Raw genomic sequence first — 48,786 nt, 5'->3', positions numbered from 1 at the left:
TCTTTAGGTAAATCTCGCCAAGGGATACCTGTTCTAAGGCGGTAAAGAATACCTTCGAATGTTTGTCTATGTTCAGGTTTGTCATAAACACGGCCTGTGCTTTTCATTAAATGAAATAGCTTTTCCCAGCGTTCATCGGTTAGCATAAGTCTTGGCATGGCTTGAGGTTATGGTTACTTTTGGCGAAGCAAATTATAACGTCTTGCCATGCTGTCTAAAAATCACTCTCGAAAGATCAACAGACCCTAGAATATTCAGCATAAAAAATGGCGACCATATTGGTCGCCAAAAAATTATACCACAAAAATCATAAAATTTAATTTTAAACGCTAAAACGCACAAACCTTCATCGGATTACTTAGTCGGTGACTGCGAAATGCCAGCAGTTAAATTGAAGCGCATCGCCTCCTCAAACGACCAATCAACCATAATTAAATCATCCCGCTTAACTAAGCTCGTCACGCCCGCCATTTGATAGCTCAATTGGAACAACACAGGCACCCAATCGCCCTCAGGCAACGCATCTAACAAGGGCTGCGGCGGCGTATCTGTCATGATAAATCCCACCACAAAACTGCCATTCGCCTGTTTCACTAACACTGTCTTTTGGCTTGTTGGCTTACCGTCACGATTCATCAAAGAGGCGATATCACGGATACTGCCATAAACCGATTTAAACAATGGGAAACGCATCAACTGGCGCTCAAGCCAACCATAAAGCCACACAATCGGGCTGACCGAAAACAGCAGGCCCACGGCAAAAACTAATGCCACCACCAGCATAAAACCGGCGCCGACAAAGTGTTGGTTAATCCCTACCAACTCTAAAATTACAATTCCTAAACCATCTAACGATACAAACAACGACCAAAACAGCCACAAACTCAAGGCCATAGGTAATAGATTCATTAAGCCGCGGGCTAAGGTTTTTTTCATCACACTCTCATTCAGTCATAGGGATACAAAAGGCATAAAATATTTACGCAAAAAACGCCACAAATGCTACCACAGAGTCACTTTTGCACCAGCACATGATGTAAGGTATCTGGCAGTAATAGTCTCAAGCATAGAGACAGCGTTCAAATTCAGGGCCCACTCTGAGCCATTCTAAGGAAAGTAAAATGCGCGTAACCCGCTTAGATCATTTGGTCTTAACAGTAAAAGACATCGCCGTCAGTGTCGAATTTTATCAAACCGTGCTCGGGATGAAGAAAGTGGTATTTGGCAATCAGCGTATTGCGTTAAGTTTTGGCGACCAAAAGATTAACCTGCACCAAGCGGGCGCAGAATTTGAACCTAAAGCCGCAGCAGCCATGCCCGGCAGTGCCGATCTGTGTTTTGTGGTCAGCCACAATATAGAAGAAGTGATCGCCCATTTAAACGCACTTCAGATTAAAATCATTGAAGGCCCAGTGCTACGAACCGGTGCCACAGGCCGGATAAACTCTGTCTATATCCGCGACCCAGATTATAACCTGCTTGAGTTATCAGAATATCTGCCCGCCTGCACTGGGTAAGCGAATTAGGGCAATATCAGCTGCAGTTCTGCTAGCACGCGGCGAGCAGAACTGCCGCTAACGTTATACTGGTTCACTGTTGTTTGCGATAAGACTCTCGACAGTTGAGTGGCATTTATTGTCATTACTTCCCCAGTGACTCGTCGTCTCTTTATTTAACAAGAAGCATCCCTAAGGGCTCTAATAAAATATCCATGTTTTAGAAGGTCACTGGTGCAACAATGCCAATCCTCATTAACCCTTCAGCTGTTCGTTTAGCTAAAAAGATATTTGCACCAAAGCAAGATAATTTTATCGTCAGTTGTGCAGTATTCATTGTCATTGTTTCCCCTGTGACTCGCCATAAACTCGTCCCTGAGGGCTCGACGACGGCATCCATGCCGCCAACGGTCACAGTTGCAACAATGCCAATCTTAACTAACACTTCTGCTGTTCGTTTAGCTAAAAAGATATTGCCCCAAAGCTTGCTAGCATTCATTTGGTGAGTCGCAAACTGACGAATGAATTGCCCTACAAAATCTTATCTATTTACCTAATGTATGGCCCTACCGCACAGCGACTAACAATGTATGGGTATACAGTCGTATTTAAATTTAGATGCTTTTGAGTGTTTTTGCACTCATTAGTTTGCGCGTTTATCCAGCCTAAAATTTATAAAACCCTTTAAAATCATTTGCATATACTTTTCCAAAATTAGTTAATAGGTTTGGAAAACGCGCATGCGCGTTTTTCCGGATGGTGTATTAGATAAAAAGCTGATAAGTTCTTTGCAATACAAGCAGTTAATGATGCGCGTTTTTACTGGTCTAATAAGGTAAACGCGCATGCGCACTAATAAAATGTTAGCGGTATCAACACATGATTCCATTTGGCCTTAGTAAAGAACAATTTCAAGCACGCTACCGTCGCTGCTTAGAACGTGCATCTCAACACCTTATTGACGAACTAAGAAAACTTTTGTCTATCGCCGTTCCAGATTCTGTGAAAGGTGCAGAGGTTCAAATATTTCTTGGTGAAGATGGTCTTGATACCCCAACGGCGTGGATTTACTACCGCGGGGAAAATAACAAAGTAGATCACAGCGACCCATCCATTTTTCCAGGCAGAGCCATGGAGCTCTCGATTGGCTTAGAGAATATGGAGCCATTCGACGAAAGGTATTTCTCTGACGAAGAATTTAACGGCCTCACCTTGGCCGCCAACACTACAAAACATTGGTTTGCTGAGTGTTGGTGGAAAGCTGGAGGTTGGAGTTACACTGTTCCAGCAAAAGTATGGATACATGATGGGTTCGGTGATGGCAAAGCAGTTGAACTCTCGGAAAACCGCTAACAACTGGTTCAAATCGTTCGCTTCGCTCACTGGGACCGGCTAAAGCCGGCCCCTTAACCAAACGTTACATACCATGAAAATATCAGAACTACAGTTAATATTTATAGAAGAGCTTAAAATATTGTTGCCACATTGGAAGTTCATCAAATCCAATCGGCAATTCAAGCTAAAGCAGAAAAACGTAATTTGGTACTTCCATATTGCCTGCATTAATCATGCATCAGATTTTTATGCCGTTGGAAGTGTGTCCGTTGAATATATAATTGAAAATGAGCGTGTTTGTAGCATAGGTGCAGAGCTGGGAAATATAGAAGGCTCTGGCCAAATTCGGTTTGCTATTTCAAACCCTATTGAAGCAAAGTTGTCTGCACAACAACTTTTCGCTTTTTTTGAAAAAATCGGGCTGGTTTTCCTTCAGCGTTATAGTAAGCCAACTGAAGTAATTTCTACCTTGCAAAAGGGTGGTAAAGAAGCAATGTTGATTAGCCCAATTATTTCTCTACACCAAAAGCAAATTAGCAGCTTAACTTTGCATTATGTAAAAAATATGTAACAAGTCGTTCCAGCCTCGCCACTTCGTGGCTGGACAGTTTTTAAGTCGCGGTTTTATGGTTTTGCTGCGCAAAAGTTTCCCATAAAACCACAACTTAAAAACTGCCGCTGAACTCGGCGTTAGCTTCCAAGGAAATACCGTGAGAGCAGCATTAACACTAATATTTTTATTACTTTCTTTTCCAGCCTTTTCTGAGCAAGAAAATAGTAAGTACTTCGTTTTTATTGGTAAAAAGATCAGCCTAGAGACTGTACCTCCGAAGGATGGCGAAATATCCCTAGACGGCCAATTCTTGGCAACGTACGAAATACTGGAACCGTACAGGGGGACGTACAAAGGAAATCGCATCGAATTTACTGCTTACGATCACTACGGCACCCCACAATTTTCTTTATATGAACATGTACTCTTGTACGTAGAAATGCACAACGGCCAATATTTTCACTCAAAATATCAGTTCTCACCTCTATACAAAGACAAGAGTGGCAAGTGGGCTGGCACCTACGCATCATATGATTATGAGCACAGCTACAATAAAAACACGCCGATTAAGCCTGTAAGAATTGAGTTTAACGAACCAATTTTTTACGACATATCTGATATCGCAAAAGACCGCATAGCAAAGGCATTTCCTGCACCTTACTACAGAGTTGAAGGCAAAAAAGCTATTGCTGTATACGGAAATTATGTTGATGAGCTGTTTCGTCTAAAGCAAAGTGGTGTTTTAAAAGCTCGCGGTGACTTCCAGTGAGAAAGCTAACAACTGGTTCAAGTCGCTCGCTTCGCTCACTCGGGACCGCGTTCCGCGGCCCCTTAACCAAACGTTATGTATGCGAGCAACAGCAATGGATAAATATCAAGCGCCATCTAGTAGAGAAGAATTGGAAAGCCGATACGCGAACGGAGAAAGATATTTTCCTGAGTGCGATCTCTTTGAGTTGGATCTATCAGGAATAACGTTGGATGGGGCTTCTTTTGAAATACATTCTTGGTTTTCTGACTGCAATTTTGAGAATGCAAGCTTACGTGGCGTTAGCTTTCGTGAATGTAATGTTAAGTGTGCCAATTTTAAGAATGCCAATCTTAGTGGCGCCTCATTTGAAGGTGCTGCCATTGAATCTGCTGAGTTCCATGGCGCAAATATTGAAGGTGTAAAAGTCATTGGTGCCACTAGTTATGGCTACACGTTGGTAGCTGGTGATGAACTAGTACAGTAAAAGCACATAACAATGCGTAACAACCCGCGCACTTCGTGCACTGGACAGTTTGTAAGCCGCAGCTTTGTGGTTTTGCTGCGCAAAAGTAATCCACAAAACTACAACTTACAAACTGCCGTTGTACTCGGCGTTAACCCATAGAAATTTTTATCCGAAATTCACCTTATACAGTCGACGTCCTGACACGCTTTTGTCCCAAAGCATGTTGCGTATGTCTTTTAAATCTACAGATTACGCGAATGCTCGAAAGGTGTGCCATGGTGATTAGCGAGACGACCGTCCGCCCCATGGACGGGGCGGTCGAGCATCCAAGGACGGACTTGCTGCGCGTCGGTGAGTAAATGCCATGGCAAGCCTTTATGAGTGGATACCAACAAACGCTAAGCCTTCAAGATCTGAGCAACCTCTTCTCTCGACGAATAAAAACCTGCTCAAAGTACAGTTCAAAATACAGAGAAAAGAACAGCTCTAGTTAACCCGCTAATGTATTAATCCTCTCAAGTGTCTGCTGTGTCGCCAGATTTTGCGCGGCTAGATAATCCAGTTTTAACTGTTTGATGATGCCAGTAATCAAGACTAACTCCTGCTGTAACAGCGGAATTTTCGACATATCATGGGTGGGTAAATTGATATCGACGGTATCAAATAAATTGCCAAAATAGCTCGCCATGATCAGCACTTTATTGGCTTTAAATTCGATACTCAGCCCCGACCCGCGCGCCGTTTTACGGAATAACTGTTCCAGTTCAACGAGGCGTTCCATCACGGCGGGAGACAATAGATATCGCGCGTAATGCTGGTCATGGGAATACACTTCAAACATCGCCTCAAAGGTCACGCTTTCGAGTTTCACTCTGGGTTTCTTGATGCCTGCCATGGTGTTACCAAAGGAGCCATAATCTTGGCTAACGACGGTATGGGATTCAAAGCTAAAGGGCATCGTCATGATCACGACCCCACCTTTAAATTGGATCTTGTCTGACTTGCTGCCGCGGGATTTTAAGGTTAATTCGCAGAATTCGAAGCTGATATCTTCTACCTTGCCACGAATATGATCCTCTGATTGTTGCTTGCTAAAACGGGGCATAAGTTCGAAATCGGCCACTGAATCAAGGTTGACACAGGAGTCGGGGCTATAACGGTAGTCCCCTAGTTTTTTGAGTAAAACAGGCAATATTTTATATTTGTAATGGCGCTTATATTGCATTTCAGGCAGATGAACCCACATCAAAATGCTGGCGATGACGATCAGGCTCAAAATGGTTGGGTCATGGTTAGAGGCTAACGAGATTAAATCAAAGGCCAGTGCGGGCAGGCACACGAGCCAACCTAGACGCTTCGCCCATTTTTTACGGGAGAGTTTAGCTTCAAGCTTTTCAATTCGATAGGCTTCTAGCGGCGCTAATAGCTGCAATAGCTCGGCTTTAGCTTCCTCGTACAGTGGCGGTAATTCAGCGCGGGGGAAATCAGCGGGTAAATTCGCTTCAGAAATATGATTTCGAATACTTTTAAGGGCTTCGAAACCTTGCTTTAAAGAATACAATAATGGGCTCATCAACTTATCCATGTTATCGCCGACACAGCGCCCATTCCGTTGCGCTGCTAACCCCAAACCTTAGCGGTAACAAATAGGGTGGCGGTTAAATTCTGAGGTTAACATGCTGTGATATCAATCCACAGCTAAACACAAAAACGCTAGCACTTAGGCTTCGACTACTTTCACTATCTAGGTCTACCGCCCTTTTCCAACAGCTAAAACTTATTGCAAGCATCAGATTAAACAAAGGTTAATTTATTGTAAACACAAAAATGACCTTCTTTATTCGCGGTACCGATCCAGAATGCCAGTTCATAATCTAATTTAACTATTTAATTTAGCTATCCAATTTCACAATCCATAACCCAAAATCCTAGCTCACTTCTCTATCTCACGATCCTAGCTCACTATCCTAATCAACGATCCTAGCTCAGCATCCTAAAAGCAAAACGCTCCACAGAGACTGCGGAGCGTTTTATTCAGCGAATGGCATTACAACAGCAGATTAATGCGTGTGTTAGCCTTTCATGTCCTTTTCCATATCTTCGTAGGAAGTATGACGAACGTCTTTACCTTTCACGTAGTAAATAATGTATTCACAAATATTTTTGCAGCGGTCGCCGACACGCTCAACTGCGCGTGCAGCCCATAATACGTCGAGTATGTCTGGGATTGAACGCGGATCTTCCATCATATAGGTCATTAACTGGCGAATGATGCCTTCATATTCACGGTCAAGCTTAGCATCTTCTTTATGCAGTTCTAACGCGGTATCTGCATCCATACGGGCCAAGGCATCTAAAGTCGCATGCAACATCCGAGTCGCATGACGCCCCATATTTTCAATACTAACTAACAAAGGCTGCTGATTATTCAAACGTTTATCTAATGCTGCTTTTGCAATCCGCACACAGGCATCACCAATACGCTCAAGATCGGCGATGGTTTTTGAAATAGCGATAATCAAGCGTAAATCACTGGCCGCAGGTTGACGCTTAGCAATAATACGCGTGCATTCTTCGTCAATGGAGACTTCCATCGCATTGACTTTATGATCGCCTGCAATCACCCGCTGAGCTAACTCGGCATCGAGGGCACTTAAGGCATCAATCGCTTGCTCTAGCTGACGTTCAACCAAGCCACCCATGGCGAGCACTCGATTACGGATATCATCCAGCTCAGCGGTGAACTGACCCGAAATGTGCTTACTTAAATTCATGTTTTCCATTGCGTTCCAACCTGTTACTTAACTGTTGACCCATACCAAGCCGTGGTGGCCTTATCCGATACTCAAGCGATTAACCGTAACGTCCTGTGATGTAATCTTCAGTCTTACGTTTTTTCGGTGTGGTGAAAATCGTATTAGTATCAGCATATTCAACTAATTCACCCATATACATAAAGGCCGTTTGATCCGATACCCGCGCCGCCTGTTGCATGTTATGAGTCACGATAACCACAGTGTATTTCGTCTTAAGCTCAGTGATTAACTCTTCAATCGTCAGCGTCGAAATCGGATCGAGTGCCGATGTTGGTTCGTCGAGTAATAACACTTCTGGCTCAATGGCTATCGCCCGGGCAATCACCAGACGTTGCTGTTGACCGCCAGATAAACCAAAGGCGTTATCGTGCAATCTGTCTTTAACTTCGTCCCAAATCGCCGCGCCGCGCAATGAACGCTCAGCCGCTTCATCGAGTTCACGACGGTTATTCAGCCCTTGCAATCTCAAACCATAAACAACGTTTTCGTAAATCGACTTAGGGAAAGGATTTGGGCGTTGGAACACCATACCGACATTACGGCGCAGGGCCGCGACGTCGATTTTCTTGTCGTAAATATTCTGGCCGTGCAGCAATATCTCGCCGCCAATATGACAATTATCAACTAAGTCATTCATGCGGTTAATACAGCGCAATAGTGTCGATTTACCACAACCACTGGGGCCGATAAAGGCAGTGACTTGCTTCTTGGGGATCTTCATCGATACATTAAACAGCGCTTGCTTATCACCATAGCGCAAATCTAAGTTACGGATCTCCAGCGCGGTGTCGTTCTGGCTTAAGTTAGCTAAATCAAAGTTATTGGTTTTCATTGCTGTCGAATCTATAGAAATCATATTTAGTCCTAATACTTTCAGGATAATCGCTGATTAGTGCTCAAGCGAACGATATTTTTCACGTAAATGGTTACGCACGCTAATGGCCGTCAAGTTGAGTGCCACAATCACAGACACCAGCAAGAAAGAGGTCGCATACACCAGAGGACGTGCCGCTTCAACGTTAGGACTCTGGAAGCCCACATCATATATATGGAACCCTAAGTGCATGAACTTACGTTCTAAATGCACAAACGGGAAGTTAAAGTCCAGTGGTAATGTTGGCGCTAATTTCACGACACCCACCAACATCAGCGGTGCCACTTCACCGGCAGCACGAGCGACCGCTAAAATCAAACCCGTCATGATCGCTGGACTCGCCATCGGGATCACAATCCGCCACAGGGTTTCAGCCTTAGTCGCGCCCAGTGCCAAACTACCTTGACGCACCGCGCTTGGAATACGACTTAACCCTTCTTCAGTCGACACAATAACCACTGGCAGCGTCAAAATCGCGAGGGTTAATGCCGACCAAATCACCCCTGGCGAACCAAAGGTAGGAGCAGGCAAAGCTTCAGCGTAAAACAATTGGTCGATGGAACCGCCCATCATGTACACGAAGAAACCTAAACCGAATACGCCATACACAATCGAGGGCACACCCGCTAAGTTGATTACCGCAATGCGGATCATCTTAGTAATAGGGCCTTTCTTCGCATATTCATGTAGATAAACCGCCGCGACCACGCCAAATGGCGTCACGATAACCGCCATCAACATCACCATAAATACAGTGCCGAAAATCGCGGGGAACACGCCGCCCTCAGTGTTGGCTTCACGCGGATCGTCACTCATAAAGCGTCCAATACCGACAAACCACTTACCAATTTTGCCTATGAGTCCTAAGTGATTCACATAGGTCACATCGAGAACGGTATCGAGCTTCAGTTCAACTTCTTCGCCGCGCATATCTCGGACGATAACCGAGTCACGCGCCGCATCATCACGCAGGGCAAATAACGCCTTTTCAAGCACTAAGTAATCTTCTTGCAGTTGAGCTCTCTTGGCGACCAACTCAGCTTTAATACTGTCGGTCAGTTCCCCATCTAGCTCGAAACGACGCTCCTGCAAACGCAATTTTTCAATGGCGTAGTTAATCGAGCCAATATCTTGCTTCTGCAAATCAACCGCTTTATCCGATAAGGCAACAGCGCGTTCGATATGCTCCATTAAGGAAGATTCAATCGCATCATTCACTAAATCAAGACGCTTGCCATTTTCAATCACGGCTATCGGATAACCGTAGAAGTTACCGTTTTTAGCCCGCTCGATCAGTGCGACCTCGCTTGGCACAGAACGGCTAACAATATCCGTACCTAATATCCAGCGGAAATCCAAACCCACAAATTCACGGTTACCGGTTTTTACTAAGTAACGGGTCACAAACTCGCCCGGATGTTGCTTAAACACATGGCCAGCAGCAATCAAACGCTCAGTCGGTACTTCTTCCCTATCGTAAACCTCACCAATTAAGATCGAACGTACACCCGTGTTATCTTCAAGCTCCCACTGGTAAACGGTTGCAGGCCAAAAGTAACTTAAGCCGCGCCATGCGATTAACAATAATAAGCCTAAGACGGCAATCAAACTGATGCTCACAGCACCGCCCGTCATCCATATCCATGGCGAGCCTGATTTTACCCACTTACCCATTGCACAAACCTCTCAAGGTCACTGGCGAAATAGTATTTAATGTCATTGTCTTATCCCCGTTACAGCGAGCTATAGCGTTCACGTAGACGCTGTCTCACCACTTCTGCAATGGTGTTAAAGAAGAATGTAAAGATGAATAGTACGAACGCAGCAAGGAAGAGCACACGATAATGCGAGCTACCGATAGCCGATTCAGGCATTTCAACCGCAATGTTTGCCGCCAAGGTTCGCATCCCTTCGAACACGCTCCATTCCATGATGGCGGTGTTACCTGTGGCCATCAGTACGATCATGGTCTCGCCAACGGCGCGGCCAAGGCCCATCATAATGGCCGAGAAAATTCCCGGACTGGCGGTTAACAACACCACGCGTGTCAATGTCTGCCAAGGCGTCGCACCTAAGGCTAAGCTGCCGTTAGATAAATGACGCGGTACAGAGAAAATGGCATCTTCAGCGATGGAGAAAATCGTTGGGATCACCGCAAAGCCCATGGCAATACCGACCACCAGCGCGTTACGTTGGTCGAAGGTGATCCCCAGTTCGTTAGTGATGAATTGACGGGTATTACCATCAAACAGCGCCACTTCGATGATTGGGCTGACCGCAAAAGAGAACCACCCCACGAAACAGACCACAGGGATCAACATCAGCTCTTGGTACACTTCGGGTAAACGTTGTTTCCACTTACCCGGCAACCTGCTCCAGCCATAGGCAGACGTGAGTATCGAGGTCGGCAATAAGATCAGTAGAATTAAAATGCCGGGGAGATGCTCTTCAATCAGTGGCGCTAACCACAGACCCGCCAAGAAGCCTAAAATCACCGTTGGTAATGCTTCCATGATTTCAATGGTCGGTTTCACGAAACCGCGCACCTTAGGCGACATAAAGTAAGCCGTGTAAATCGCACCAGCAACGGATAAAGGCACGGCAAATAACATGGCATAAAATGCCGCTTTCATTGTGCCGTAGGCCAATGGCATTAAGCTCAACTTAGCTTCGAAATCGTCAGAACCTGAGGTCGATTGCCATACATATTTAGGCTCTGGATAACCTTCATACCACACCTTGTCCCACATAGCGCTCCATGACACTTCTGGGTGGGAGTTTTCCACACTGAAGATATGCAGCTTTTTGTCCGCCTCAACGACTATGCCGTTTGAGCGTGGGGTAAAGCCCATTTTACCGGGATTTTTAAGGTCAAACTTTGCATCAAACAGTTCACGATGACTCGTGGTATAAAGTAGTGTTAGCTCACCCTCAGGGCTCACTGTCGCAAAACTCTTACGATAGAATTCAGAGGTAATCGAGCTGATGGGCGGTAAGTCATCAAACTGACGAATCTCTTGATATAAACGTCCTTTTTCACCATTAACTTGGAAGTACTGCGCCACAATACCTGTGTCATAACTGACCAGTAATGAACTCGCTCCCGCCAGCAAAGCCACGTTATTGACTTGTGCCTTAGCACGTTCAACATCAATCACCTGCAGCAGATCTAAGCTGTCAGTATCACGGATGTCGTACACGAAAATTTTATTGCCAGTTTGCAACATCAATTGACGTTGATCGGGCGTCATCAGCTCGTGGGAGACTTTCTTCGGCGCATCTTGAATTTGTGACGTCGTAGAAACCCACTCCACTTCTTCAGTCATCATGTTCTCTTGCCCTTCGAGACGAGTGAGGCGCCAAACACCACTTTCATCTTGATAAGCAAAACTCATTTTGTCTGAGCTATAAGTGAAGGTCAGCTTATGAATCGCGCTGCCCGTCTCATCGACGGTAATGGGGGTTTCACCTGCGGGATAACGCAGTTTAGGTGTGATTAAACGTTTGTTATTAGGGTACGTTAAACCAAACTCTAGGCCCGCCACTATGACCTGACCATTACTTAATCCCAGCGCAAAACGTTGTTCGCTCGGTACAGCAACGGCGGCGCTGGTGACTGTAACACCCGCAGGTAACGTCGGGGTAAAGCTAGAAAGTAAGCTACCGTCGGCAACAGTATAGAAGTCCACTTGACCATGAACGCTCACACGGTACATCACCTCATTTTGCTCTTCAGCACCCACCATTAAGGTCGGCACATCCGCGTGTTGATAACTCACACTCTTAACGGGTATGACATCAGCACTGTCGAAAATGGGTTTAATCACATACAACAGATAAAAGAAGATCAACAATAAGGCGACAAATACCATAGTGCCGCCGATAGTGACGCTGATTTGCGCCGCTTTATCCTTAAATGCCCTGCGATTCGAGCGTCCGCCTTTAAGCATACTGTGCGATGCAGAACCAGGTTGAGTGACCTGACTTTCCATTAAGAACCTCTATTATTAATAGCTAGCGAGTTTTTTCGCTAGGATTTGCCGAGTGCTATGCTTACACTGTTTGAACGTAAACTGAGCAATAACAACATCCTTTATTCTAAGTGCGTTGGATTATATGACGCAAAGATGACAGTTGTGTTACACCCCGTTTTAAAACAGGTGCCTTTTACAAAAAATAGGAGTCAGTCACTATGCTACGATACTTAATCACACTACAAGCACCTGATAGAAAAGGATTAGTAGAACAAATCGCCCATGCTGTGAGTCGTCATGGCGGCAACTGGCTCGACTCAGAATTACGCCATATTGACGGTGTCTTTGCCGCGATATTGTTACTCGAAGTGCCGTCACTGCGCATGGACGAGCTTATTGAGGCCCTAGAATGCATCGATAGCCTGTCCCTCACCTACTCCAAAACCTCGGTCGCCCTTAAGCCCATCAAACGCTTAAGTTACAACCTAGTGGCCTATGACAGACCCGGACTTGTGCTCGATATATCCAATAAAATCAATGCAATTGGCATCAATATCGAGCAGTTTAGTAGTCAATATGAAACCGCAGGCCATACAGGTATAGCACTCTTTCGGGCCACCATTGGCCTTGGACTCACAGATCTCGCCCAAGAAGATCAACTGGTAGAATCCCTCTATGCTCTTGGGGATGATCTCGTGCTCGATAGATTAAGCCGTTAATGCCATTAACTTTTACGGCAAGCTAACACTTAGCACACCAATATATTTAGAGAGTGCTCTCGCAATGGCACTTTCAAAAAGCACTTTAAGAGCGCTTAAAGCAATGCTTAAAAACCGATATTCGCGACAAGGTGTTCAAATTAAGTTAAGCCAGTGCAATCAATACTGGATAGTTGGAATCGTTAGAATTCGAATAGGAATCAGGCTAGTGGGTTTGTAAGTTGATGTCATCATTTAAAATTTATTAACCATCTAATAATGCTTAATATTTTTACTATAAAAAGCCCACAAAACCCGATTACTGAACCATAAACACACTAACACCAACAAAATTTAATGTTGTAACTGCCTTTCGATTCATGCTCCCTTGGTAGAATAACCCACGAAACACCATAGCTCCGGTTCAGAATGACCACTTTGCCGCTTTCGAGCTTTACCATCTTTATGTTTTATCAATTATTTTAGGGAGTAGTACGTATGGAGCAGTTATACGAACTGGCCCAAGCCATGATACACAATGATCTGGCGGTTTTAGCCAATCCTAAAATCGCCCTCATGGTCAGCGCATTAATTTGTGGCTTTTTAGTGTTAGAAAATGGCTTTATTCCCACCGCATTTTTACCCGGAGATAGCCTACTCTTTCTCACTGGAGTGCTGATTTATCAAGATATTCTTCATATCGGTATTATGCCGTTATTGGTTCTAGCAACCTTTACAGGTACAGCTATAGGTTATTTACAGGGTCGATTTTTAGGGCATACCCAAATTTACCAAAAACTGCTGTCGAATATTGATATCAAACATCAGGAAAAAGCGACCCACCTAATTGATAACTATGGAGTGATAACCCTGCTACTCGCACGTTATATTCCTTTTGTTCGTACCGTTTACCCCTATATTTTAGGTGCAACGGGTATTTCTTCCCGTCGTTTTTTACTCATTAACTTCATCAGCTCAATGGTGTGGATTTTTTCCGTTGTTGGTTTTGGGTATCTCATTAGCCATACCCAATTAGCAACAAAATACCAAACACAATTTATGAGCATAATCATTTACTTGCCAGTAGCCTTGCTAACTTTCGGTATTATTGCCTTAGTGTACAAATGGTTAAGTAAAACAAAAGAGGTTTAGGTGCACTCAGTCAATCGACTTACTTATCGAGAATTCCTATCTAAACTGACTTGGATAATCTTGTATACTGACGGCCACGCAATGACGATATAACGAAAGCGTGCACTAGAACGCATGATGAGCGACTAAGCTGCACCAGAACGCAACACATTAGGATGACCATGTTAGGAACGCTAAAAAAGATGCGCGTGCAGTTAGATGACGCGCAACAAGTGCAATATCAACTCGTTATTGGTGATGAGTTACTCCCGCTCAATCCATTGATAGGCAAGCAATTAACCTTGACCCACACGGGTAATATCTTCTGCTGCAACTGCGGTAAAAAGAGCAAGAAGAGTTACTCGCAGGGCCATTGTTTTGTCTGTATGCAAAAGCTGGCGAGTTGCGATATGTGCATCATGAAGCCGGAAACTTGTCATTACGACCAAGGCACTTGCCGCGAACCAGAGTGGGCCCAGAGCCACTGTTTTGTGCCGCATTATGTATATCTGTCGAATACTTCGGGCGTTAAAGTCGGCATTACCCGCCACACTCAACTGCCCACCCGTTGGATTGACCAAGGTGCTACCCAAGGTTTACCGATTTTTAAAGTCTCAACAAGACAGCTCTCAGGCTTAGTCGAAGTAGAATTGGCAAAACTGGTTAATGATAAAACCCATTGGCAAGCCATGTTAAAAGGCCATGCCGACGATATTGATTTAAATGCTAAGGCTGCGGAACTGATCCCACAAATTGAGGCTAAGTTACACGAAATCGGCATGCAAAAAGGCGATTACAGTATCGAGCGTTTGCACGAAACGATTCAGCCAATTCATTATCCAATTGACACCTTTCCGAAGAAGATCACTTCGCACAATTTCGATAAAGATGTGGTCGTCAGCGGAATTTTGCAGGGGATCAAAGGGCAGTATTTAATGTTTGATACGGGCGTGATTAACATTCGTAAGTTTTCATCCTACGAGATCACAGTCGAGCACGACTGAAACAGTCTGAAATCAAAATGGAACTTCCCTCCATTAAAATGAAAAAGCGCGGCAGTTTTCACTGTCGCGCCCTTTATTGAGATGGCTGTCACTAAAGTACCATGTCCCACAGTTCAAAAATGGGAGCTAGCACCACAAACATGGGACCAAGACACCTCAATTAAGCACTAATCCCGTTTATCTGGCGAATGCTCCAACCAAAATGCTGACTCAATTCACTTAGAACTGAACTAAAGCTCAAACGCTGGCTAAGGAGCCACATTAACCGACGGCATATTGGCCAACATACTGGCAATGAGACTGTCGAAATTTTCGGTTAGCTCATCCATCTTTTTAATGTTGCCAAAACCTTGGGCAAGCACACGCCAAATTGGCTCATCAACGCCCTGTATTTTAGTGGGTTTAAAGAGCGCTATCACCACGGTACCTTTGTCATACTTTTGGGTATTCACACCGTCGGTTGACAGCCCAGCGACTAACCCTGTCACTGCCAAAATTTGTTCATCGCTCATTTCAGTTCCCATAGCGACGCCAAAGCCAACCTGAAAATCCGCCAGTAGTGGATCTTCGACCCAGCGATATCCCTTACTCTGCAAAGTTTGCTTTAATACAGCTTGCATGTGTTGCAACACTGGCTGCGGATCTAAGCGTTTATCTGTAATGATTTTTTGAAATTTAGGATGCCAAGTAAATGTCATTGCCGTTGACGGTAATTCACTGAGATCGCCAGACATCACGATTGTGGTTCGCAACGGCTGCGCCGCGTTATCCGTCACAGTTACGCACCCAGTAAGACCTAAAACGCTGCTAAAAAGCAGTATTAACACTCTCAAATACCGATTTAACACTCGGTCGGGAACCCAGCAAGGAACTCGACTGAGCTGTCGATTTAGCACTCCACTTAGCTCACTATGTAATGATGGATTCATCATGCCCTGTTACCTCAATCTATAAAATGCTGTCTAAGGATAGTTGCTATTACTAAAACTGAAAGCTGATATCCATCATAGTGTTAAATCAGCATATTCCAATATATTGATATTCGTGCTAACACAGAAAACCATCAAACTGCGCTAGCCCTATTCTCACGCCATCAATCCCATCGAGGCATGTACATATTTTGTTATTCTTTTTAGTTTATAAACTCGCTATGTCGTATAGGCGCGGCAACATTTAATCGCTAGAATGCCTCGCCTGCGTTGCAATCAAATGTCTAAATTATAAATAATAGCAACACAGTATTGCGTACCGTCCGATGAGTAAATCGCAGGCTCAATGCGGCAAATAATCACAATGCCATAAAACTAAAATAAAGGTGTGGATCTATCTATGGAGTTAATACTCGCTATCGCGTTGTTTGCCTTTTCATCGGGGATCACCCCAGGGCCTAACAATATTATGCTGATGACCTCAGGGGTAAACTTTGGCGTAAAACGCAGTATTCCGCATCTTATGGGAATAAGCCTTGGCTTCCCGACCATGATCCTCGCGATAGGTTTGGGCTTGAGCGCCCTATTCCAAAGCTATCCTATCATCCATCAAGTGATTAAAGTCGTCGGCATAGGTTACCTTTTGTATCTGTCTTGGTTGATTGCCAACAGCAGTAGCAAGATGGAAGGCAAAGCCATTGCTAAACCCTTCAGTTTTATCCAAGCCGCGGCCTTTCAATGGGTCAACCCTAAGGGCTGGATCATGGCCGTGGGCGCGATTGCGACATTCACGTCAGTACAGCAGGATTTGACCCCGCAGGTCATCACTATTGCAACGGTATTTTTGTGCGTCGCCTTTCCCTGCGCTATCGTCTGGCTCGGCTTTGGTGTGGCCCTTAAACGCATTTTAAAAAATGAGCGCCAACAGAAGATTTTTAATATCAGCATGGCGCTCTTGCTTGTGGCGTCTATCATCCCTATGATCGCCCCCTAATTTTTAAGCACGAGCAAACGACCGCCATGAACGAAATTGACATGATCACTCAACAAACCGACGACTGGGTGAAAAAAGTGATCATGAAATACAATATTTGCCCCTTCGCCAGACAAGAAGTCGAACGCGGCAGTATTCGGTATCTGGTAGTGGAACAAACTAAAGTCAAACAAGTGCTTAAGGCATTGATCGAAGAATGCCAATACCTCGACGCCCACCCCGAAGCCGAAACCACACTGTTTATTCTACCCCGTGGTTTTGAGGGGTTTTATGCCTATCTCGACCTCATCGACATGGCAACCGATACGCTTATCGAACACGAGTACGAAGGCACTTACCAACTCGCCACCTTCCACCCAGACTATTGTTTCGATGGCGAACCACAGGACGGGGCAGCCAACTTCACCAACCGCGCGCCCTACCCAACCCTGCATATTATCCGCGAAGCCAGCATGGAGTTAGCCCTTGCTAACTACAACGATCCCGAAACCATCCCAGAGCGCAATATCGCCTTTTGCGAACGCAAAGGCAGCGACTTTTTCGTCAAACTGTTAGCAGAGTGCATGGGGAAATCCTCATAACAACTCATACTAGGCAGTGAAATGCCATTTTCAGAAAACCAACTCAAAGCTTAAACAAACAAGGAATGTAACAGCGATGGATATAGTGTTGCCCGAAGAACTCTGCCACTTTTTAAGCACAGCAATTCCTGACTCGCGCCAACTTGATATAGGTTTTGCCTTATTTGAATTCCCACGAGTTGAAGAGCTGATAGACTTTCAACTGGGTTATCGCTGGCATGGTATCACCCGAGCGCAAGAATCGGCTTGGGATAACAATTGGTTAGTGCTTGCAAGTTCACATGGCGACCCCTTAATTTATCATTTAAAGGACGGGCACATTCTTTTCGCTCGCCATGGTGCAGGCCGTTGGGAGCCCTGCCTTCTTTTTACCGATTTAGCCAAAATGTCTCGCTGCTTTAATGAAATTGCGGCTCTTATCACTGAAACGGATAAAGCCCTTTTCGATGATAACGTCAATATCCAGCCAACCTATGTTGAGCTAATTAAAGCGATGATTGTTAACCATGTAGGGCTTGAGCAAGGCAACCAGATAATCGAGCAATTGGAAATCATGGCCTACTAACATAAGTAGGCCATAATAAATAAAACATTATAAATTAATAATTTATACATTATAAATCAATGTTTTTAAAATAGCTTACCCGCAGGCATACCGACGATATCTTTATCATGGTCGTTAATGCTCGCGAATAAGATCTGTCAAACCTATAACTGAAAACGTCTTAGTAATTCTTTTAGCGTAACACCAAGGCTAGCAAGATCGTCGGCGGAACGTGCAGTTTCTGCCGCGCCATCAGCGGTTTGTTCGGCAATATCCCTAACTCTCACAATACTTTTATTAATATCTTCTGCCACGGCGCTTTGTTCTTCCGAGGCAGCGGCAATTTGATGTGTCATATCCTGGATACGGCTAACCGCATCGGCAATATCCACTAACATTTCACCCGCTTCGCGGGATAATGACACTGCGCCATCACTTAATGTTCGGCTTTTGGTCATCATTTGTACCGACTCCAGTGTCCCCTTTTGCAAATTAACAATCATATTTTCAATTTCTTCAGTAGAGGATTGTGTTCGACTCGCAAGGCTTCTCACCTCATCGGCCACCACTGCAAATCCCCGTCCCGCCTCACCTGCTCTTGCAGCTTCAATGGCCGCATTTAGCGCGAGTAAATTGGTCTGTTGTGCAACCGATTTGATCACATCAAGGACGGAACCGATACTGTCACTCTCCGATTGTAAGCGCTCCATCGCATGTGCCGTGGTCGCTATTTCCTTGGCTAAAAGTTCGATTTGACTGACCGCTTCAATAACTTTTTTATTACCTATTGCAGTGGTGTGATCCGCCTCTTTAGCCGCTAGCGCAACATTTTCAGCACTGGTAGAAACCTCTTGCACTGTCGCCGCCATTTCATTAATCGCGGTGGCAACTTGGTCAGTTTCACTACGCTGATTTTGCATACCCGCACGATTTTGTTCAGTGACCGCAGAAAGCACCTCAGCCGATGAAGCCAACTGCACCACGCTATCGCCTATTTGTGTCAACACTTGCTTAAGGGTGCTATTCATTTCACCCATGGCACGCAATAATTCCCCCATCTCGTCCTGACGCTCTGAGTGGATAGTGCTGCTTAAATCACCTGTGGCAATTTTTCTCGCTGTAAGGAGGGTTTGTTTAAGTGGCCCGACAATTTGTCCACTGATTAACCACGCAAGTAAGGGGCCGACAACCAAGGCGACAATTAACGCACCGAGTACCACAGCCTTTGCTTGGGCATCAGCGTCAGCCCGTTTATGCTTTTGGATGTCAACTAATTCACGAATATTCACCATCAATGTTTGTGCTGCGCCGCCCATTGACTGCGCTAGGTTATTCATATCACGATTAACATTGACCATAGCATCAATATCATGGTCGTAACGGTCCAATATCTGGATGGCTTGTGCGGTATCCTCTCCCTTAAGAGTGGCGATAGTCTGTGACAATCTGGCAATGGCATCTTTTGCCGTTTTTAAATTGAGATCACTAGCATCATAGACATAGCCTCGGATGTGATAACGTAACATGGTCATTTGCTGGCTAACACTTAAGGCATCTTTTAATAATTCAGTATTTTGCGTCGCTTGCGCCCTGTTGGTCATTCTATCGACCAGCTCCGCATAGGTGGCAACCAACTTGGCCCCCACTTGAGCACCCGTGACTTTCAATTCCTGTTTATGCTTAAACACATCACTAAACTGATTTATTGATTGATGATACCGCTCCGTCACCACTAACGATTCTTGAAGATACAGCCGATCGTATGCATCGTTAGACGCTAACAACTGTTGCTGTAAACCGCTTTTTGTATTTTCAATTAAGCTCTGTAGTTCATCCAATTTTTTTAAATCGCCATTTGCGATAAATTCTAATCTTGCGGCCTTAGCCGCAAGCAGTGTTTTATCGACATTGGCAATAAACTCCAACCGACTACTGCTGATATCGATTGAGGTAAGTCCCCTGTATCCAGCCGCTGCCACAATAAATATCAGCAATAACAAGATCCCAAAACCAAGCCTTAACTTATTGGTTACCGTCATGTTTCCTAGCAGGCGGCGCAAACCTTCCATTTAAATACCCCATATCAAATTTAAAAATGAATATACAAATCCAATGCAATTGTAATGAGTTTTTCATGGCCGTTTATTGACCCAGTTAACCAATCTATAAAATACATTATATGTATAACATTTAAATTAAGGATGTATTGTGGAAGTCAGAAGCAAGAGAAAGCATTGTGGGAATGACAACAAAAATGAAAGAGTGATGACATGTCATCGTAGAAGGCCATGAATGGACCATTATTTAAGAGAAGATTAAGCGTGCCCGCAAGTAGCTGCATTCGATTTACAATAGACACACAGCCAAATTAAAACAATAAATTTGAGCACTACGACAAGGCTGGTGACATCACAATATCCGATACATCTTCGTCATGGTCGATACTAAAGGCCATAAAACCATCGATTTTAGGGATCGCTTGATAGACTTCAGTTTGGGTAAACAACACTAGACATTCGTTAAACACTGCGCGTATTTGCCGTGCTATCTCCTCCCACTCACTAAAGTCATCCTCGGGTAAGCTCTGTTGAATCGTCTGCAACTCATCCTCTGAAAGCAGGTAACATGTACTAAAACATTGATACTCCCAGTCACCTGTATTGAATTTAAGTTCTTGGATAGCCTCAGGGCTTTGGTATGACTCAGCCCATTCCCCAGACTGGTAATAGGCCAATCGCTGCTGAAAATCTGCCTCTGTATTAAAACAAAGATTTAATTCTGCGTATTCAGCATGGGTGTCAAAAGCAAAGGCATAAAAGGTTTTATCAGGATGAGCTAATAAAAATTGCTCAACCTCAACCGTTGTAAACCGCAATGTCTCGGCTTTGATTCGAGCAATAAGAGCATTATCTAATGGCATAAAGATGTTCCATTTATACAATATTTTTTGTGTCTCAGTGCATCACTTAAATTAAACCGACGTTACTAAACTCAATGCTTTAGTCATTTTTTACTAACGTCAAGCATTGAGATTAAGCTGAATTAAAGGATTTGTACGCTCCATTTCTCATTGCCATAGCGACGATTTTTATAGCTATCGATACGCCATTCATCGGCTTTTTTGAGAGCAATAAACAAATACTCATCTTCGAAGTTAGTGTTGGTTTTAATATAAATTTCGGCTCTGCTTTTATTTTTTAAAGTAATTTGCACTTCAAGAGGATGAGCGCAACCATTAAATTTTGAAGGAAACCCGAAGGAATTACGCACTTTTCCGCCGTAAACGCGCTGTTTTTCGGTGCAAAAATCGTCAAATAACGGCGCTATTTGCTCATTCAGTAAAGCAAACCAATCGGTTTGCTTCGCATAATGGAATTCAGCCACTGGCAATTCCTGCCGTAGCTTATCTTCTTCGGCAGTTCTTTCGGTATAGAGGGTATTTTCGATACTGTTCCAGCGCGTACAAAAAGATAACACTTTCTCTGTTAAATATGCTTTTAATTCAATATCATCCATTTAAATTATTGACTCCTTTATTTATAAGTCTGTCGGTCAAACCCGCCAAGAGTTTATACCATATCGGGACAGACGAATGACTCTTTACCGCGATTAAACGACGTATTAAAACCAATCCTTTACGCTCAAACGAGCTTGCACCACTGCAAACTCGGCAGCAAGCCATAACACCAAGATTTACAATGCTATAGATTTAATCCCCACACATCAAAGGCATCACGACTTAATTGTTCCCTAAAATCTGGGTGAGCGATGGCGATCAGCGCTTGTGCCCGTTCGCGCAGTGAACGGCCGCGTAGATTAGCGGCGCCGTATTCGGTCACAATGTAATGCACATGGGCCCGAGTGGTGACAACCCCTGCGCCAGGTGATAACACGCTTGCAATACGAGAAAGCGTTCCCCCCGCGGCAGTGCTGGGCAGCGCAATCACAGAACGACCACCTTCAGATAACCCTGCTCCGCGGATGAAATCCATCTGGCCGCCGACACCGGAATAGATTTTAGTGCCAATGGAATCGGCGCACACTTGCCCTGAAAGGTCGACCTGCAACGCCGAGTTAATCGCCATCACATTAGGATTTTTACGGATAATGGCCGTGTCGTTAACTTGCTCTATGTCCATAAAGATAACCGCAGGATTATCATCAACATAGTCGTATAATTTCTGGCTACCCAGGGCGAAACCTGTGACGAGTTTTCCCGGATAAAAACGCTTCTTGCTGTTGTTAATCACGCCCTTTTCAACCAGTTGCAATATACCGTCAGAAAATAGCTCAGTGTGGACGCCTAAGTCTTTATGTTCGGTTAAGCAAGACAACACGGCATCGGGGATCGCACCTATACCCATTTGCAAACAATCGCCATTACGCACCAGTTGGGCAACATTTTTACCGATCGCCAAACTCACCGCATCCCCCGTCGCGAAGGAATGAATGGGCAACGCCGCGCTCTGCTCATACACAGCGGCAAAACGGTCGATATGGATAAAGCTGTCGCCATGGGTGCGCGGCATTTGTGGATTAATATGAGCAATGATCTTACCCGCGACTTGGCAAGCTGCGAGCGTTGCTTCAACCGAGATCCCTAAGGAACACATGCCATGCTTATCGGGTGGCGACACTTGGATAATTGCGGTATCAATTTTTTGCTCGCCGGAACGAAATAACTTAGGCACTTCAGACAGGAAAATCGGCACATAATCCGCGTCACCACTTTGCAGTAATGCCCGCGTTGGCAGCCCACCGAAAAAACATCGATGGCGTAAATGCCCCTGTAAACTGGGATGGCTTAAGGATTCGGCGCCTTCAGTATGTAACTGTAACAGGGTGAGATTTTCTTTGATGAGTGCATGCTGCGCCAACGCATCTAATAAAATGCGCGGAGTGGCGCCCATGGAATGAGTCCACAGCGTCTCGCCGCTTTGAATTAAAGCAACCGCATCGAGCGCGCTATGACAAATGATTGGAGGCATAATGAATTCCCTTCGCTAAGCATGATGGCGGCAATCGCCCTAGCGGCAGTGTAAGGGATATCCTAATTAAGCAACCTCGATTTCAATGGCTTAGCGCGACTGTTTACTGATAATTTGCGCTATATCAAAACTCGGCGCTTTGCCCTTGATGATGAAACTCAGTACAGGGTTAATCCAAGCGCTTCGAAAATCTCATACTGGCAATCAATAACCCAATACAAGTAAAACCTATCATCCACAGGGCATCAAATTGCAGATCCATCACTTGGGCATCGCGCAGCACTATGGCCCGTGACATGCGCATAAAATGGGTTGCGGGTAAAGCTTCGGCAATCCATTGCGCCGCGATAGGCATGGCTTCGTAGGGGAACATAAATCCCGACAAGAGAATCGATGGCAGCAGGATAAATACCGTCATCTGCATCGATTGCAACTGAGTTTTAGCTATGGTCGAAATCACTAATCCTAAGGTTAAACTGGCGCAAATGAACAACATAGCAGCAAGGGCGATAGAATCAAGCCCGCCGCGAATGGGCACATCGAACAACAGATGCCCTGCGCTCAGGATAATGGTCACTTGCACAAAGCCAACCATCACATAGGGCACGATTTTACCCAGCATCAACTCCAGTGGCCGCACAGGCGTAGTGATCAAAAACTCCATATTGCCCTGCTCGCGCTCACGCACTATGGCGGCGGAAGTAAACATCACCATGGTCATAGTCAAAATCACTCCCAACAGGCCGGGTACTATGTTGACCACAGAACGTTGTTCTGGGTTGAAATATTGCACCACTTCAAAACTCGGCATCGCCGTTTTTAGTGCTCTTCCTGCGACTTCATCCAGTGGCATTTGCCTTAGGCTACGAATAGTTGAAGCGACAACCGTATCTGAACCATCCACTAGCCATTGGCCAGCGGGTTGTGCGATATAGGACTGCGCTAAATATTGCTGACCCACAAAGCTTGGGTGACGCACTAAGCGCTCATCAAGATCGGCGGGCAAATACAGCACAGCTTTGACTTCGCCGCGAGTGATCGCCGCCTCAGCCTCGGCGGCACTAAAATAACGCTGTTTAAAATCTACGACCTGCGTTGCTTCCACCGCCTTAACCAGTGCGCGACTGTAGGCAGAATCACTCAAATTAACTAACCCAGCAGGCAGATGGCGAGCATCGGTATTGATGGCATAACCAAACAACATCAGTTGCACCAGCGGGATCATGACTATCATGCCAAAGGTCATGCGATCCCGCGACAACTGCCGCAGCTCTTTGACCACAATCGCAAAAATCCTACGCCACATGGTCAGTCTCTCCCTTGGAAACCCCAGCCAAGCGCTCGCCAGTACAAGTGACAAACACATCTTCTAAGCTAGCGCGCACTTCTTCCATCGTCCGGCTGGCAACCCTAGGTTTAAGCCAAGCGAGCGGATTTTCAATATCGCTGCGCACTAACACCCGCAAACGACTGCCGATTTGCGCCGCCGACAATACCGCAGACTCGCTGATCAGTGATTGTTTTAAAGTGCGTAAGTCGTCCCCTGAGATCTCAACCACCCGAGCCCCCATAGCCGCCATCAGCTGCTGGGGTGAACCGTCGGCGCGTTTTATCCCGCGCTCTAAAATCGCAAGACCATGGCAACGCTCGGCCTCATCCATATAGTGAGTCGACACAAGTATCGTAGTGCCTTGGGCACAGAGATCGAATAAGCGCTCCCAAAACTCGCGTCGATTTTCAGGATCGACCGCCGATGTCGGCTCATCGAGAAACAATAATTCGGGGTGATGTAAGGTCGCTGCCGCTAAGGCCAAACGCTGTTTCTGGCCGCCACTCATGGAGCCCGCCATTTGTTTCTCGCGGCCGACTAAATCGTATAGCGTGACTAACTCGGCTATTCGCAGCTTTGATGCTCGGCGGTTAAGGCCATAAATTTGCGCGACAAACTCTAAGTTTTCCCGCACCGAAAGATTGTCGTACAGGGAGAATTTTTGCGTCATATAGCCAATGCGGCGACGCAGTTTTTCCTCGGCGCCGGGTAAGGTTTCACCCAATACGCGGATATTCCCCGATGTGGGACTCAGTAACCCAGTCAACATACGAATTGAAGTCGATTTTCCGCAGCCATTGGGGCCGAGAAACCCATAAATTGTGCCCTTGGGAATGGCGAGGTCGAGGTTTTCCACCGCATTAACACCACCAAAGGCGCGGGTCATCCCTTGGGTCTCGATAGCAAAATCAGCGCTTTTCATGGCTGCTCCACTTTTTGCTGCACTCCTTGCAGCACATCGAGTTGCAGCACATCGAGTTCAACTTCTAATGCCATGCCAGTAGGTAGGTCCTGATCTGTGGCGGAAATGGTGATATCGGTCAAATACATCAGCCGCGCTCGATCACGTTCATTTAGCGCATAAAATGGCGTGTAAGCAGGTTGACTGCGAATATTTCGCACAGTGCCAGCAATCGGTATCTCGCGGCCATCCACAAGAATATTGACGCTATCGCCCGCCTTCACTCTGTCTAACCAAGTCGCGGGCAGGTAAACCCGCACATAGGGATTATCGCTCGCCAGCAAACCAATCAACTGAGTGCCTGCGGCAATGCGATCGCCGACTCGCCAAGGCAACGTATCGACAACGGCATCACGCGCCGCTACTAAGCTCAAGTCTGCTAAGGCTTTTTGTTCGATGGCTACACTGGCGCGAGCTGCAGCCACCGCGGCTTTAGCTTGTTCAAGCTGCTCACTACGGGTGCCATTTTCTAGCAATCGCAGGCTTTGCTGCGCCTCAGCTTGTTTAGCGAAACTGGTATCCCGCGCCGCACGGGCCGTATCTAAATCCGCTTGGCTAAGTACTTTAGTGGCAAATAAACGGTTTGTTCGTTCAAAAGCTCGCTGAGCCTCTTTCACGCTGGCATTTGCCCCGTCGAGCACGGCCTTGGCGCGTTCTATATCCTCTAAACGCGCACCTGTGACCGCCTCAGAAAGTTTAGCTTTAGCCTGTTCAAGCTCGGCTTGGCGCAGGGCGAGGCGCGCATTGGCTGAGGTTGTATCAAGCTGAATTAACACCTCGCCCGCCTTAACCTGTTGACCTTCAACCACATTCACTTGAGTAATCAACTCACCTACGGGCGCGGTAAGTGTCAGCCTGTCCCGCTCGACAGTGCCAAGCACTCTGGGCGGCGCTTCAGTGCAGCCGACTAATAGCAAGATCACACAACCCACACTCACGTGCATCAGAATTTTAAAATTCACTCTCATTACGACTTCCTCGGTTCACGCAGTACACCTTGGGTAAAAACCTGCATATTGTGCAGCGCTAGACGCTGTAAACCATCAGCATCGGCACTAAAAAAGCCGAACTGACGCATTAACACCGGGGGCGCAATAAGCGGAAAAACCATCAGACTCACGAAACTGAGGCGTACTAAATCGGGATCTAATCCCTCCTTCAATAGCCCTGCATTGACTAATGTGGATTCGAGCCATTGCCGCGAGAGGGATAAAATTTGCTCAAAAACAGACAACATAATGCGATAAGGTTCTGAGCCATCGCCTTCCTGTAGCACCCGTATAATCAACCGTGGCAATCCCAGGTTAGGTGCCATAACGCGATAATATGTCTGCATAAGTTCACCCAAGTTATTTGGGGCATCCGCAGCGGATATTTCGCGAAAACGCGCTAATACGGGTTCAAGGGTTTCCCGCACCATTTGTTCGAACAGGCCCGCTTTTGAACCAAAATAATAACGAATAAGTGCGGCATCAACCTCGGCTTCGCGGGCAATTTCACGGGTAGAAACGCTGGGATAACTGCGATGACTGAAGAGACTTAGGGCTGCGATAATTAAGCGTTGGCGGGCATCGGAATCCCCTTTCGGACGACCAGGAGTCTGCGGCTGTGATTCAGGTTGGGCGGTAAATGGCACAACCCCCTTTGGGCGACCGGGAATAAGCGACATGGCAAGCTCCAGCAAAATTCATCTATTGATGAATATACTGAAAAGCCGCGTAAAAAGGCAGCAGTTAAATTCCTCATTTTCATTGATATTGAGGAATTTAACCCTAGGACTGCATGGTTAAAATTTAGATACCGTTCAATCGAAAAATTAAGCGGTCTTCTATTAAAGATTTATACAGTAAAAGCTTATGCGCCTTTCACTATCGCACTCAAACGGGTAATGAATTGCTGTACGGCTTCAACTGTGTCAAAACTAAAGGCAAGGCCATAGTGGGTTTCGGTCAAACTCTTATGCAAACGTTTGGGGAAACGTGTCATCTCGGCATTGTGGAAATAGTCGTATTTGGCATGCACGCCTGCAATAGTGGCAAGTTCGCCGGAAAAGACTTCGAATGCAGGGCGAATAATCAAGTTTGGTGATTTACCGTCGAGGTGTAAATAGAAAGCCTCTTTGGTTTCTGGGAGCATGTATTCTGTAATGTTTTTTATGGTGAAGTTAGTGCGACATTGCAGTCCACTTAAGCAGCTCACCATCTTATTATGTTCTATCGCCAAACTTATTCTCCCGTGTTTGTTGTCTATTTAAACCTGCCCATATCGCGCTACTTTTTCTACTCTCAGTCAATCCATGGCTCAGATGACTGATTAAGATAAGAAGAATGTCATCTCGGCAATGTTGGTTCTTATCTCGTTTATCCCACTTTACCTCAGCTCAGCCTAATCGGTTTAGTCTTTAAATGCACTAAAGTGATACCCATATCCCAGAGTAAATGGACGAGTTTGAATTATTTATCACAAAAAACCTTTATATACAGAACGATAAACCGATTAATTCAAACGCTAAGTGGGTGTAACAGAAAATTCTTTTGTGTAAGCAAATCGATATTTCAAACACGATAAAACTCAATTTAGTTTATTAGGCATTGCTTATCATCAGGTTATCAGCCTTTAGTTTGACATTAAAACGAACCGTTCAAAATGCGACCCAGCGATTGCATTTTATAATGATTGTTTTACTTGCCAGCTTAAAATGTTGCGTCTAGGTTAATAAGCTTGAGTTAAGTCCTGTTGATAATGGCTAAGTTACGGCAATCACATTTGATGCCAACCTAAACTAGCGCATTCACGCTATCCCGTCGTATTCAGGCCTTAAGTCATGTTTTACCCAAAGTGAGTAACCCGCGCTTAAGCGCCTATAAACCGAGCCATGCCAGCCGATTTCAAGCTTATTTACGGCAAATCCTGCATTAACTGACTTGCCCTAAACTGTCGCAACGGACTGGCGGCCACAATCAACAAGACCAACAACACGAGATATAGCCATGAAGATCAAAAAAGCCCTCATGCTCTTGGGTCTGTTCGCTGTCAGCCCAGTAACGTTAGCCGCAACCGGAGTCGCCTTTATCCATGGTACGGGTCACCAGACCAATGCCTTAGCCGATTACTGGACGCCCGAATTTGTTAACTCAGTGCGCCAAGGCATCCCAGTGCCAAACAATTACACAGTGATCAACTGCGACTTTGACCAATATATGTGGGAAGAAAGCGCCGCAGGTTGTCTGGCCACGCAGCTCAATAGCTTTATCCAAGCCAAAAATATCGACGACTTAATTCTGCTGACCCACTCCAATGGTGGCAACGTAGTGCGGTGGATTTTATCTAACCCTACGTGGGATAGCCGTTATCCTGCAGTGATCAACGCCACCTCAAAGGTTATCGCCATCGCGCCTTCCAGTGCTGGTACGCCGCTGGCCGATGCGGTGAACCAAGGTAATGTGTTCGAAACCAGCTTAGGCTGGCTCTTAGGCTATGGCAGCAATGCGGTGAAACAACAGCAAGTCGGTTGGATGGCAAACTACAACAACGCTTGGCTTAATGGCACAGCGGGTCGCCCATCGCTGGGTAAACCCTTCGAAGTCGTGGTGGGCTCAGATGTTGATTCCGCCATTTGGGACAGCGACAGTTACTGCGCGGGTTATCAATACCAAGTCGCGCTCGAAACCACCCAAAACTGGCTCGATAGCTGCTCCGACGGCTTCTTAAATTGCAGCTCACAAAAGGCGGCTGGCACTGTCTGGTTTACTGATAAACAAAAGACCCGTGGCCAAGAGCCCTTAAGCCATCAGCAGAGTCGTCGTACGTGTTTCAATTTAGACACGCTGATCCGCAACCACATTTAAGGAGCACTAAGATGCACACACTCAGCAAACTTGCCAGTGTCTTGGCGCTAAGCGGACTGCTTGCAGCCTGCCAAGATGAAGCCACACCCATAGAGCCCAAAACCAATGCCAGCCCAATGTACGCCAAAGGGTTAACCTTAGCCGCGCCGAGCGATACTGATCTCGTCGATAGCAATATTGCCAGCCCAACACTCACGCCCATCAACACCAGTACGGATTACATTAGCTTTATCACCCCGCTGTACGGTGAGTATCAAGCGAGTATGCTTAAGCTGGAGCAAGCCAACCAAAGTGACGAGTATTGGGTCAATGTAACAGGCGCACAGCTTAATGCGGGCGTGGGCCTCACCATGAGCCAAGCGTCTAGCTTAGTGCGCATTGCACCTCGGGGCGATACCCGCTCTGGCGCCTTAATGCATGCAGAGGCTATTGCCCCTGAGCGCGTACAAATTCAGCGCGTTACCCCTAATCAGTCACCCCAAGGCAAAGCAGCCAACAGCAGTGGGATAAACACCAATGAGTCACTGGTCAAATCGATGGTCAACGCCGATGCTTTGGCTAGCGCAGGGTTAACCGATGATTCCAGTGCTCTGCAAATGTCGGCGAAGGCCACACCGGGCGAATATCGCCTGCAGGTCAGCCAGCCGTTAACACCGAGCGCCAGCTACTTAGTCAATGTGAAGGAAAAAGGCTCGCCCTATCAACTGAGCGTCAAAGCCCCCATAGCCATCGCGGCGGATGCGCAAACCCTTGGGCTTGAACTCGCACTCAGCCAAAGTGATAACACCTTTCTGCCACAGGCAACACTCAAGCAAGCCGATGGCAATATGCAACCGCTGGCGATGGTAAAACAAGGGGAGACATGGCAAGCGGTGATCCCCGCAGGCGTGGCACTTTCGAGCAGCAATGCAGGTTTCAGTGAAATTGAAATCACAGTGCAAACCCAAGTCGATGGCCGTCCTGTGCAGCGCACGGTCAAATCTGTTTTTAAGTCTTTTGTCAATTCGGCGAGCATCAAGCCCGAAGTGCTCACGGTTTGGGATAAAGGCTTGCCTAACCAAATCAACTTTGAGTTAACTGTCGCCGAGGCGGGACGTTTTGGCTTAAGTGGCACGTTAACGGGCACCAATGCCGAAGGTCAAAAGGTGGCGATTCTACGCACCCAAGCGGCCAATTGGCTGACCCCAGAGTCGCCGAAGTTAAAGCTGATGTTAGATCCTAAGCTCATCCAAGCCTCGGGTTTACAGCCGCCCTTCGAACTCAATGAGTTAGAACTGCAAGATCAAGGTCAAATGGCCAGATTAAGCTATCAAGCCAAGGCACTAACCTTAACGCGCTAATTCAAAGGGACCAATGTTAAGGGGATAACGTTAAGATACTTAGCTTAAGGTGCTGATAAGTCAGGCTTGTTAGCCTTAAGTTCCTCTCTAATACAAAGTGCCCAATCACGGGCACTTTTTTATTGTTTATTTTTGTGATTTACACCTAAAAGCCATCACCTTATTTAACATCTAGTGCAAAGCACAAACTGTTGACAGAAAAATGACAAGCTAAAGACTATTTACCACACCTCACCCTGATAAAATTTACATTGATCATCAAGGGTTATTCCTTTTAAATAACAATCATCAACGGCATAATGTCAAGGTCTTGACGCCCAACCTTTGAATGACAAGCACACGGATCTTTATAACAATACGTATAACAATAAGAGTGACTCACAGCGCAATTTTTTACCGTGCCATGGTCAATACTCAATAAATGGACATCGTTATGAGTGACAGCACATTTTTCTTTGGTGAATGGCAAATCAATCCCAGCGCCAATAGTCTGCTCCTTGGCAAACAAGTCAAACAACTTGAGCCCAAGGCGATGGATGTGCTGCTATTTCTCTGTCAACGGGCGGGCGAAGTCGTCAGCAGTGATGAAATAGTCAGCCACTGCTGGCCAGGTGTAGATACCGGCGACAATCCACTACACAAGATTATCAATCAGTTACGTCGAGCATTAGGCGACAGCGCCACAGAACCCACCTATATAGAAACCATACGCAAACGCGGCTATCGCACCTTAGCCGAAGTGCGTTTTCCTATCGGACACCAAGCCACCGCCAGCCCACAGAGTTGGCAAGGCGGCTCGCCCTTTCCGGGGCTGCAAGCCTATAGCGCTAACTATGCCGAGGTGTTTTTTGGCCGCAGTGAACAAATCAGCACTTTGCTTAACCGGATAAGTCAACAAATCCTGTTTGGCCGTGCCTTCTGCCTGATCTTAGGTCCAAGTGGCAGCGGTAAATCTTCCCTGATTAATGCGGGTGTTGTGCCCAATTTAATGAAGGGCGACGGCTATAACGGCATTGGTGTCGCGTCATTCAGCAGCTTAGATTTTGCCGATGTGAGTAAAGGACAACTACTCACCGATCTTGCCAGTGCTATGCTCGACTGGGAAATCAACGACATCCCAGTATTCGAAGGCATGAGCGCTGAGACTCTGGCGATTCAACTCATCGAAGATATCCAAAGCGTAATCGACCAGTGCACCCAAGCGCTCAAGGCTAAACCCTTTTCTAATCCGTTTTTTGCCTTGTTTATCGACCGATTAGAAGTGTTGCTCTCATCACCGCTATTTAGCGATACCGAACGAACTCAGTTCATAGAATTATTGGAACAACTCGCCACCTCAAAAGCCGTGATTATCATCAGTGCCTGTCGCAACGATTTTTATCCTTTATTGGTCAATTACCCAAGCTTAATGGCGGGTAAAGCCCGCGGCGCCCACTTTGACTTAGCACCGCCAACACGCACTGAGCTATTACAAATGATCCGCCTGCCCGCAGTGGCTGCCAACTTAAGCTGGGAAGTTGACAGCGACACCGCGATGCCGCTCGATGAAATGCTCTGCAGCGATGCCGCCAGTAACCCAGATGCGTTGCCCATGTTGCAATACACTCTGCAGGCCTTGTATTTACAACGCAGCGCCGACGATAAGTTGTTAGTCTCTGTTTATCATGCACTTGGCGGTATTGAAGGGGCGATTGGCAAAAATGCCGAGCAGGCGATTTCACACTTAAGTGATGCCGAAAAAGCCAGTCTGCCGCGGATTTTATCCCTATTAGTCACCCTGCGCGAAGATGAAAAGTCCATCACCAGCCGCACCGCTCGCTGGTCACAACTGCAAAGCACGGCCGAAACCGCCCTAGTGCAAGCCATGGTCGATAGCCGCTTATTCGTGTCACATCTGCAAAATGGAGAACCCTGTTTTAGCATCGCCCACGAAGCACTTTTACGCCGTTGGCCGCGGGCGACGGCTTGGATTAGCGAACATAGCGACAGTTTGAGTATTAAGAGTCGCCTACAGCATTTATCTAAGCGTTGGCTCAGCGAAGCCAAACACAGCGCTTATCTGCTCGCCGAAGGCAAGCCGTTAAAAGAGGCCCAAAGCCTCAGCCAAAATCCGTTATTCGATTTAGACGATCCCGAAACCGCCTTTATCGCAGCCTCCAGCAAACGCGCCAATATGCTGCGCTGGACGAGGCGCCTAACCGTCGCCCTACTGTGCGTCCTCACCTTAACCTCCGTCATTATGAGCGTGCGCAGCATAGAAGCCGAAAAACTTGCCCTGCAAAAACGCCTTGCCGCCGAAGATTTGCTCGGCTTTATGGTGGGTGACTTCGCCGACAAGATGCGCGGCATCGGCCGTATGGACTTACTCGACGGGATCAGCAATAAGGCACTGGAATATTTCACTGATTTTTCCAATAAAGAGGATGATGCACACTTAAGCTTCGATGCCCGCTTCCAACACGGCCAAACCTTAGAGGCCATGGGTGAAGTGGCCTATTCGCGCAATAAAATCGATGAAGCTCGCAGCGCATTACTCGCGGCACAGGAAAAAATGCTGCCACTGCTCGAATTGCAGCCGGAAAACTTAGCCCTACTGAAAACCTTAGGTGCCAATGCCTTTTGGTTAGGACAGCTTAAGTATAATGTGAGTGATTGGGCGGCATCGCGCCCCTTCTTCGAGCAGTACTTAGCCTATAGCCAAACTATGTACGCCCTTGCGCCCGAAGATAAAGATGCGCTCATGGAACTTTCTTACGCCCATAACACTTTGGGCTCAGTTTCGATGAAGCAACAGGAATTTGCCAAAGCACAACAAGATTTTGAAGAGTCGCTAAGGCTTAAATTGCTCGCCTTGGCAAAAGCGCCTGAGGATAGTCAGCTAATTGCGGATGTGGCCAATGCACGTTCTTGGTTAGCGAGTGCGGCAGTGTCACAAGGTGATGTACTTTCAGCCATACAGATCCACACTCAACTCCAACAAGAACTAAGCAATAACATTAAACAGCCATATATATTAGATAGACTAGCAGCCAGCCATCAAATTCTTGCTAAGTTATACGATTATCAAGATCTACCAGAACAAGCCCTAAGACAAACCCGACTTGGTTTGGAAGCAATATCAAAAGCGCTAGAACAAGATCCTAAAAACGATATTTGGACAAGACAAAATTACTATTTACACTTCAATCTTCTAGCATTTGCACGCACTGATTCTAATGAGATTACAAGATTAAAATCTTTACTAGATTCAGATATTGATTTGAATTCTTCATCGAAGAGAGACGAAGTGTATGCAAGCTATTTTCTTGCATCAGCACAACACTTACAACGACAAGGTAAGTTTGATAAAAGTATAGAATATGCTGTGCTAGCAAAAAATGAATTTCTTAAGTTATCAAAAAAATTCAATCAAAATATTAACTTCATTTCAAACTTATCGGAAAGTATTCTATTTGAAGCTAAAACGGTCAAAAATTATAAAGCCAAGCATGAATTATGCAACACTTCAAAATATTTACTATTACCTATAGTAGAAAAAGATAAATCACCAAATTTCACCATTCATTATGTTAAAGCCCTTGACTGCCTTGGCGAAATTATAAGCGATGACAATCTTAAACATTTACTATTAAAATCTCATATAACCAATACCAAATTTTAACCAAAAGAAAGGAAGTTAATATGTTCGCACCACAAGGCTCGGCTCAATTTATTAAAGTCAATGTTAATCTAGAAAATGGCGAACCTGTATTTATTTATACAGATGCTAATGGTGAACAATGCCAAGGGGATGTGACTATCACCCAAGCTGGTACTGTTACCTACTTGCTAAATGATCAAACAGGAAAAGGTTTAAAATTTGTTGGGGTCGGCTTTGTTACCCCATTCGATGACATTGTCGATGCGGTAACCATCAGCAGCGATGGTATGTTAGTACAACTCGTCGATCTAGATAGAACGTCGGGAACTACTAAGTTCCAATTTGTATTGAGCAATACTACTAATACCTTACTGATATTAAGTCCTGATCCAGAAATTATCAATCGTCCTCAAAACTAATCGAAATGCCCAACCTTTAATCGGGCTGGGCAGTTTCTACACCCGAAGAAAAGGGGAAAAGCGGGGACAGCCATGTCTTTTTGTGCTTTGTCCCCTCTTATACTAGCCTTTACATTATCTTGATTGCGTCTGTTTGGAGCAGATGATGACCCCGGCCAGAAGAATGCTTATCGATGCTAATACAACGCCCTTCTATCATGTGATAAATCGCTGTGTCAGAAGGGCTTTTCTGTGCGGTGAGGATAAACTCACAGGCCGCAGTTATGAGCATAGACATGACTGGATTGTCGATAAAATCAAAGCATTATCCACCATCTTTAGACACTAAAATCCTTTGCGCTTGACGCTTAATACCCAAAAATCCACTCATGGGTGCCACTTTTTTAACTTAGCCATGCCCCAAAACCTCGCACGTTTCAGCTAAGCCTGAGAATTTACCGTGAGAAGATTAAATTTAAAACCTTTATAAACAATAGATTAAATCGGAAGGTAAGCAGAAGGTATCTTTTCTTTGCGAAGAATAAAGTCATCATCAGAAAAGCGCTTAGCGCAGATGACATTAGGTTCACGGAGAATGATAACAATGACAAGCTCACCTAAACTGACTCGCTCACAACATCCATTATCACTTGTGGGTGAAGACAATGGCTTACAGTGTACTGCGCAGCAAGGCTTGGTCGAGCCCGCATTGCCGTTAACCTTCTTCGAGCATGCCTCGATTGAAACGATTCAACAGTTTATTCAGCATCTGACCGAGCCGGTGATTATCGTCAATGCCCAAGGTTACATTTACTTTAGCAATAGCAAAGGTGCTGACTTACTGACATGCCCGCAGGCCAGTTTGAAGGGACAAGATTGGCGCAACTTTTTGACCGAGCACCATCAAGCTCGCTACGACAATCTGCTGAGCAATGATATTAAATTAGGCAAAAACTGCGGCATTCCAGTGCAGCACTGCGCCGAAGAAATCACCCTCATTACCGCCTCAGGCAAAGCAAAAGATGTCGAACTCTCCATTTCCTACATCCCCAGCCATGAACCTCTGTTCGTGATGATGATGCACGATTTAACGCAGCACAAAGCGGAGAATCAAAAGCTACGTAAATTGGCCGCCACGGATTCACTGACTGGGCTGGCGAACCGCCGATACTTCGACGAAATGCTGCATCACTATTGGGAAGAATGCACGGGTAAGCTGCGCCCTATCAGCGTGGTGATTATCGATGTGGATTATTTCAAAGTGTTCAACGACCAATTCGGCCATATCCAAGGCGACGAATGTCTACGTAAGATTGCCAAAGTGATTGCTGACATAGTGCCAATAGACATTGGTCTGGCAGCGCGTTACGGCGGCGAAGAATTCGCGCTAATACTACCAAGCCACAATGCCAAAATGGCACTGACGATTGCCCAAAAAGTGCAGCAAGGGATTAATGACCTGCGCTTTACTGAGCAAGGGCTGCGCGACTATGTCTCTGTGAGCGCGAGCCAAGGGATTGCGAGTGAAATCAATGGCCAATTCCGTACCTCACTCGCCATGCTGTGCGCCGCCGATACCGCATTGTATCGCGCTAAAGCCGATGGCCGTGACAGGATCAATACGTCGCTTTAATCCCCATTAATTAGCGACTGATTTACCCAAAACATAGTTACCCGCGACTTAGTTACCCGCGATGGATTAACCACGGGATGAATTACCCCAGTTGCGCTTTAGCGCACTGAGGTAAAACACGCAAAGCACACGAAAGGACGCACGAATATGAATAAGCTTGAGGCATCAAGAAATATACGGGCAGTGATTGAAAAAAGCTTACCCGTGAGCACGTCACCCCTTGCCATATTTACTTACCAGTGTTGGGTTAAAACCAGCGCGGGTGGGCGTGTGTTCCATTATAAAACCGATCGAGAAGATACCTATTTCGCGGTGGACATTAATTCACTGGGGCATATTGAATGCGTGATTAATACCACCTTGCTGCGGGTTGAGGCAATTTCAACCTTAGGTGGACTCAATGACGGCCAGTGGCACTTATTGTCTATCTGCCATGAATACCATGAAATCAATTGTTATGTGGATGGTGAAATTACCCATACACAACTCAATAACCTGTCACTGGTTGCTGACAATGAGTTTTTAATTGAAAACGTGTCATTACCCAATCACCGCGACACTCATTTCGATGGTGAAATATTTGGCATCACTTTACTTAATCGATTATTAACCCGAACCGAAATCGTCGACTATTATCGTAATCCGGCGCAACAAAAATCGATTACCGAAAATAACCTTTACATTTACCAGCATCAAGATGTATATAATTTTCGTGATGAAAACGTTATCCCACTTCAAAGACAAAAAGTGCTGCTGGTCATATTTAATGATACTGAATATCAATTCATAAAAACCACCGCGGATAGCAACGCCTATAATCAACAACTGCCTAAGATTATTCCGCCCCACGAACGCCGGGCCTATATTATTGAGTGTGACTATAACACTTGGCCTAATTTTAATTATGTCGTTAATTACGCGGCGAGCAATCAAGCGGATATCACCCTCAATATCGAAGTATTTAAATCGCTGACGGCCTATCGTTCGAATATTAAAGTGACCGTCGCGAATGAACTCGAACGGGATTGTTTGATTATGCAATCGACCGAAGAAGAATTAAGTGCAGAAGTGCGGATCAGTGAAAACTTAGTGATCACTCAAGCCAAAAACTTTGTTAATTTCATCAATGAAGTTCGCGCACACATTCCTGCCGACAATATTATTACCGCTGGCCATTATTATAGTGAACAGCAATTCTCAGTCAGCACGGGTAAGCAAATGATTGCCTACCAACAAGCTTGCCAGTTGTTCAACCGCAGGTTACAAAAAAAACCACTGGCGATCATCAAATGCACTTCCACTGAAGAAGTCAAAATCGCCTATAAAGCAGCCATCGATTATAACTTGCCGATCAGTGTGCGCTCGGGTGGAAATGATCACGAAGGTGAAAGCACTGAAACCAATACCATAGTGTTGGATCTGCTGAAAATGGATAGCCTCACTTTAGATCCCATCACAGGTATTGCGGCCATTGGCCCAGGCAATCGATTTATCAATCTCACCACTGCCCTTGCGAAAAAAGGCGTGATGATCCCCCATGGCACCAGTGGCAACGTTGCCTTAGCGGGATTTATTATGGGCGGCGGCTCAGGACCTTGGACCCGCAAATACGGCATGTGCTGCGAATCCCTATTACAGGCAGAAATTGTCCTCGGCATTGGTGAAACCCAAGTCGTCTCGGTTGCCAATAAACCAGAGTTACTCTGGGCGCTCAAGGGTGGCGGCGGATTAAGTTACGGCATAGTGACCCGCTTTTTTGTGCAAACCTTTCCACTACCGCCTTGCCTTATCAAGTTTGAATTAGAATGGAATTGCTACGATAAACAAACCCATGAACTTATTGAGCACACCCCAACTAAAGACATTTTACAGCGCTGGGAAGCCATCATAAATGCCGACAGCACTGGCTGTTTGATTGGCACTAATCTCAAGATTAATGCCAAACATTTACCCGTAGAACAACACAAAACACCACACATAGACACTGAGTCGATTAAGCATAACTGCTTGATGTATGGTTTTTGGGAGGGCAATTCCGCCAGCCTAAACCACTTTATCCAGACACAATTTAATGAATTTGGCCTAGTCCCCAATGATATTCGCATTGAGGGTATGGGCGGACTCACCAAAGCCTACGGTGAAAACCTTATGCCCAGTTGGGAAAGGGAATCTTTTCATCATCTGCAAGCTGACTTACAAGGCATAAACCGCTCACCTAATCCAACCGATGTGGATGAACCCGCGCCCCATAAAGTCACCTCGCGCTTAGTGAATCAAACGGGGCTCAGGGACGGTTATAAGCCACTGCTTGAAAGCTTAACCTCTCGCTATGTGCTTGAAGGTAATCGCCAATTGGGGCTATTTACCTATGTTACCCTTGGCGCTATAACTGGTGATTATTATCGCACTATGGGCGAAGAGCAAAAGAGTCGCAGCGCCTTCCCCTACAAGGACAGACAATACACGATTCAATATCAAACTTGGTGGAATAACGCCCTGCAAGAGAAACAACAATTGCAGGATAGCCAAGTGTTTACCCGCATCAATCGTGCACTCGATTGGATTGATGCCAGCCGAAACTATGACATCCCCAACACCTCGGGCGCTTTTATCAGTTTCAAAGATAAGGCCATCCCCACTGATGTGTACTTCGACCATAACTACGCCGCGTTAAAACGGATTAAGGCGGCCTACAGCCAAGATAGCTTTAACCATTTCCGCTCACGTAAAAGCATTATCTAAGTTAATACATCGGCATAGCCTAGGGTGAGTTTTTAAGGCAAAATCGACGCCGTCCACAGGACGGTGTCGCCCTTAAATTCTTCAGTTACAGGTTGCCTATGCCAAGCTCAGCTTTAGCTATCATTTTTGCCCTATTGGCGGCCATTCTTATGGGCACAATCGGTGTATTAGCGCGCTTTGCCGCCCTGCCCGCCGAACACATTACCTTCTACCGCTTACTGCTCGGTGCCCTATTTCTATTGGCTTATATGCTGCTTACAGGTAAAGGCCATCAAATTCGCCATAGACCCAGTAAACGTACCTTAGTGAATGGCATTATGCTCGCGGGTTTTATGGCGTTTTACATTGAAGCCATTCAGTACACCCAAATGGCCAATGTGATCATGATTATTTACTTAGCCCCTGTGGTGTCGGCTATTTTCGCCCATCATTTCTTTGCCGAGAAACTCACCCGCTTAAGCATGGCAAGCGTGGTCGTCGCACTAATGGGTTTTATGTTAATGATCCCAACAGGGCCGCAGCGAGCGAGCAATCACACTGAATTATTAGGCTATTTTTATGCCCTACTCGCTTTATTAACCTACTGCGGTTTTATGTTAATCAACCGAAAACCGAGTCTGAGTTCGCCCTACCAGAGCACTTTAGTGCAGCTTAGTGTCGGCGCTTTATGCCTACTGCCCTTAGTGATAAATGCACCGCTGACGCCAAGTTTGCCACAAATGGGTTGGTTAATTGCGATTGGATTCTTCCCCGGATTTTTAGCCATTTTGCTGGCGGTAAAAGCCCTACGCCAATTGCCTGCTGTCACTTTTGGCACCCTCGCCTATGTGGAACCTGTTATCGTAGTGACGCTAGCATGGTGGATATTTGGTGAAACCTTGAGTCCAATGCAATTAAGCGGTGTCGGCTTAATTCTTCTGGCCGGCATTAGCCAAGGCTTTATCAGTCAGCGCAAAGTATTGATTACGAGCGGCTAACCAACAACACTTTGCCAAGTAGCTGAAATAATGTGAAGAAAATAGTGTAAGCTCGATAGAGGATTGATTGAACATTGCACTTAAGACGTGCGACTAAGACTTAAGATCAGGAGGTCAAATTGAGAAAGCTACTGTTAGTCATCAGTATATTTTTGCTCAGCGGTTGCTTAGGCATGCCTAAACTTGTTCAACCCGTGAATGATTTTGAGCTGAATAAATACTTAGGTAAATGGTACGAGATTGCACGATTAGATCATTCATTCGAAAGAGGGTTAAGCCAAGTTAGCGCAGAATACAGCCTGAAAGAGGATGGTGGTGTTAGGGTCATTAACCGTGGATTTTCAGCGGCTAAAAACGAATGGAAAGAAGCCGAAGGAAAAGCCTATTTTGTGAATGGGGACTCAGAAGGCTATTTAAAAGTCTCCTTCTTTGGGCCATTTTATGGATCGTATGTGGTCTTCGAATTAGATCATGAAAACTATCAATACGCTTTTATATCGGGACCCGACACGGGTTATTTGTGGCTATTGGCTAAAACCCCGACTGTGCCACCCGAGGTGCTGCAAAAGTTTGTTGAAATGTCTAAAGCACGCGGCTTTGATACCGACAATTTGATTTATGTGCAGCAAGAGTCAGCGCCCTAACGAGTGCCGCCAATGCGCTAAAATCGAGTTGATCTGTAGCGCGATAATTGCCGCGATTTTTCACGATAATTCAATTTTCGACTATTTCACATTCAACCCATAATTAGGTCTAATTTGAAACGCTTTCCAATAGTTTAACTCCGTTGGATCTAGTTGTTACTCACTCGATGCTGTTATATTCGGTCTTGAGAGATGTCAGTGTACTCTTAACTGGTAAAGCAGACTGCGCCATGCGCTGTGTATGTGGGTTCGACTCCCTCCGCTATCGTCTCTCACTTGAAGTTAGTTACACGCCGATCAGTCGCATGATAATTGCCGTACTTTTTCAAATAAAGTGATCTTCCCAGAAAGTCAGTTTCACTGAGTGGCCAACTGAAAAATGTCACAAATTTCGTGATAGCTTATTCAGTCTCATTCGAGCATTCATTCTTTAATCTTGCAGATTACTCAAATCTATTGATAGGATGTAAGTAATTAATCATCAATGACTTTTACTTTTATGCTCTTATACCGATACAGGTCTTCAACTGAGTTATCCTTTAAAGAACTTCTCTATAATGAATTGTACTTTGCCTCTCAAGATGAGTTGAATGATCCATTTGATGGGGAGAGCTTTTACCATTTCCCTTCGGATAAAGAACTATGGATGAGGCTCTTAAATCAGGTAAATAATGACATAAAGGAGGTATCTTGGGGTGATTCAGAAATAAATGAGTACCATATCGAGATACTTGCAACAGCTTTATCTAGAAGAACTCCGATCACTTACGGAGAAATAATGGCTGGTAGATTAATTAGCATCTTTGGCGATGTGGTTTCTGAACCTGAAAATCAAGATACAATGCCAAAAAATGTGACTTTTTTTGCTGAGGAAGTTCAACGTTATTTATCTTATTCAAGTCCTAAACTAGGTTATTTTGTCTCATTCTCTTCTAAAAGTAATGACCATCTTATGTGGGGACATTATGGAGCACAGCACTTCGGTTATAGCCTTATATTCAGAACCATTGATGGAGCATTAAAGCAAGACCCTTCCAATTGTATAAACTCAGTAGGGATCACTGAAACGTACAGAATATCAGTGCCTAGCTCTATACCATTCTCAAAAGTTAATTATTCTGAAAATATTGACTTTCATAATGCATGCTGGCTACTTCCCCGAAAATTGGTAAGTAACCTAACATGCGTCGACTTGAATGAAATAAAAAATCATTGGGATAAGTCGGACAGTTTTTTATGTTCAAAGCATCGCAGTTGGGAATATGAGCAAGAATATCGTCTTATCCTTAATGGTGGATCACTTTCTTCTGAGCGTCTGTCTCCCTTACAACGACTATTACATTATGATTTTTCTCAATTAGTTGGAGTTGTTTTTGGTAGTAAAATGTCAGATAGTCATAAAATGAGAGTTAAGGAGATAATTAAATATAAGAAAGAGAGCTTTCTGCCACAAAATGGTTCGGGACATGTTTTTCCATTTGTATTTTTCCAAGCCAGAAGGTCTTTCAATAGAGAGATTGATGTGACTCCAGAAGAGATTTTTGACTGTAATTTTAAAATCCAACTTACTGCTGAAGATAGCAAGATATGGCTGAAACAATGGGAAGATGGTTATGCTCTGAGATTCGATGCTAATGGAGGATGCACACCAGTTAACGTCATATAAATTAATTAAGAAATCGTCTTTTATATTCGAATATTAAAAAGGTAGGTAACGAGTGCAGCTCGTACGGAGGATTAAGCTGCAAACATTACCTACCAATTCCCTCAACTCTTTAAAGTCCCATTTCAGCCAATAATGCGCTTCTTGTTGCTGTTAACTCTTCAGGCTCAACTTGCCCGTAAATCTTGTTTATACGGCTACCGTAATACCCATCACCAACACCACCTTGCATACTATTAATGGTCATTAGCTTTTGAAGGCCAATGCGTAGGTCTGTAGGAAGTTCAGCAGGTAATGCGGCCATCACTTCAGCTTGCTTAAGTTGCCACATGGTGCGACCTAGCTCAGTAATTCTGGTTTGATGTTCCTTTAAACCAAATTCACCCCAAGATTTGATTTTGGCTTCGACGTTCGTAATTAATTGAGCGCAATCGGCGTATGTCACTTCTGCTTGTAGGAAGGTCTGCTTGGCCGTATCGTAATCAGCGTCGCTAATCGCATTTCGCATTGCTGACTGTGCACTGTCCATACTGAGTCGATTAGCATTTAGACGGCTTGTTAATTCAGGCAAACGTGTATTACGTAGATCTGCTGCTTCCTGATTTTTTTGCTCAAAGTTCGCGATAGCTTGCTTGTAAGCGGTGATAGCATCTTGGATTGGCATCATTTGCTCCTAGAAATCAGTAAATTTATGGTTTTTGACGTTACAGCTCAGGCACTATGAGCAACTCAAACTTTCCTTTAAGTTCGTTCTCAACTGTTACGCCATTTTCATCAATAAACTGGCGTTCAAGGAGCTTGAGTGCTGTTTGTTCTAAGCTGGACGGTATTACAAGTAAATTGGGGTTAACCTTTAGCTTTTTGCCACCATCAGACTTGAATGCTTTCATTTTCTGATAGCTATCCCAAAGGGTTTGGTATGTCAGTTCTCGTTGGTTAGCAAAGGCAAGTTGCCAAAAGCCAAATCCAGCTTCACAACGAATATCTGCGCCAAATTGATATTCATTCTTTGTCCATGCAGCGGGATCTGTTGGATTGAACAAAGTATTTAACGCAAGGGCGCGGCGTTCTTGGTAAATCATGGGTTTTAATGGCTTAGTGGTATCCAGTAAAAACCACGTACCTCCAAAGTAATTTGCATCTGTTGCTACGTTGGCGACAGAGGTTACAGCACCAGTGCCATCATGCTTTTCATTAACCGGATGAGCTAAATCAAAAAAGTTTTGTCCGTCATAACATGCGGAGTTAAAGCCTGAGGTGAACAACTGGAACACCAATTCATCAGGAAACTCACGCGCATTTTGAGCGAACATTTCTACAATAGGTAAGAAGGTGCCAATGGTGTCATCCTCTACATCATCACGGCTTATACCGACGGTATTCTCGAAGGTACGGTTAGTGATGGTGTAGCCATGCTCTTTAATGGAATGAATGACACGTGCACCAATCCATTCACGCATAGTTGGCATGGCACCAAGCCATCCGTAGGTGTTAAAGCGACTATTGCTGGTCACAACAGTGGCCACCTTCATATATAAAGGCTCTGATTGCAGCAAACCTTGCTGAAACGCTGCATCTACTTTTGTTCGTAGTGCTTGCAAAATTGGGGCAGTAATAACGGCCATGCTCTTATCCTCCGATTGTCTTTATATGACGCTATTGGGTTCGATTAAGTTGGCGTATTTGCGCCACAATGTTGTCTATTTGCCGTCTGCTAAACCCATGCTCCTTTGCAAGTTCATCGGCGTTACGGCCATTAAAAGCTTGATAGATGCGAAGGTTGCGGATGAAACGCAATAGTGAGCTGCCACGAGGCAAATAGATGTCACGGCCACCAAGGTAAATTGAGATGTCAGTAATGAGTTTTTCAGCCAATAGCGGCTTATCGAGCTTTTCTTTTGCTAAGCGGTTATCAACAATGCTCACTAGTTCGGCTAAGTTTTTAGGCCATTTCCGCTTGAGTTGATTTAACTGCTGGGTGCTAAGAGAGTCGAGGTCGAGTTGTTCATCATTTAAGGGCATCACACATTCCAAGTAGGCGGTGTTTGTTAGCCCTTATTAGATGATATCGGGAAGGATTTCAGGATGAGAAATGTTTCAGGAAAATGTATAGCTCTGTTCTAAGTTATAAATAGGAATGTAGACCTCAACCTAAATTCGAGGTCTACATTCAATATTTAAATTACCTTATTGCATTCAATCCATTATATATAACGTCCAGAATGTCCGCTGCTAAGGTTCTGGTATTTTCAAGTGCATCTCCACCAATTTCATGCATTGGTGTATTCAGTGTATCTCTGATGGCACTTAACCTAGCTTCAAGTTGTACTGACATAAAACCCGCATCTCTTAATGCTTGCGTACATACTGATAGGTCTGCTTTCGTTACTCCCAGATCCCCTAGTTGTTTTTTATATCTATGTCGAATTTCTTCTTCGAAGAATGGCCGCAAACTAGTCAGGACATCATCATGTGTTTCTCTTTGAACAAATGCTTTAATCTTATCAAAGGCGATATCATGCTCCGTAGCCATCATCTTATCAATATCGATCTCATCAATTGAACAAGTATCAACACCATGTACTAACTTTAATGATTTAGCACAACGCCTAAATTTTTTAACTGCTTTAGCTGCCATTCCTTTGTAGTGCGTTGTAATAATTAACTGCTTAACAGTTCGCTGAAGCTCATCTAATTTATTTAGAATTAACGCTATTCTTTCATTGTCAAAGCTTGTCACAGGATCATCCATAACTAAAATAGCTTTAGCTTTTTCTTCTGGAGTTAGAGACATTACTTTAGCTAGGAAGATACATAATGCTAGTGCTCTACGGTCTGATTCGCTAAAAACGGTGTTAATTTTATCCGCAGGAATATCTTCACGTTTAAATTTTACCTTTAAGTCATAAATAATCTGTTGCCCTCTATTATTAGGGACTTTGATAATTTCAAAGTTATCAGAACCTAAGTGACGAAATAGACGGTTTATTTGATCAAAGTAAGTGTTTAAATAAGCACTTTGAGAATTATCTAGTTGCTCTTTCTGCGTCCTATATGCAATATCCAAGGTTGAAATCTGACCTTGTTTTTGTTGATAAGATACACACAGTGGTTCAAGGCGAACTCTTTTTAATAACTCTTGTGCTTGAGCTTGCTGCGTAGTGAGGTCTGCTAGCTGTGTGTTTAGCTGAACTATATCAAGTGAATTTTTATACTCATTGAATATTGCATTTATTTGTTCCGCAACAACCCAATATTCATAGATTGCTTGATTATAACCTGTCGCTATCGTATTCAGAGCCTCGAAGCTTAATGTGTCAGCCTGTTCGTACGGTGTGGCAAGTTTTCGTTCTAAACTAGGAAGCCATGATTCAGTCGCCGATCGGCTTTGCGTCATAACAGAATCAAACATCTCTAAAATAGCTTCATGCTTTTGCTGTAATGAAGAACTGAAAGTTGTTAATGCTGGATTGCCAGTTATCTGAGGCTCTATGTACATATCAAATATCTGACGGTTAGCTTGATGCTGTTGAATTAACTGCTCGCGTGTGTTTGGAATATAAAATGGCTGACGTAGAGTGTTAAGTTCCTCTCTTTTTTGAGAGTTAAATCTATCAAATTCAACATTAAACGCTTGTTGATAAGCTGTTATTAAGCCTCTAGCATTCTCATTTAACTCTTGCCCACAGAAAGGACAGTCATCTTTTACTTGTGTGAGCCCTTGAGCTGCCCACCCTTTGAATGTAATTGAGTTGTTGACATGGTTAACCATGTGGCTTTGCAACACATCTAGCGTTCCTTGATGCACATTTTGAAGGCTAGATATCAATATAGTATTGATTCTGTCTATTACAGTGGCAAATTGAACTTGAGTTCCTACTGCTGATAAAGTGTTTCGGCGTTTAATGTTGTCGATGTTTCGTATTAATGTACCAATCTGTTGTTTTGCTGTCTCAAAAGCGCCAATGTTTGCTTCAAGTTGTTCTGTCGTTTGAGTGGGTAATGCTGTCATAGCATATTGAGCCACATTACCGACCGCATGTGTGTTTAGCTGGCCTTCTATACTAGTTAAATTACGACGTTCGTCTCTCAAACTTACATTAACATCGGCAAGGGCTGCATATAGTGCAGTATTACTTTCTCCAAGTATGAAGCTCGTCATATTCTCTGAATTTGGCCGCTCTTGTTTTTGACCGGTAATAACATTACGGTGAATAAAACTATGATCAAACACATAAAGTTTTGAGCTATCGGGAGTTTTAACTTGCCACTGCGAGTTTTCAAATGTTGATACTACGTTTCCGGCATCAGTAGAAAATTGCAACTCAACTTTTTGCGGTTTTGTAGGGTCGTTGGGGATTGTTTTACGATTTAATATAAGTTCTGGTGCATCTACAGCTAAAGAGTGCAATACATCACATAGAGTACTTTTTCCATATCGATTCTCACCATAAATTACAGTTACCTCAGTTAACTCAATGCCACTTGCTCGCATTTGTGTGTAATTACCGATACCTTGAATCAGTTTTATTCTTTTTAACATTGACCACCTCCGTATTTGTCGTAATGTAAACTATCTCACCCAAGCAGGCTTTACAATGCGATAACATTACAAATGTGATAATGGTAGTGTTTGTTTTACATATTATTAAGCTAGCTTACCTCGAGTGACTAATGCCTTACAGGATGTTGATAGCTTCAACCGTGACAACATCAAGTCCAATAGCGTTTAAATCCCGTTTAAATCTTTCTTAAAGCGTTTAACTAAAAAAAAGTGCGCCATGATAAGCAGTCGAGGCTAAGACTACTTAAAATGGCGCTCAGGGCGTTTTTACTGTTGGGCGGTTTGGAGGGCGCGAACTTGGGTTAAGCCAACGGATAACAGCATTTGAATGCAGTTGAGTTGTCTAACGATGTGCTTAGGTGAGATAGCGTGTAAATCTTTGGTTTCATCAATGAGTGACGACAATAGCTCAAGCAGTTCAATCCCTGTTTCAATATCATCCGTCCCGCCACAGCCCATGAACAGTAGGTTTTGATGTTGGTTAATCGCATCGAGTAACGGTTGATTCATCGGTTAGCACTCCTTAATCAATTCTGCGGTAACAACGGGTTCCCCTAGCTCTTGGGCTAAGTTCATGGCTCTAGATACGAGGTTATTAACGATCTGCGGGTACACCATACTAAAGCCAGTCTCTTTAGTAGTGAGACGATTTTTAATTGCAGCGTAGCAATCCTCAGTCATGATCTTGCTTATTTGCCCGCCAGCCCGTTCAAACTTGTGAGTAATGTAAGCACCAATTTCACCGTCTAAATTTGGTACATGCTCAACCATACAACGGCGTATGAACTCCCTTAGCTGGTAGTTCTTGCGTTCGTTAAGCTTGATGGCTAACTCGGTTTGACCGATGAGCACAATGCCCAGCAGTTTGGAAAAGCCATCTTCTAATTCCCAAAAGCGTTTCAAATACTTTAAAACAGGAATACTGAGATCGTGGGCTTCTTCAATGATTAACACGTGACGCTGACCGCCTTTAGAAGCAACTCGAAGCAGATTTTCAACTTGACGGGCCTTGGCTTCCATTGAGCGTCTTGGCTTCTCTTCACTGATATCTTCGATAATGGCATCACAGAGCATGGCCGCCGTGGCGACAGTTTTATCAATAATGCGGGGCTGAATAACTGAAACATCACCATCTTGAGCTAGATCTTCTAGCAGCTGCTTACGCAGTACGCTTTTACCCGCACCAGAATCACCGACTAAGGCTAAGATCCCTTGGTGCCTTGCGGCATCACGCATCGCTGCGAGAAGGTAGCGGCTATCTTCACTTAAAAACACATCTTTAGCTTCACGAATGTCATTTAAGAATGGGTTTTTAAACAGTTTAAAGTGCTTTAAGCTGGCATGTGTTAGCATTACTGTCTCCAGATTTAACTCGTCTTCGTGTGGTTTTGTTTGGAGTATCGTCTGGTCAGGGTTGGCAGACTCTGACCAGACACCCTCTATTTCAATGTCTTTGCGTTGTAAAAAGTGGTGAACCTCATCCATAAATTGTGCTTGTTTCCTTTGGGGCAATACGCCGTGCTGCAAGGCTTTATGCACTATAGGGTATTGAAATGACATCTTCGTCGCAAGATCACTTATGGTATATCCCGCCTCATAAAGCCGCTGTTTGAGCACAAGCATCATCGCCTCCTAGGTCATTTATGAACTGCTCAACTTGCTTACTGTAGTGGTCAAGTAAAATTGGCCACGATTTTAGAGTCATTCCAATATAAACGTTCTGACTCATTTGGCGTTAACCCACCATTATATTGATGGGGTCTGGTCTCACTGTAATATCCAGTGATGTAATTTGTGATCTCTTTATCTGCTTCTGTAAAATTCCCATAACCACTGGCGGGGATCCACTCAGATTTCAAACTTCTAAAGAAACGCTCCATTGGTGCGTTATCCCAACAATTCCCGCGACGAC

General features: G+C 44.8%; 47 protein-coding genes. 21 read left to right on the top strand and 26 right to left on the bottom strand.

What is annotated here, in order from left to right; translation table 11 throughout:
* Both L5L77_RS19740 and L5L77_RS19735 read right to left on the bottom strand, forming a co-directional pair.
* A partial coding sequence (locus tag L5L77_RS19740) for a transposase (protein WP_263185135.1) occupies positions 1 to 158 on the bottom strand: 158 nt, incomplete at its 3' end.
* Between the two features lie 196 nt (positions 159 to 354).
* Positions 355 to 936 (bottom strand): DUF502 domain-containing protein, encoded by a 582-nt coding sequence (locus L5L77_RS19735; RefSeq protein WP_028760527.1) that lies wholly within the window; start codon positions 934 to 936, stop codon positions 355 to 357.
* 185 nt (positions 937 to 1,121) lie between these two features.
* Between L5L77_RS19735 and L5L77_RS19730 the strand changes: the two genes are divergently transcribed.
* The gene (locus L5L77_RS19730) at positions 1,122 to 1,517 is read left to right on the top strand and encodes a VOC family protein (RefSeq protein WP_263184616.1); all 396 of its coding nucleotides are present in this window, start codon (positions 1,122 to 1,124) and stop codon (positions 1,515 to 1,517) included.
* A gap of 199 nt (positions 1,518 to 1,716) precedes the next feature.
* Here L5L77_RS19730 and L5L77_RS19725 read toward each other — a convergent pair whose 3' ends face one another.
* Positions 1,717 to 1,995 (bottom strand): hypothetical protein, encoded by a 279-nt coding sequence (locus L5L77_RS19725; protein ID WP_263223357.1) that lies wholly within the window; start codon positions 1,993 to 1,995, stop codon positions 1,717 to 1,719.
* Positions 1,996 to 2,375: 380 nt separating this feature from the next.
* On the opposite strand from L5L77_RS19725, the gene L5L77_RS19720 reads away from it, so the two are divergent.
* The 5 genes from L5L77_RS19720 to L5L77_RS19700 all read left to right on the top strand — a co-directional run bounded on the left by L5L77_RS19720 (position 2,376) and on the right by L5L77_RS19700 (position 4,760).
* Positions 2,376 to 2,849 carry a hypothetical protein gene (locus tag L5L77_RS19720; RefSeq protein ID WP_263223356.1) on the top strand — a complete coding sequence of 158 codons (474 nt, stop codon included), beginning with the start codon at positions 2,376 to 2,378 and terminating at the stop codon, positions 2,847 to 2,849.
* A gap of 73 nt (positions 2,850 to 2,922) precedes the next feature.
* Entirely contained in the window at positions 2,923 to 3,402 is a 480-nt protein-coding gene (locus tag L5L77_RS19715) for a hypothetical protein (RefSeq protein ID WP_263223355.1), read from the top strand.
* Between the two features lie 139 nt (positions 3,403 to 3,541).
* Entirely contained in the window at positions 3,542 to 4,153 is a 612-nt protein-coding gene (locus tag L5L77_RS19710; protein WP_263186058.1) for a hypothetical protein, read from the top strand.
* Positions 4,154 to 4,247: 94 nt separating this feature from the next.
* Positions 4,248 to 4,619, top strand: coding sequence for a pentapeptide repeat-containing protein (locus L5L77_RS19705; RefSeq protein ID WP_263223354.1), 372 nt, complete (start codon positions 4,248 to 4,250; stop codon positions 4,617 to 4,619).
* Between the two features lie 12 nt (positions 4,620 to 4,631).
* On the top strand, positions 4,632 to 4,760 hold the full coding sequence (locus L5L77_RS19700; protein WP_263186062.1) for a hypothetical protein: 129 nt from the start codon (positions 4,632 to 4,634) through the stop codon (positions 4,758 to 4,760).
* An 83-nt stretch (positions 4,761 to 4,843) separates the two neighbouring features.
* Here the strand turns inward: L5L77_RS19700 and L5L77_RS19695 are convergent, their stop codons facing one another.
* The 6 genes from L5L77_RS19695 to L5L77_RS19670 all read right to left on the bottom strand — a co-directional run bounded on the left by L5L77_RS19695 (position 4,844) and on the right by L5L77_RS19670 (position 12,283).
* Complete coding sequence (locus L5L77_RS19695; RefSeq protein WP_181800804.1) at positions 4,844 to 4,996, bottom strand: hypothetical protein; 153 nt, start codon at positions 4,994 to 4,996, stop codon at positions 4,844 to 4,846.
* A 95-nt stretch (positions 4,997 to 5,091) separates the two neighbouring features.
* Complete coding sequence (locus L5L77_RS19690) at positions 5,092 to 6,174, bottom strand: DUF3137 domain-containing protein (protein ID WP_263184620.1); 1,083 nt, start codon at positions 6,172 to 6,174, stop codon at positions 5,092 to 5,094.
* Positions 6,175 to 6,673: 499 nt separating this feature from the next.
* The gene (gene phoU, locus L5L77_RS19685) at positions 6,674 to 7,384 is read right to left on the bottom strand and encodes a phosphate signaling complex protein PhoU (protein WP_028760530.1); all 711 of its coding nucleotides are present in this window, start codon (positions 7,382 to 7,384) and stop codon (positions 6,674 to 6,676) included.
* A gap of 70 nt (positions 7,385 to 7,454) precedes the next feature.
* Positions 7,455 to 8,273, bottom strand: a complete 819-nt coding sequence (gene pstB / locus L5L77_RS19680; protein ID WP_028760531.1) for a phosphate ABC transporter ATP-binding protein PstB — start codon at positions 8,271 to 8,273, stop codon at positions 7,455 to 7,457.
* Positions 8,274 to 8,306: 33 nt separating this feature from the next.
* Positions 8,307 to 9,965 (bottom strand): phosphate ABC transporter permease PstA, encoded by a 1,659-nt coding sequence (gene pstA / locus L5L77_RS19675; protein WP_263160595.1) that lies wholly within the window; start codon positions 9,963 to 9,965, stop codon positions 8,307 to 8,309.
* Positions 9,966 to 10,024: 59 nt separating this feature from the next.
* Positions 10,025 to 12,283: an ABC transporter permease subunit gene (locus L5L77_RS19670; RefSeq protein WP_263184622.1), complete on the bottom strand. Its 2,259-nt coding sequence runs from the start codon at positions 12,281 to 12,283 to the stop codon at positions 10,025 to 10,027.
* Positions 12,284 to 12,483: 200 nt separating this feature from the next.
* Here L5L77_RS19670 and L5L77_RS19665 point away from each other — a divergent pair, with 200 nt between their 5' ends.
* The 3 genes from L5L77_RS19665 (at position 12,484) to L5L77_RS19655 (ending at position 15,098) form a co-directional block, all read left to right on the top strand.
* Entirely contained in the window at positions 12,484 to 12,984 is a 501-nt protein-coding gene (locus tag L5L77_RS19665) for a glycine cleavage system protein R (protein WP_028760534.1), read from the top strand.
* A 477-nt stretch (positions 12,985 to 13,461) separates the two neighbouring features.
* A complete protein-coding gene (locus L5L77_RS19660; protein ID WP_168823092.1) occupies positions 13,462 to 14,115 on the top strand; it encodes a DedA family protein in 654 nt (217 codons plus the stop codon).
* Positions 14,116 to 14,276: 161 nt separating this feature from the next.
* Positions 14,277 to 15,098, top strand: coding sequence for a DUF2797 domain-containing protein (locus tag L5L77_RS19655; protein ID WP_028760536.1), 822 nt, complete (start codon positions 14,277 to 14,279; stop codon positions 15,096 to 15,098).
* Between the two features lie 248 nt (positions 15,099 to 15,346).
* Here the strand turns inward: L5L77_RS19655 and L5L77_RS19650 are convergent, their stop codons facing one another.
* Positions 15,347 to 16,030 (bottom strand): DUF4136 domain-containing protein, encoded by a 684-nt coding sequence (locus L5L77_RS19650; RefSeq protein WP_317629718.1) that lies wholly within the window; start codon positions 16,028 to 16,030, stop codon positions 15,347 to 15,349.
* A gap of 397 nt (positions 16,031 to 16,427) precedes the next feature.
* On the opposite strand from L5L77_RS19650, the gene L5L77_RS19645 reads away from it, so the two are divergent.
* From L5L77_RS19645 to L5L77_RS19635, 3 genes are all read left to right on the top strand, one after another.
* The gene (locus L5L77_RS19645) at positions 16,428 to 17,021 is read left to right on the top strand and encodes a LysE family translocator (protein ID WP_113938904.1); all 594 of its coding nucleotides are present in this window, start codon (positions 16,428 to 16,430) and stop codon (positions 17,019 to 17,021) included.
* A gap of 26 nt (positions 17,022 to 17,047) precedes the next feature.
* Positions 17,048 to 17,602 (top strand): DUF1415 domain-containing protein, encoded by a 555-nt coding sequence (locus tag L5L77_RS19640; RefSeq protein ID WP_263184624.1) that lies wholly within the window; start codon positions 17,048 to 17,050, stop codon positions 17,600 to 17,602.
* Between the two features lie 76 nt (positions 17,603 to 17,678).
* Positions 17,679 to 18,167, top strand: a complete 489-nt coding sequence (locus L5L77_RS19635; protein ID WP_219250216.1) for a hypothetical protein — start codon at positions 17,679 to 17,681, stop codon at positions 18,165 to 18,167.
* Between the two features lie 143 nt (positions 18,168 to 18,310).
* Here the strand turns inward: L5L77_RS19635 and L5L77_RS19630 are convergent, their stop codons facing one another.
* The 9 genes from L5L77_RS19630 to L5L77_RS19590 form a co-directional block, all read right to left on the bottom strand.
* Complete coding sequence (locus L5L77_RS19630; RefSeq protein ID WP_219250215.1) at positions 18,311 to 20,215, bottom strand: methyl-accepting chemotaxis protein; 1,905 nt, start codon at positions 20,213 to 20,215, stop codon at positions 18,311 to 18,313.
* A gap of 320 nt (positions 20,216 to 20,535) precedes the next feature.
* Positions 20,536 to 21,066, bottom strand: coding sequence for a DUF4303 domain-containing protein (locus L5L77_RS19625; RefSeq protein WP_219250214.1), 531 nt, complete (start codon positions 21,064 to 21,066; stop codon positions 20,536 to 20,538).
* Between the two features lie 122 nt (positions 21,067 to 21,188).
* Positions 21,189 to 21,662, bottom strand: a complete 474-nt coding sequence (locus L5L77_RS19620; protein ID WP_131525690.1) for an NTF2 fold immunity protein — start codon at positions 21,660 to 21,662, stop codon at positions 21,189 to 21,191.
* 185 nt (positions 21,663 to 21,847) lie between these two features.
* On the bottom strand, positions 21,848 to 23,134 hold the full coding sequence (locus L5L77_RS19615; RefSeq protein ID WP_263184626.1) for an acetyl-CoA hydrolase/transferase family protein: 1,287 nt from the start codon (positions 23,132 to 23,134) through the stop codon (positions 21,848 to 21,850).
* Between the two features lie 169 nt (positions 23,135 to 23,303).
* On the bottom strand, positions 23,304 to 24,440 hold the full coding sequence (locus tag L5L77_RS19610) for an ABC transporter permease (protein ID WP_263184628.1): 1,137 nt from the start codon (positions 24,438 to 24,440) through the stop codon (positions 23,304 to 23,306).
* Positions 24,430 to 25,386, bottom strand: a complete 957-nt coding sequence (locus tag L5L77_RS19605) for an ATP-binding cassette domain-containing protein (RefSeq protein WP_198573575.1) — start codon at positions 25,384 to 25,386, stop codon at positions 24,430 to 24,432. The genes L5L77_RS19610 and L5L77_RS19605 overlap by 11 nt, the downstream gene beginning before the upstream one ends.
* Positions 25,383 to 26,369 (bottom strand): HlyD family secretion protein, encoded by a 987-nt coding sequence (locus L5L77_RS19600; RefSeq protein WP_411569139.1) that lies wholly within the window; start codon positions 26,367 to 26,369, stop codon positions 25,383 to 25,385. Before L5L77_RS19600 ends, L5L77_RS19605 begins: the two co-directional genes overlap by 4 nt.
* A gap of 23 nt (positions 26,370 to 26,392) precedes the next feature.
* On the bottom strand, positions 26,393 to 27,094 hold the full coding sequence (locus tag L5L77_RS19595) for a TetR/AcrR family transcriptional regulator (RefSeq protein WP_263184632.1): 702 nt from the start codon (positions 27,092 to 27,094) through the stop codon (positions 26,393 to 26,395).
* Between the two features lie 185 nt (positions 27,095 to 27,279).
* Positions 27,280 to 27,627 carry a hypothetical protein gene (locus L5L77_RS19590; RefSeq protein WP_113938914.1) on the bottom strand — a complete coding sequence of 116 codons (348 nt, stop codon included), beginning with the start codon at positions 27,625 to 27,627 and terminating at the stop codon, positions 27,280 to 27,282.
* A 788-nt stretch (positions 27,628 to 28,415) separates the two neighbouring features.
* On the opposite strand from L5L77_RS19590, the gene L5L77_RS19585 reads away from it, so the two are divergent.
* The 9 genes from L5L77_RS19585 (at position 28,416) to L5L77_RS19540 (ending at position 42,313) form a co-directional block, all read left to right on the top strand.
* On the top strand, positions 28,416 to 29,273 hold the full coding sequence (locus L5L77_RS19585) for a hypothetical protein (protein WP_028760548.1): 858 nt from the start codon (positions 28,416 to 28,418) through the stop codon (positions 29,271 to 29,273).
* Positions 29,274 to 29,284: 11 nt separating this feature from the next.
* Positions 29,285 to 30,613, top strand: a complete 1,329-nt coding sequence (locus tag L5L77_RS19580; RefSeq protein WP_263184634.1) for a DUF4785 domain-containing protein — start codon at positions 29,285 to 29,287, stop codon at positions 30,611 to 30,613.
* Between the two features lie 433 nt (positions 30,614 to 31,046).
* Positions 31,047 to 34,274 (top strand): winged helix-turn-helix domain-containing protein, encoded by a 3,228-nt coding sequence (locus tag L5L77_RS19575; RefSeq protein ID WP_263184637.1) that lies wholly within the window; start codon positions 31,047 to 31,049, stop codon positions 34,272 to 34,274.
* Positions 34,275 to 34,294: 20 nt separating this feature from the next.
* Positions 34,295 to 34,672 (top strand): DP-EP family protein, encoded by a 378-nt coding sequence (locus L5L77_RS19570; RefSeq protein WP_219250208.1) that lies wholly within the window; start codon positions 34,295 to 34,297, stop codon positions 34,670 to 34,672.
* Between the two features lie 583 nt (positions 34,673 to 35,255).
* On the top strand, positions 35,256 to 36,284 hold the full coding sequence (locus L5L77_RS19560) for a diguanylate cyclase (RefSeq protein ID WP_006085288.1): 1,029 nt from the start codon (positions 35,256 to 35,258) through the stop codon (positions 36,282 to 36,284).
* Between the two features lie 147 nt (positions 36,285 to 36,431).
* Positions 36,432 to 39,026 carry an FAD-binding protein gene (locus L5L77_RS19555; RefSeq protein ID WP_263223353.1) on the top strand — a complete coding sequence of 865 codons (2,595 nt, stop codon included), beginning with the start codon at positions 36,432 to 36,434 and terminating at the stop codon, positions 39,024 to 39,026.
* Between the two features lie 98 nt (positions 39,027 to 39,124).
* Positions 39,125 to 40,003, top strand: a complete 879-nt coding sequence (locus L5L77_RS19550; RefSeq protein ID WP_263184642.1) for a DMT family transporter — start codon at positions 39,125 to 39,127, stop codon at positions 40,001 to 40,003.
* Positions 40,004 to 40,122: 119 nt separating this feature from the next.
* Complete coding sequence (locus L5L77_RS19545) at positions 40,123 to 40,647, top strand: lipocalin family protein (RefSeq protein WP_106650068.1); 525 nt, start codon at positions 40,123 to 40,125, stop codon at positions 40,645 to 40,647.
* A gap of 484 nt (positions 40,648 to 41,131) precedes the next feature.
* A complete protein-coding gene (locus L5L77_RS19540) occupies positions 41,132 to 42,313 on the top strand; it encodes a DUF2971 domain-containing protein (protein ID WP_263223352.1) in 1,182 nt (393 codons plus the stop codon).
* Positions 42,314 to 42,422: 109 nt separating this feature from the next.
* On the opposite strand, the gene L5L77_RS19535 is transcribed toward L5L77_RS19540, so the two are convergent.
* The 7 genes from L5L77_RS19535 to L5L77_RS19505 form a co-directional block, all read right to left on the bottom strand.
* Complete coding sequence (locus L5L77_RS19535) at positions 42,423 to 42,974, bottom strand: hypothetical protein (RefSeq protein WP_263223351.1); 552 nt, start codon at positions 42,972 to 42,974, stop codon at positions 42,423 to 42,425.
* A 40-nt stretch (positions 42,975 to 43,014) separates the two neighbouring features.
* Positions 43,015 to 43,935: a Mu-like prophage major head subunit gpT family protein gene (locus L5L77_RS19530; RefSeq protein WP_263223350.1), complete on the bottom strand. Its 921-nt coding sequence runs from the start codon at positions 43,933 to 43,935 to the stop codon at positions 43,015 to 43,017.
* A gap of 31 nt (positions 43,936 to 43,966) precedes the next feature.
* Positions 43,967 to 44,332 carry a Mor transcription activator family protein gene (locus L5L77_RS19525; RefSeq protein ID WP_173244334.1) on the bottom strand — a complete coding sequence of 122 codons (366 nt, stop codon included), beginning with the start codon at positions 44,330 to 44,332 and terminating at the stop codon, positions 43,967 to 43,969.
* 160 nt (positions 44,333 to 44,492) lie between these two features.
* The gene (locus L5L77_RS19520; protein WP_173244337.1) at positions 44,493 to 46,853 is read right to left on the bottom strand and encodes an AAA family ATPase; all 2,361 of its coding nucleotides are present in this window, start codon (positions 46,851 to 46,853) and stop codon (positions 44,493 to 44,495) included.
* Positions 46,854 to 47,141: 288 nt separating this feature from the next.
* Entirely contained in the window at positions 47,142 to 47,384 is a 243-nt protein-coding gene (locus tag L5L77_RS19515; RefSeq protein ID WP_173244341.1) for a hypothetical protein, read from the bottom strand.
* Positions 47,385 to 47,387: 3 nt separating this feature from the next.
* Positions 47,388 to 48,497: an ExeA family protein gene (locus L5L77_RS19510; RefSeq protein ID WP_173248617.1), complete on the bottom strand. Its 1,110-nt coding sequence runs from the start codon at positions 48,495 to 48,497 to the stop codon at positions 47,388 to 47,390.
* A gap of 50 nt (positions 48,498 to 48,547) precedes the next feature.
* Positions 48,548 to 48,786, bottom strand: a 239-nt coding sequence (locus tag L5L77_RS19505) for an integrase core domain-containing protein (RefSeq protein ID WP_263223349.1), incomplete at its 5' end; no start/stop codon positions are given.

This window comes from Shewanella sp. SM29 (genome assembly GCF_025654245.1).
Classification (GTDB): Bacteria; Pseudomonadota; Gammaproteobacteria; order Enterobacterales; family Shewanellaceae; genus Shewanella; species Shewanella oncorhynchi.
The sequence above is the reverse complement of the archived record's forward strand: the minus strand, read 5'-3'. Positions and strand labels throughout refer to the sequence as shown.

What these genes read in the sequence shown, in the direction of transcription:
- L5L77_RS19735 (WP_028760527.1), bottom strand. Translation starts at nt 936, where the DNA reads ATGAAAAAAACCTTAGCCCGCGGCTTAATGAATCTATTACCTATGGCC.
- L5L77_RS19730 (WP_263184616.1), top strand. Translation starts at nt 1,122, where the DNA reads ATGCGCGTAACCCGCTTAGATCATTTGGTCTTAACAGTAAAAGACATC.
- L5L77_RS19725 (WP_263223357.1), bottom strand. Translation starts at nt 1,995, where the DNA reads ATGAATGCTAGCAAGCTTTGGGGCAATATCTTTTTAGCTAAACGAACA.
- L5L77_RS19720 (WP_263223356.1), top strand. Translation starts at nt 2,376, where the DNA reads ATGATTCCATTTGGCCTTAGTAAAGAACAATTTCAAGCACGCTACCGT.
- L5L77_RS19715 (WP_263223355.1), top strand. Translation starts at nt 2,923, where the DNA reads ATGAAAATATCAGAACTACAGTTAATATTTATAGAAGAGCTTAAAATA.
- L5L77_RS19705 (WP_263223354.1), top strand. Translation starts at nt 4,248, where the DNA reads ATGGATAAATATCAAGCGCCATCTAGTAGAGAAGAATTGGAAAGCCGA.
- L5L77_RS19700 (WP_263186062.1), top strand. Translation starts at nt 4,632, where the DNA reads ATGCGTAACAACCCGCGCACTTCGTGCACTGGACAGTTTGTAAGCCGC.
- L5L77_RS19690 (WP_263184620.1), bottom strand. Translation starts at nt 6,174, where the DNA reads ATGAGCCCATTATTGTATTCTTTAAAGCAAGGTTTCGAAGCCCTTAAA.
- phoU (WP_028760530.1), bottom strand. Translation starts at nt 7,384, where the DNA reads ATGGAAAACATGAATTTAAGTAAGCACATTTCGGGTCAGTTCACCGCT.
- pstB (WP_028760531.1), bottom strand. Translation starts at nt 8,273, where the DNA reads ATGATTTCTATAGATTCGACAGCAATGAAAACCAATAACTTTGATTTA.
- pstA (WP_263160595.1), bottom strand. Translation starts at nt 9,965, where the DNA reads ATGGGTAAGTGGGTAAAATCAGGCTCGCCATGGATATGGATGACGGGC.
- L5L77_RS19670 (WP_263184622.1), bottom strand. Translation starts at nt 12,283, where the DNA reads ATGGAAAGTCAGGTCACTCAACCTGGTTCTGCATCGCACAGTATGCTT.
- L5L77_RS19665 (WP_028760534.1), top strand. Translation starts at nt 12,484, where the DNA reads ATGCTACGATACTTAATCACACTACAAGCACCTGATAGAAAAGGATTA.
- L5L77_RS19660 (WP_168823092.1), top strand. Translation starts at nt 13,462, where the DNA reads ATGGAGCAGTTATACGAACTGGCCCAAGCCATGATACACAATGATCTG.
- L5L77_RS19655 (WP_028760536.1), top strand. Translation starts at nt 14,277, where the DNA reads ATGTTAGGAACGCTAAAAAAGATGCGCGTGCAGTTAGATGACGCGCAA.
- L5L77_RS19650 (WP_317629718.1), bottom strand. Translation starts at nt 16,030, where the DNA reads ATGATGAATCCATCATTACATAGTGAGCTAAGTGGAGTGCTAAATCGA.
- L5L77_RS19645 (WP_113938904.1), top strand. Translation starts at nt 16,428, where the DNA reads ATGGAGTTAATACTCGCTATCGCGTTGTTTGCCTTTTCATCGGGGATC.
- L5L77_RS19640 (WP_263184624.1), top strand. Translation starts at nt 17,048, where the DNA reads ATGAACGAAATTGACATGATCACTCAACAAACCGACGACTGGGTGAAA.
- L5L77_RS19635 (WP_219250216.1), top strand. Translation starts at nt 17,679, where the DNA reads ATGGATATAGTGTTGCCCGAAGAACTCTGCCACTTTTTAAGCACAGCA.
- L5L77_RS19630 (WP_219250215.1), bottom strand. Translation starts at nt 20,215, where the DNA reads ATGGAAGGTTTGCGCCGCCTGCTAGGAAACATGACGGTAACCAATAAG.
- L5L77_RS19625 (WP_219250214.1), bottom strand. Translation starts at nt 21,066, where the DNA reads ATGCCATTAGATAATGCTCTTATTGCTCGAATCAAAGCCGAGACATTG.
- L5L77_RS19620 (WP_131525690.1), bottom strand. Translation starts at nt 21,662, where the DNA reads ATGGATGATATTGAATTAAAAGCATATTTAACAGAGAAAGTGTTATCT.
- L5L77_RS19615 (WP_263184626.1), bottom strand. Translation starts at nt 23,134, where the DNA reads ATGCCTCCAATCATTTGTCATAGCGCGCTCGATGCGGTTGCTTTAATT.
- L5L77_RS19610 (WP_263184628.1), bottom strand. Translation starts at nt 24,440, where the DNA reads ATGTGGCGTAGGATTTTTGCGATTGTGGTCAAAGAGCTGCGGCAGTTG.
- L5L77_RS19605 (WP_198573575.1), bottom strand. Translation starts at nt 25,386, where the DNA reads ATGAAAAGCGCTGATTTTGCTATCGAGACCCAAGGGATGACCCGCGCC.
- L5L77_RS19600 (WP_411569139.1), bottom strand. Translation starts at nt 26,369, where the DNA reads ATGCACGTGAGTGTGGGTTGTGTGATCTTGCTATTAGTCGGCTGCACT.
- L5L77_RS19595 (WP_263184632.1), bottom strand. Translation starts at nt 27,094, where the DNA reads ATGTCGCTTATTCCCGGTCGCCCAAAGGGGGTTGTGCCATTTACCGCC.
- L5L77_RS19590 (WP_113938914.1), bottom strand. Translation starts at nt 27,627, where the DNA reads ATGGTGAGCTGCTTAAGTGGACTGCAATGTCGCACTAACTTCACCATA.
- L5L77_RS19585 (WP_028760548.1), top strand. Translation starts at nt 28,416, where the DNA reads ATGAAGATCAAAAAAGCCCTCATGCTCTTGGGTCTGTTCGCTGTCAGC.
- L5L77_RS19580 (WP_263184634.1), top strand. Translation starts at nt 29,285, where the DNA reads ATGCACACACTCAGCAAACTTGCCAGTGTCTTGGCGCTAAGCGGACTG.
- L5L77_RS19575 (WP_263184637.1), top strand. Translation starts at nt 31,047, where the DNA reads ATGAGTGACAGCACATTTTTCTTTGGTGAATGGCAAATCAATCCCAGC.
- L5L77_RS19570 (WP_219250208.1), top strand. Translation starts at nt 34,295, where the DNA reads ATGTTCGCACCACAAGGCTCGGCTCAATTTATTAAAGTCAATGTTAAT.
- L5L77_RS19560 (WP_006085288.1), top strand. Translation starts at nt 35,256, where the DNA reads ATGACAAGCTCACCTAAACTGACTCGCTCACAACATCCATTATCACTT.
- L5L77_RS19555 (WP_263223353.1), top strand. Translation starts at nt 36,432, where the DNA reads ATGAATAAGCTTGAGGCATCAAGAAATATACGGGCAGTGATTGAAAAA.
- L5L77_RS19550 (WP_263184642.1), top strand. Translation starts at nt 39,125, where the DNA reads ATGCCAAGCTCAGCTTTAGCTATCATTTTTGCCCTATTGGCGGCCATT.
- L5L77_RS19540 (WP_263223352.1), top strand. Translation starts at nt 41,132, where the DNA reads ATGACTTTTACTTTTATGCTCTTATACCGATACAGGTCTTCAACTGAG.
- L5L77_RS19535 (WP_263223351.1), bottom strand. Translation starts at nt 42,974, where the DNA reads ATGCCAATCCAAGATGCTATCACCGCTTACAAGCAAGCTATCGCGAAC.
- L5L77_RS19530 (WP_263223350.1), bottom strand. Translation starts at nt 43,935, where the DNA reads ATGGCCGTTATTACTGCCCCAATTTTGCAAGCACTACGAACAAAAGTA.
- L5L77_RS19525 (WP_173244334.1), bottom strand. Translation starts at nt 44,332, where the DNA reads ATGCCCTTAAATGATGAACAACTCGACCTCGACTCTCTTAGCACCCAG.
- L5L77_RS19520 (WP_173244337.1), bottom strand. Translation starts at nt 46,853, where the DNA reads ATGTTAAAAAGAATAAAACTGATTCAAGGTATCGGTAATTACACACAA.
- L5L77_RS19515 (WP_173244341.1), bottom strand. Translation starts at nt 47,384, where the DNA reads ATGAATCAACCGTTACTCGATGCGATTAACCAACATCAAAACCTACTG.
- L5L77_RS19510 (WP_173248617.1), bottom strand. Translation starts at nt 48,497, where the DNA reads ATGCTTGTGCTCAAACAGCGGCTTTATGAGGCGGGATATACCATAAGT.